This is a genomic window from Nakamurella sp., from assembly GCF_044224575.1.
Classification (GTDB): domain Bacteria; phylum Actinomycetota; class Actinomycetes; order Mycobacteriales; family Nakamurellaceae; genus Nakamurella.
The window spans coordinates 1-56,569 of the sequence record NZ_JBGAKE010000028.1; the positions used below are offsets into that span (position 1 = coordinate 1).

Below are 56,569 nucleotides of genomic sequence, written 5' to 3' on the forward strand. Positions count from 1 at the left end.
TTGGCGGCCTCGGTGTACGTGCGCCGGTTGAGCGACGTCAGGCCCTTGGTGTTCTCCTGGACCTTGTCGTACACCACGACCGTGTCGTACAGCGAGAAGCCGAGAATGGTGAGCAGGCCGATCACCGTGGACGGGGTGACCTCGAATCCGACGAGTGCGTAGATGCCGGCCGTGATGATCAGGTCGTGTAGCACCGAGACGACCGCGCCGGCCGCCATCCGCTTCTCGTACCGGATCCACAGGAACGCGGCGACCGCGATCAGGAACACCACGACGCCCAGCAGGGCCCGTTGCAGGATCTCCGAACCCCACGTCTCGGACACCGCCGAGTCGGACACCCCGCCCGGTGGGCTGAAGGCCGAGCCCAGCGCCGCCTTCGCCGCCACCACCTGGTCCACGGTCAGGGACGCCGAGGTCACCTGGATCTGGCTGCCGACCGTCTGCACCGCGTCGACCTCGACCCCGGTCGCCGAGCTCACCGTCTGGGCCACCTGCGTGGTGGACACCGACGCCGCTCCGCCGGCCGGTTCGAACGTCAGCGTGGTACCGCCGGCGAAATCGATGCCGTAATGGAACCCGCGGAACACGATCAGCAGGATCGAGGCGACCACCAGCACGGTCGACACGATGTAGTAGACCTTGCGACGACGCAGGATGCCGAAGGCGCCGGTGCCGGTGGAGAGCCGGCTCAAGAACCCGGCCTGCCGCCCGTACTGCTTGTCCCCGGTGGCCAGCGTGCTCACCGCGGCGGGGGTCAATTCATCCGTCATGCCGACACCCTTCCCGGGCACTTCGCACGCTCGGTCGCCGCGGCAAGGGGCGACGGCCTGCAATATCGATGGTTCGTTCGCTGACGCTCACTCATGCCGACACCTCCTTGACGCCGAGCTTGGCGGCGGCCGCTCGTTGCTGTGCGCCGGCCTTGGCCACGCCACCCAGACCCGACCAGGTCGGCGACTGGAACAGCTTGGCCCCGGCGGCCAGGTGCACCAGCGGGTGGGTCACCAGAAACACCACGACCAGGTCGAGCACGGTGGACAGGCCCAGCGTGAACGCGAAACCCTTCACCTCGCCGACGGCCAGGATGTACAGGATGAACGCCGACAGGAAGGACACGGCGTCCGCGGACAGGATGGTCCGTTTGGCCCGGGCCCAGCCGCGCGGCACCGCGGACCGGAAGGTGCGACCCTCCCGCACCTCGTCCTTGATGCGTTCGAAATAGATGACGAACGAGTCGGCGGTGATGCCGATCGCGATGATCAGACCGGCGACGCCCGCCATGTCCAGGCTGTAGCCCACCCAACGGCCGAGCAGCACCAGCACCGGGTAGACCAGGCCGAACGACAGGACCAGCGACAGGATCGTGATCAGGCCGAGCATCCGGTAGTAGATCAGGCAGTAGACGACGACGAGCAGCAGGCCGATCCCGCCGGCGATGATCCCGGCGATCAGGTACTGGTAGCCCAGTTCGGCGCTGACGTTCACCGACTCCGCCCGGTCGAAGGCCAGCGGCAGCGCACCGAACTTGAGCGAGTTGGCCAGCGACGCCGCCGACGCCTGGTTGAACGAGCCGGAGATCTCCGTACCCGGGGTGGTGATCGGGCCGTTGATCCGCGGCGCCGAGATGACCTGACCGTCCAGCGTCATCGCGGTGAGCGTGCCGGTGTGCGATGCCGTGTACGACGACCAGGTCGAGTAGCCGTCGGACTTGAACGTCATGTTGACCACCCAGCCGGCGCCCTGGCTGCTCTGCCCGGAAGTGGCGGTGGAGATCTGGGTGCCCGCGATGAGCGTCTTGTCCAGCAGGTACAGCGCATCACCGGTGTCCGAGCAGGCCAGCAGCGGCTTGGTCGGGTCGTCCAGCCCGCGGTAGGGCTCCAGGTCGGCGCAGCTGATGGTGCCCATGACGGACTGGGCCGAGGTCTGCCAGGCGGTGAACGCGGCCTGGTCGGTACCCGCGGGCTGCGTCGGGTTGTCCGGGTTGCTGCCGGTCGGCCAGGTCGGACCGGCGGCCGCCGCCGTGGTGGCCGCGCCCGTGGCCGGCGCATCGGTGGCCGCCGGGGTCGCCCCGGCCGTGTCGGCCGCCGGGGTCGCCCCGGCCGTGTCGGCCGCCGGGGTGGCCCCGGCCGTGTCGGTCGCGGCAGCCGGGTCGGTGGCGGCGGGCGTGCTGGTGTCGGTGCTGTCGCCGGGTGCGGCGGCCAGCGCGGCCGCGGCCCCCCGCAGGCCGGCCGGGGGCGAGGAAGCCGCCGGGGTGTCCCCGATCGCCGGCACAGTCGTGGCCGCCGGCGCGCCGGACTCGGTCGGCGCGGCGGCGGACGGCCCCGCGGTCTCGGTGTCGCCGATCGCCGGCACCGTGCTCGGCGCCGACGAAGCGGTCGCCGACCCGGAAGCGCCGGACTCGGCGGTGGTAGCCAGCGCCGTCGAGGTGGTCGCGCCGGGCGGCACGTAGCCGGCGGGATACACGACGATCGGGTTGCCGCTCGGGTCGGTGAGCACCGGCCGGATGTTCAGCTGCGCGCTGCGCGTCAGGCCGGACAGGTCCTCGTTGCCGGGGACGGTGACGACGAGCTGCCGGGCCCCGTCGATCTGTACCTGGGCGCCGACCACGCCGGACCCGTTGACCCGGCCCTCCATGATGGTCCGGGCCTGCTGCATCTGCTCCCGGGTCGGGTCCGAGCCGTCGATGGTCCGCGCGGTCAGGGTGATCCGGGTGCCGCCCTGCAGGTCGATGCCCAGCTTGGGGCTGTTGCTTCCCGGCGTCAGGAACACCAACCCGTACAGCACGACCACGATGCCGACGAAGGTCCAGATCAATCGCCAGGGTCTGAACTGCCCGGAGGGTGTTGCCACGTCGCGCCAATCTCGTCCGTGCGACGGCACCACCCGATGGCCCTGAGCAGGTCAGGACGCGGTCGTGGGCGGGCCGTCAGCAGTGGCGGGCGATCGTCACGCCCACACGATGATGCCCCGTCCCCTAGTGGGGCCGGGGCATCGTGAGCCTAGTTCTCGCTGGGCTTGCGGAAGTTGATCCCGCCGTTGTTGCTGCTCGTGTCGGGATCGGCGTCCACGATCTCCGGCGAGACGTCGTCCCGCAGCGAATCGTCGTAGCTGTCCTCGGCCGGCGCGGGAACGACCACCTCGCGGACGGCGGCGCGCACCCAGGTGGTCCGCATGCCCGGCGCGATCTCGAGCTCGATCGTGTCGTCGGCGACGGCGGTCACCGTGCCGTGCAGGCCCGACGTCGTCATCACCCGGCTGCCGGGGATCAGCGAGTCCTGCATCTGCCGGGTCTGGGCGGCCTGCCGCTTCTGCTTCTTCATGCTGAAGTACATGAGTGCGCCGAGGGCGGCGAACATCAGGATCGGTAACAGCATGCTTTCCATGACTCAGACTCTCCTCGGTCCCGGTTTCCCGCGACACTTCTCGTCGACGTGACCCGTCTGGTGCTTCAGCTTCGCGCCGGCCGGGCCGCAGCCTTGCGCGTCCATGTCACTCACCCGGGCAAGCGCGCCCGGCCACCGCGCCGTGAACGAGGCGCGGTGGGCGTTGGTTCCCGTACCGCGAACCGGACGGTGGGGATGCCCGGTCGGTAGCGGTCACGATACCGGAATCGGCAAGCCCCCCGACGGTGCCGAGCACGGCCGCGTCACGAACGCGTGCGCTCGTCCGGGGCGTCGGGGGCGGCCCCCGGCGTCGCCCTGGCGAACGCCGCCGCCCGGCTCATGTGGGCGGCGCCGGACATGGCGGCCCGCCGCCAGGGCGCCATGCCCTCGATCTCGATCTCCAGGGAGAAGCTCAGGACTGTCCGGATGATCACGATCAGCCCCAGCACGCCGACGTTCGCGAGGGTGGGTTCGACGGCCACGGTGTGGATCAGGTCGGCGGCCACCAGCACCTCGATACCCAGCAGCAGCACGGCGCCGATGGAGCGACGCAGCGTCTGATAGGCATGCGCGCCGTCCCGGGTGCGCTGCCAGGTCCGGACCGAGAGCACCGCGCACCACACCATGCCGGCGACCAGCACCAGGGCACCGGCCACCTCGAAGCCGCGGGCCACCGTCTCCATCGCCTCGGTAAAGTGCACGCCCCGATCCTGGCCCCGACGGGCCCATTGGCGCGTTACCCGGATCGGGCGAGTCGGGCGCCGGAGCCGTCGAGCCCAGGACGGGAGCCGACACCACCGCCGGCCCGAGCGGCCGACGCAGACGGACGATCACGCCCCGTCACGGATCTACGGGGCGAGCCCGTCGAAGAGCGTGGTTTCGGCGGCGATCGAATCCTCGCGCAGCTGGGCCAGCCCGAGGTGTTCCCACGCGGCCGGGGTGGCGACCCGTCCGCGCTGGGTGCGGGCCAGCATGCCGACCCGCACCAGGAACGGCTCGCACACCTCCTCCACCGTGGTGGGTTCCTCCCCCACCGCGATGGCCAGCGTGGTCAGGCCCACCGGACCGCCGCCGAACGAGCGGCACAGCGCGGTGAGCACGGACCGGTCGAGCCGGTCCAGGCCCAACTCATCCACGTCGTACACGGCCAACGCGTCTCGGGCGACCTGCCGGGTGACCGCACCGTCGGCGCGAACCTGGGCGAAGTCCCGGACCCGGCGCAGCAACCGGTTGGCGATCCGGGGGGTGCCGCGGGAACGACGGGCGATCTCGGTGGCCCCGTCCGGGCGCAGGTCGACGCCCAGGATGACAGCACTACGCCGGATCACCGTGGTCAGTTCGTCCGCGGAGTAGAACTCCATGTGCGCGGTGAAGCCGAACCGGTCGCGGAGCGGGCCGGTCAGCTGGCCGGACCGGGTGGTCGCGCCGACCAGGGTGAACGGGGCGATGTCCAATGGGATCGAGGTCGCGCCCGGTCCCTTGCCGACCATCACGTCGACGCGGAAGTCCTCCATCGCCAGATAGAGCATCTCCTCGGCGGGCCGGGCGATCCGGTGGATCTCGTCGATGAACAGCACGTCGCCCTCGACGAGGTTGGACAGGATCGCGGCCAGGTCGCCGGCCCGTTCCAGCGCGGGCCCGGAGGTGAGCCGCAGGGCCGCGCCCAGCTCGGCCGCGATGATCATGGACAGCGACGTCTTGCCCAGCCCGGGCGGGCCGGCGAGCAGCACGTGATCGGGCGGGGTGCCCCGCAGCTTGGCACCGGCCAGCACCAGATCCAGCTGTTCGCGGACCTTCACCTGGCCGACGAACTCCCGCAGCGATTTCGGGCGCAGCGACGCCTCGACGTCGGAGTCGCCGGGGATCTCGACCGGCGCGACCAGATCGTCGTCGTCCGGGCCGTCGGTGCCCATCTGATCCGTGCTCATCGAGTCCGACCGAGCAGGGCCAGCGAACGGCGCAGCAGCACGCCGACGTCACCCGTGGCGACCGCCGGGTCGTCGGCGGCGACGACCGCGGCAACCGCGTCGTCGGCCTGTTTGGCGGTGAAGCCGAGACCGAGCAGGGCGTCGGTGACCTGCGGACGCCAGGCGGTGGCGGTGGCCGAGCCGTTCGGCGGGACGCCCCGGCCGTTGACCGGCGTGGTGGCCGGCCCCGCCGGACCTACTTTGTCCTTGAGCTCCAGCACCAGCCGCTCCGCGCTCTTCTTACCGATGCCCGGCGCCCGGCACAGTGCGGCGGTGTCCCCGGTGGACAGGGCGTGCCGCAGCTCGTCCGGGTCGAGGACGGCGAGCAACGCCAGCGCGATCTTCGGCCCGACCCCGCTGACCGACTGGACCAGCTCGAACAGTTCCTTGCCGGGGGCGGTGGTGAAGCCGAAGAGGGTCAGCGAGTCCTCGCGGACCACCAGGGTGGTCCACAACCGGGCCTGCTCGCCGCGGCGCAGCTCGGCCAGCGTGGCCGGGGTGGTGCGCACGGCCAGCCCGACGCCGCCGACCTCGATGACGGCGTGGTCGAGGTGGATGGCCAGCACGTCGCCGCGCACGGAGCTGATCATGACGTCGTCACCGGGCCATTCTCGACCTGGGCACCGACAGGGCCGTGTGGGACGGGCCGGCGGAGGTCTTGGCCGCCGCCATCCGGGCCTGCATGGGCGAGCGCCACAGGTGGCACAGCGCGAGCGCGAGCGCGTCGGCGGCGTCGGCCGGCTTGGGCGCCTCGGTCAGCTTGAGCAACCGGGTGATCATCGCCGTGACCTGCGCCTTGTCGGCGTTGCCGTGCCCGGAGACGGCGGCCTTGACCTCGCTGGGGGTGTGCCAGGCGACCGGAATGCCGCGCCGGGCGGCGGCCAGTGCGACCACCCCGCTGGCCTGCGCGGTGCCCATCACCGTGCGGACGTTGTGCTGGCTGAAGACCCGCTCGATCGCCACCGTGTCCGGCCGGTGCCGGTCCATCATCTCCTCGACCCGCTCGGCGATCTGCAGCAACCGCTGCGCCAGCTCGGCGTCGGCCGGGGTGCGCACCACCACCACATCAACCGCCCGGGGGGCCTGACCCGGCCCGCCGTCGATGACGCCGATGCCGCACCGGGTGAGCCCGGGGTCGACACCCAACACCCGCACCCGAAACCTCCCGCCGCCGTTGCCCTGACCGGACCGCGCGCACCAACCGGCGAACACGTGTCCAGGCGACGCTACCCGGCCGGCGCTGCGCGATCGGCCGGCCCGAAGCCGGCCGATCGTCCGCGGTGCCAGGGTGCGCGGTGCGCAGGCGCCTGAGCGCTGGGGCGAGCTGCCTCAGTTCGCCGCGCGCTCCAGGGTGGGTCCCCAGAGATCCGGACCGAACACCTCGTAGCGGATGTTCTCCGCGGGCACGCCCCGGTCGAGCAGGCTGGACCGCACATGCCGCATGAACGGCAGCGGACCGCAGGTGAACACCTGCAGGTCCGGCGGCAGGTCGAGCCCGGACAGATCCATGTAGCCCTCGGCCGACGCCTCGTCGTCCGGATCGACCTTCTCGTACCAGGTGAACGCGCTGAAGTTGTCGATGTGCCGGGCCACGTGCAGCACGGTCTCGCGCAGCGCGTGGTCGTCGGCGGTCCGGTCCGCGTGCGCGATGATCACCTGCCGCTCGGGCTGGGTGCGGGCCAGGTGCTCGACGATCGGCAGCACGGTGGTGATGCCGGCGCCGGCGCTGGCCAGCAGCAGCGGGGCCTGCTCGTCACCGATGACGAAATCCCCGGCCGGCGAGCTGATCTCGAGGACGTCACCGACCTTGGCGTGGTCGTTGAGGTAGTTGGACACCTGCCCGTCGGGAGCGCCGCCGACCCCCTTGACCCGGCTCACGGTGATCTGCAGCCGGGTCCCGAACGCGGTCGACGAGACCGTGTACTGCCGGGGCTGGCGGCTGCCGTCCGGCAGATCCACGAACACCGACACGTACTGGCCGGGCTGCATCTGCGGCAACGGGCCGCCGTCGGCGGGCTCGAGGACGAGCGAGACGACATCGTCCGTCTCCTCGATCCGCCTCGCGATCCGGTAGGGCCGCAGCGGACGGTGCGGGTCGACCCCCGCCTGCTGGTAGAGCTTGGCCTCCTCGGCGATCAGGATGACGGCGAACAGCCAGTAGACCTCGGTCCACGCCGCGGCGATCTCCGGGGTGACCGCGTCACCGAGCACCTCGGCGACGGCCTCGATGAGGTGCTTGCCGACGATCAGGTACTGCTCGGGGGTGATGCCCAGCGACACATGCTTGTAGGCGATGCGGGTCTTGACGTGGTCGAACGACGGCGCGTCCGGGTCGATCAGGCTGACCGCGAACGCCACCACCGACGCCGCCAGGGCCTTGCTCTGCTCACCGGAGGCTTGGTTGCCCTGGTTGAACACCCGGAGCAACTCCGGGTGCGCGGCGAACATGTTCGGGTAGAACACCCCGGTGATCGCCTCGGCGTTCGCGGCGACGACGCCGGCGGTGGCCTTGACCACCTCCGCCGACGCGGGCGAGAGCAGGGGCTGAGCGGATACGGGCGCGGACAAATCGGCCTCCATTGGCGGCGCGACGGCTCACCGGCGCGGCGTGGCGGCGGCTCGTCGGGTGCGGGCACAAACGCTGTGACACTCGTCGGCGGACGCTACTCCAGGCCAGGGCACAAAGTCCCTAGCGGCGGGCCAACCCAGCCCCGGATCAGTACGCCGACCCACCGAACGGAGTATGCCGGTGCATCAGAACGCGCGGAGCGCGGACCTGGTGGCGCTCCGCGTCGTCCCCGGGAGTCACTCGTTGTCGAGTTGTTCGGCGATCTCGTCGGAGATGTCCGCGTTGGTGTAGACGTTCTGCACGTCGTCCAGGTCCTCGATGGCGTCGATCAGCTTGACCACCTTGCGGGCGCCCTCGAGGTCGAGCGGCACCTCGACCGACGGCACGAACGACTGATCGGCCGAGTCGTACTCGAACCCGGCCTCGGTGACGGCGGTGCGCACCGCGACCAGGTCGGTCGGCTCGGCGACGACCTCGAACGTGTCGCCCAGATCGTTGACGTCCTCCGCCCCGGCGTCCAAGACGGCGAGCGTCAATTCGTCCTCGTCGACGACGGTCCCGTTCGACTCGCGCGGCACCAGGACCACGCCCTTGCGGCTGAACAGGTAGGACACGCTGCCCGGGTCGGCCATGTTGCCGCCGTTGCGGGTGACCGCGACGCGCACGTCGGAGGCCGCCCGGTTCCGGTTGTCGGTCAGGCACTCGATCATGACCGCGACACCGTTGGGGCCGTACCCCTCGTAGGTGATCGACAGGTATTCGACGCCGCCGGCCTCCGCCCCGGAGCCGCGCTTGACCGCCCGGTCGATGTTGTCGTTGGGGACCGAGGACTTCTTGGCCTTCTGGATGGCGTCGAACAGCGTCGGGTTGCCGTCCGGGTCACCGCCGCCGGTCCGCGCCGCGACCTCGATGTTCTTGATCAGCTTGGCGAACAGCTTGCCCCGCTTGGCGTCCTTGGCCGCCTTCTGGTGCTTGGTCGTCGCCCATTTGGAGTGGCCACTCATCGCTTGCCCGGAACCCCTCGATACGTCGTTCGTTCACATCGTTGCGCCGTCGCGGCTCCGCAGTCCGTGTGCGGCCCGACTGACGATCCTACGACGCCCCCCGGCCGTCACCGGCCGTCAGCGGTGATCACCATGTCCAGGAACAGCCGGTGCAACCGGTCGTCCCCGCTGACCTCGGGATGGAACGAGGTGGCGAGCACGGATCGGTGACGCACGGCCACCGGGTGCTCGCCGACCCGGGCCAGCACCTGCACATCCCGCCCGGCCCGCTCCACCCAGGGCGCCCGGATGAACACCGCCGGCATCGACCCGCCGGAAATGCCCTCGACGGCCAGGTCGGTCTCGAACGAGTCGACCTGCCGGCCGAACGCGTTGCGGCGGACCACGATGTCGATCGCGGCCAGCGGCAGCTGGTCGGGCCGGCCGTCCAGGATCGAGGTCGCCAGCACGATCATTCCTGCGCAGGAACCGAACGCCGGCATCCCCTCACCCAACCGCTTCGACAGCGGGTCGCGGAGGTCGAAGACATCCAGCAGCCGGCAGATCGTCGTCGATTCCCCGCCCGGGATGACGATGCCGTCGATGTCGACCAGCTCGCGGGGACGCCGGATCGGCCGCGCGGTGACGCCGAGTCCGGCCAGCGTGATCAGGTGTTCGCGGACGTCACCCTGCAGGGCGAGGACCCCGATGACGGGTTCGGCGGCACTCACCAGACATCGCCTCGATGAATAGGGCCGGCGCCGGCGCGGACACGATGCCGCGGAAGCGTCCGTGGCGCGGTCGGCCTCCCGGGCCTCGCGCAGCGGTCGCGATCCCGTCTCGACCCGGTCCCAAGATGCGTCTTCACACCGCAAAGGCTATCGACGCACTCATCGATGCGGACACGGCCGGCGTGCGACGATCATCGGACGGGGCGGGACGGGGCAAGGATCGATGGGGTCGGCAGTGGGGGCAGGGTGGCACCGGCGCGAACGGCCGGCGTCGTCGTCGTCGTCCGCCGGGCCGGCGTCGTCGTCCCCCGGGCCGGACCCGATCGGTCCGACCGTCGCAGTCGGCGCAACCGAACTCAACACCCGCCGGGTGATCGACGAGTACGCCGCGACGGTCCGCGGCGCGGCCGCGCTGTTCGCCGCGCTGGCCGGCCTGGCGGCCACCCCGGTCACGGCCTGGCAGCGACCGATCTGCGTCGGCGTGCTGATCTGGGCCGTCGTCCGGCTGACGTGGCGCCGGCGACCGGCCGGGCCCGTCACGATCGCGGTCGACCTGGCCGTCGGGTGCCTGGTCGGCGCGACCGCTCCGCTGACCACCTCACTGCCCGACCTGACCGTCATGCGCGGGTTCGCGGTCAACGTCGTCAACCCCATCAGCCTGACCCTGGCCTGGTACCGGCGGCGCGGACCGGCGATCGGCCTGAGCTGCACGGTCCTGGCGTGCTACCTGGCCAGCCTGTCCATCGCCTCCGGTGCACCGGTGTGGACGCTGGCGGCGACCTACGTGCTACCGGTGCAGACGCTCCTGTCCTGGACGCTGGTCGGCACCTTTCTCCCGGCGGCCCGATCGGCGGACGCGGAGGCCGCTCGACGGGTGACGACCGCGATCGAGCTCGAGGTGGCGGCGGCGCGCCGCACCGCGGAACGCGAGCACTGGGCGGTCATGCACGACACCGCGGCATCGACGCTGCTGATGGTCGGCGACGGGGTCCCGGCCGCCGCGAATGCCCGGATCAGGCGACAGGCGGCGCGGGATCTGAAGACCATCGGCGGGTCCCCCGACAGCCCGCCGGACGAGACCGGCGATCTGCCGCAGGCGGTTCGGCAGCTGGTGGCCGGCACCCTGATCGAGGTCCGCGTCCGGGTCGACGGCGTCGGCGCCCTGCCCGCCGACGTCGTTCGCGCGACCGTGAGCGCAACCCGCGAACTGCTGACCAACGTCGAACGCCACGCCGGGATCGGGCGGGCGCGGATCGACCTGGTCGGTGTCGGAACAGGTTTCGAGCTGTCGGTGCAGGACGACGGCCCCGGATTCGATCCGCGGGACCTCGGCCGAGGCCTGCGGGTGTCGGTCGTCGAGCGAATGCACCGGGTCGGTGGGCAGGTCCGGATCGACTCCCAGCTCGGGCGGGGCAGCACGACGACCATCGGCTGGAGTCCCCGGTGAGATTCGCGGTCGAGCGTTCGGCGGTGCGCGTGGACGGGCTGCGCTACCTGCGCAACTACGGCCTGGGCATGGCGCTGGTCGCGGCGGGCGTGACGCTGCTCAGTTTCACGCTCGCGCTCGGCGCCCCGGGTTTCGTGGTCGTTTCCTCGACTCTGTGCCTGGCCGGTTATCTGGGCGCGGTCGGCTCTGCCATCCGGCGCACCTGGTTGTCCCGACAATGGCGACCCGCGGTCGCCCTCGGATGGACGGTTGCCATCACGGCGCTCACTGCCGCGGTCCGCCTCCCGCTCGGCGGCGCGCATCTGGGCGGTCCGGCGGATTGGACCTTCGCCGCCTACGGATACATCGCCGTGATCATGCTGGCCGGCCAACGGCTGCGATACACCGTCGGCGCGCTGACGGCGAACCTGGTCATCGGCCTACCTGCGCTGCTCGGGGCCCTCGATGTCGACCGCGCCTTGCTGCTCTCGCTGGTGCAGACCTCCATCGGAGTCACCATTTTCCCGCTCGCGGCCGCTCTGTTCTACCCGCGGCTGGCGGTGGTGGCCCGGATCGCCCAGGAACAGGTGCAAGCCAGGCAGGAGCTGCTCTCCGGCGAGGCCAGAGCCGTCCGGCTGGCCCAGGACCGCGCCGCGCGCACGGCCGCCATCGCCTCCACCGTCGTCCCGCTGCTGGCCGCCCTCGCCGACGGTTCGGCCGATCCCCAGGACCCGGCGGTCCAGCGCGCGGCCCGGATCGAATCGGCCAGGTTGCGTCGCATCTTCGCGGAGGCCGACGACGCCGATCAACCGCTCCTGCATGAGATCCGGGCCTCAATGGCTGCCGCGGAGCGCTCCGGCGTGGCCGCCGTGCTCGAGGTACGAGGCCCGGTGCCGGCGCTGTCGGTACCGGTCCGCCGCCATCTGCTGGACGGTCCGATGTCGTTGCTGGCCGCCGCCGGGTCGCGGGCCAGGGTCGTCCTCACGGCTTCGGCCGGTGCGGTGTCGGTGAGCGTGGTGGCCGATTCGGCGGATTTCCGTCCCCCGGGCGACGCGCCCGGGATCTCGACGACGACGGTGACCACCGGAGCGACCACCTGGACCCAGAGTTGCTGGGCGGCGGAGCCGTGAGGTCGGTGACGCCCCCGGACGGGGCGACGGGCGAGCGGGGCGCGCCGATCCGGGTGGCCGTGGTGGACGACCACGATGTCGTGCACGCCGGCATCGAGGCGTGGTTCGGCCACTCGCTGCGGCCGATCGAGGTCGTCCGCACCTTCAGCGACGCGGATCCGGACCTTCCGGAACTGATCGGTGAGGTCGACGTGGTGGTCCTGGATCTGTTGTTCGACGGCGGCCGCCCGGAACTCGAGCTGCTTCGAGGCATCGTTGCGGCGGGCCACCGGGTCGTCGTCTACTCGATGACGACCGATCCGGCGACGATCCTCGAATGCCTGGAACTCGGTGCGATGGGTTACCTGACCAAGGCCGAGGGTCGCGATCACCTGGTCGCAGCCGTCCGGGCAGCCGCCGATCAGACCGGTTACATCGGGCCGAGCATGGCCGGGGCGATGGCCGACGACCGCCAACCGCGCCGTCCACGGCTGTCGCCCCGGGAGATGGAGGTGCTGCTGCACTGGTTCCGGACCGAGTCCAAGGAACTGGTGGGCGCCGCCCTGTTCATCACGCCTGCGACGGTCAACACCCATCTGGCCCGGATCCGGGCCAAATACGCCGCCGCCGGGCGGCCGGCGACGACGAAGGCCGCCCTGATCGCCCGGGCCTTGCAGGATGGCATCGTCACGTTGGAGGAACTCGAGCTCACCTGAGCACGGTTCGTCGGGCCGTCGGCACCGTCGATCACGGTGCCGACGGTGCCGGCGCTACCGCAGGGATCGGGCGATCACGTCCCGCTTCTTGATGCTCTTGGCCAGCGATGTCGAGTTCCGGCCGGACATCGTCCGGGTGAACGAGCCATCACCGAGCGCCACGAGGCGCACTGCCCGGCGGGCACCGCGGTCCTCGACATAGACCTGCACCGCCCACAGACTGCTGAAATCGACACCCCGGGCGATGACCTCGATGTCCGCACGGTCGTCGAACTGGGCCAGCGCGCCGGCGGCGCTCTCCAGGTGTTCGACCGACGACGCTTTGATGCCCGCCAACGATTCCTGCAGCCTTCGACCGATGTCCTGTACGGTGCGCGGACTTTCGAACTCGATGTCGTCATGCTTGATACCCACGTCAATGCCCCCCACTCTCGGTTCCGGTCTTCATTTCCCCCAGCCGGTTTGCCGGCTACTTCCAGAAGCCTCCGTGTTCGAGGCACACCTCACCGCTGTTCCGGCAGGTGGTACAGGTGACCCGGCCACCGAAGTGCGTCCGCCGGCCGCCGTCGCAGTCCTCGCACATCCGCAGACCCCGGTGACACTTGTGACACGTGCTCATCTCTCCCCCTTCGCGGGCGGCCCCCTCGGATCCGCCCGGGCTCGGTCGACGCGAAGATCGCCCCCACTGGCTCACTCCGGCAACGGCTCGCTCCCCTCGTGCGAACCGGTGCTGAACCGACGACCGAAAGCTTAGGTTTCACCCGTTCTGTCGCGGTATCAGTCGTTCGTACGACACTCGATCGGGCTCCCCGGGGTCCGCGACCCGTCACCATCCGTGGCCAACCATCACGGTCGGCCGCCGGTCCGACGGGTCAGGGCTTCCAGGCCATCAGCACGACAATGACCACCAGCAGCAGGGAGGCGATGCCGGAGAACATAGCCACCCGGCCGTAGGCGCGGCGAGTAACGGCGGCCGTGTCCGGGCCCGGCAGGGCCCCGGCGGGGATGGCGGCCAACTGCTCGGCCGCTGATCGCAGGGCCGGGACGACCCCGAAGATGCTCAGCGCCAGTGCGATCACGTAGATGATCAACGACGCGAGCACCCAGGGCGTGGTGACGGTGGTGCCGTACTTGCTGAACGGCAGGATGCCGAAGCCGAAGACCACGACCACCAGGGACAGCAGGCTGAACACGAAGGTGGACCGGGCCAGCACGTCCACCTGTTGACCCTGGCCGGCCCGGATCGCCCGCATCGCCGTCATCGGCAGGATGGCCATCGGTCCGACGATGAACACGGCGGCCACGACGTGCAGCGTGGCGAAGAGCGTTTCCATGCGCCCGAGGTTAATCGGGTCGGGCGGCGGCCCCGATCACCGCACCGGGCCCGACCACCGGAGACGGCCGGTGCGCACCCCGCCGTGGCTGCCCTGGACCGGACGGACTCGCCGGCGACAGGGTCGGCTCAGCCGCCGACCGTGGCCGGGGTGCGCCCAGCGCCTGGGCCAGCGCATCGCCGGCCGGGCGCCCGGCTCCGGTGCACGGATCCCAGCTGCGCCGGGCCTCGCTCGATTCGACGACGGTCAGACCGGCCCGCTGGGCGAATTCCTCGACCTGCCGGATGTCGGCCGGATCGGCCCCGAACCGGGCGGCAAACTCCTCCCGGCTCATCGCGGCCGCCGGCGGCGTTTGCGCCGACGTCAAGGATTGGATGTGCTCGACGAGTTGCGTCTGCGCCCGCGAACGGACGCGGACCGTCACTTCCAGCCTTTCGTCCGGATGCGCCGAACCGATCATTTCGGCATTCGGTACCGGACTCCGGTCACTGCGGTCCACTGCGGTCCGCGCCTGCACCATGGTCCCACCATCCCAGGCGGCCGGAGCAGCCTGATCAGACCGTCCGCCAGCTGATCTCGTCGCCTCGGCCACCGACGACGACACACCGGACGGCATGGGTCAACGGCCCGACATCAGCAGCTGCGGCAATTTGTCCCCTTCACGGTATTCCGTGCCTCGATCCGACGGCAATACGCCGACGCGCCTATTTAGCCTCGGAAAGTTCTGTGCGGAAAATGTGGAATCCGTGAGAAGCGGACCACCGAAGGGGACACCGCCCACGGGTTCCTACCGGGCTTCTTCCTGGTACTCGAGATCGTCCTCGCGCGCCGCCGCCGCCGTGCCGATCTGCACCCGCGGCAGCAGCACGTGCAGCAGCGGGCCGATCGCCAGGGCATAGACGATGGTGCCGACCCCGACGACACCGCCGAGCAGCCAACCGACGGCCAGCACGCTCAGTTCGATCGCGGTGCGGACCAGGCGGACGGAGCCGACACCACGGGCGACGAGACCGGTCATCAGCCCGTCCCGGGGCCCCGGGCCCAATCCGGCGCCGATGTACAGGGCGCCGGCCAGCGCGTTGCCCACGACCGAGACAACCAGCAGACCGATCCGGACCGGCAGATTGTCGACCGGCGGGATCAGCCAGAGCGTCAGGTCGACGGTGAACCCGATGATGGCCGCGTTCGCGATGGTGCCGACCCCCGGCCGCTGACGCAGCGGGATCCACAGCAGCAGCACGAGCACCGAGACGATGGTGATGACGGCTCCGTAGGACAGCGGCACCCATCGGTTGACCAGCGCGGTCAGCCCCTGGTGGAAGACGTCCCACGGGTCGAGCCCGAGGACGGCCCGGACCATCAAGCCCATGGTGAAGCCGTACAGCAGCAGGCCGGCCAGCAACTGGGTGAACCGACGGACCCGGCGGTCCGGCGGAATCGGGGTCAGGAAGCGCATGCCGTCACTCCCGCCGGGCCGCTCGCAGGCTTCGCGGCCCCCGCGGACGCGACGCCGCTGTGTTCATGATTCGCTCGGCAAGCCTCTCTCATGCAGGCCACCTTCCGCCGATGTGGTCTGGCATTCCAGTACCAGTTGCGACAAACTGGTCTGATGACGCAGACCACTCGGGTGTCCGCGGCCACCCTGGCCAAGCGGCTCGGCCCCCAGCCGGAGGGCCGGGACCAGCCCGCCTACCGCACCCTGGCCGACCGGATCCGGGCGTCCGTGCTCGACGGCCGGCTGGCGGTGGGCACCGGCCTGCCGTCGGAACGGGAGCTGTCGACCGCGTTGGGCGTCTCCCGAACCACGGTGAACGCGGCCTACGCCCAGTTGCGGGAACAGGGCTGGCTGGTGTCCCGGCGCGGATCGGGCAGCACCGTGCGGCTGCCGGCCGACCCGGCGGCGCCGCTGCGGACGGTCGGGAACGTGCCCGTGTCCGGCACCGGGTACGCCGCGGGCGGGATCTTCGGCTGGCGGGACGGGATCGGCTGGCACGACGAGATCGAACGCGCGGCCGGCGTGATCGACCTGACCACCGCGTGCCTGCCGGCCCCCGCCGCGCTGACCGGCGCGCTGGCCCATGCCGCCACCGGCCTGCTCCCCCGCTACCTGCGCACCGACGGGTACCTGCCGTTCGGCCTGCCCGAACTGCGGGACGTCGTCGCCGCCCGGTACACCGCGGCCGGCGTGCCCACCACGGCCGAGCAGATCCTGATCACCTCCGGCGCGCAGCACGCGTTCACCCTGGTGCTGGACACCCTGTCCGGCCCGGCCGACCGGGTGGTCATCGAGTGCCCCACCTATCCGGTCGCGCTGGACGCGGTCCGCGACCGGCGCCGCACCGCGGTGCCGATCGGCCTGGGTGAGGAGCCCGAGACCGCCTGGGACGTGGAGCTGATCGCCGCCACCCTGCGCCAGTCGGCGGCCCGGCTGGCCTACCTGATGCCCGACTTCCAGAATCCGACCGGCGCGCTGATGGACGCGGCCACCCGGGAGGCCGTGGTCGCGGCGGCCCGGCCGGCCAAGACCCTGGTGCTGGCCGACGAGTCGTTCCGCGACATGCCGTTCGACGGGGCCGCCGAGCTGCCGCCGCCGATGGCCGCGTGGGACACCGGATCCGGTGCCGCGGCCGGGGCGACGGTGCTGTCCCTCGGGTCGGTCTCCAAGTCCTTCTGGGGTGGGCTCCGGGTCGGTTGGGTGCGCGCGGCCCCCGGGCTGATCCAGCGGCTGGCGGCGACCCGCGCGCTGGGCGACATGGCCGGGCCGGTGCTCGATCAGCTGGTGGTGGCCACCCTGCTGGCCGACCCGGCCGCCGCCCTGGCCGAGCAGCGGGGTCGGCTCGCCGCCGGCGCCGCCGCGCTGGCCGGTGCGCTCGCCGCGCACCTGCCCGACTGGCAACCGTCCCGACCGGCCGGGGGCACCTTCCTCTGGGTGCGGCTGCCCGGCCCGTTCGCCACCGACCTGGCCCTGCTCGCGCCGTCGGTCGGCGTCCGGATCGCCCCCGGGCCCCGGTTCGGCCCCGACGGCACCATGGAGTCGTTCGTCCGGCTGCCGTTCACCGTCCCGCCGGACCAGTTGGTCACCGCGATGCGCCGGCTCGCCTCGATCACCGACCGGGCGGCGGCGGGCTCCCGCACCGGCCTGCCCGGCTGGGTCGCCTGACCCCGGCTCGCCCACTCGCTGTTGATCATGGCGATCTCTGCTCCGCGTTCGGCGTGTCGTCGGCGAGTCGCGCAGAGAACGCCATGATCAACTCCAGTCCAGGGGTGCGGGCGACCCCGACACGACCGCACCGGTTTCGCCCGGCTTCAGTCCAGGCGTTCCTCGGTGGCGGGGTCGGGCCGGCCGCCGTAGAACCGGTCGAGCACCTGGCCGAACACCGGCTCATCCGGGTCGGCCCGGTGGAACAGCGTCATGCTGGACCGCAGCTTGATCGCGTCGATCGATCCGAGGATCGCCTCGGCCCGGCGGGCGTCGGTGGCCAGCATCGCCTGCGCGGCGTCGACCAGCCGCGGCCCGAGCACCGGGTGCGCCAGATAGGCCGTGGCCTCGTCCAACGCCGAGATCGCGTACCGCTGCGCCATCGGGCTCGACCCGAGCCCGGCGATCTGCGGGAACACGAACCAGATCCAGTGCGAGGTCTTGCGGCCGCGGTGCAACTCGGCCAGGGCCTGGTCGTAGGTGCCGCCCAGGTCCTGCGCCTGCACGAACCGTTCGAGGTCGAATGGGTCCGCCGATGGTGTCATCACGCCTCCGCTGCCGATCAAGGACGACCCCGGGCCGTCGGTCAGTACCAGCCCAGGTGCTCGGCCAGGATGTTCAGGCCGATCAGGATCAGGATCACGCCGCCGGCGAGCTCGGCGGGCTTGCCGAGCCGGCGTCCCACCTTGTGCCCGATCAGCACGCCGGCGAAGCTGATGACGAACGTGGTGACGCCGATCAGCAGCACGATCCAGCCGATCGAGATGTCCGGGAGGAACGCGAACGAGATGCCGACGGCGAGCGCGTCCAGGCTGGTCGCCACGGCCAGCACGAACAGTTCGCGGTAGTTGATGGTGTCGACATCGACGTCATCGTCGTCGTCGTTGTGGAAGGCCTCCCACAGCATCTTGCCGCCGACCAGGGCAAGCAACGCGAACGCGATCCAGTGGTCGAAGCTTTCGATGTAGGAGGAGAACGCGGAGCCGACCAGGTAGCCGATCAGCGGCATGACCGCCTGGAACAGGCCGAACGCGAACGCGATGATCGCCGCGTTGACCAGGTTGAACCGGCGCAGGTGCAGACCCTTGCCGAGGGCCACCGCGAAGGCGTCGGCGGACAGGCCGACGGCGAGCAGCAGGGCGGGCCAGAACGTCATGACGGCACCACCGGGCGCGCGACGATATTCATGGGAGGGAGTCCTCTCGATCGTGCCGACCGAGAAGGCTGGGGATGCAGCGACCTCGGCCGGCGTGCATTCACCGGCCGAAGGTCTCGCTCGCCGGCCGCCGCTGTCGCGTCATGCCGGTGGATGACCGGGCGCCGCGGCGCCAGCATGTCGACCATCCGCACCCAATCCGGACGAGCCGGCCGGGCGGAACTACTCCCCTTCAGTGCGCATGATCTTTCCGGGTCAGGCGGACCCGGGTCAATGTCGAACGACGTGAGGCTGCTGACACTGCGACGACACTGCGCTCACCCGCCGGCCAGCAGCTCGATCGCGCACGAGAGACCCGGCGACGCGGCCAGCCGGCGATCGGCCGTCAAGAGCGGGACGCCCAGGGTCTCGGCCAGGGCCACGTAGGCCGCATCGTAGGCCGTGACGTTGCCGCGCAGCTCCCAGCAGCGGCGCACCAACGGCAGGTGGGGGGCCCGGTCAAGGGGCAGGTCGCGCAGGTCACGCACGGCCAGCGCGGCCCGCCGGGTGTTCAGCGCACCCACGCGCTCCGACCGGCGCAGCACCGAGAGCACCTCGAGGTCGATCAGCTCGGGGGCAGCCAGGTGTTCACCGCGCAACCGCACCCGAACCCGTTCGCCGTCCGGTCCGTCGTCGGCCAAGGCCACGACCAGCACGTTCGCATCGACTACTACCACGGACGACGGTCATCGTCCGCGTCGCGATCGGCCCGGACCAGTGCGGCGGCGTCGTCCAGCGTCAGCGTTCCGCCGGTGCGACCGCCGGCCCGTTCCAACACCTCGTCGAGCGTCGGGGCCGCGGCCTCGGCGACCAGTCGCGACCGCAGGTACTCCTGGAGCGACTGGTGCGCGGCCGCCGCCCGCCGGCGAAGGACGGCGTGCGTTTCCGCGGGAACGTCCTTGATCTGGATGCTCGGCATGGCGCCATAATGGCTCCACTGGCTCCATATCGCAAGCAGGCCGATGCCCCGTCCGGGAGGGGCCCGGACGGGGCATCAACGGTGTCGCATATGCAGGCTGCACGGGGCAGAGTCAACGGGGATCAGGGACGGATCAGCCGGTCTTCCGGGCGACCAGCACACCGAGCACGGCGTAGCCGACGATCAGGTGGGCGGCGGCGACGTACTGCGCCACCTCGCCGCCCAGGATGCCGTTGATCGGCAGCACGACCGCGGCCCAGCTCTCGGCGACCAGCGGCCAGAACCGGGTGAGGCCCGTCCACCGGCCGGCGATGGCGATCCGGATGCCGATGAGGAACATGCCGAGCATGGACAGCGGCCAGAACGCGTCCAGCGCGGCCCATACCGGTTGGTTCAGGTCGGACACCGCGAACGCGTCGGCCAACGTCGAGCCGATCGCGAACGTCACCAGCACGCTCTCCACGATCAGGGCCGCTCTGGCGATCCGGCCGTCGCCGAGGCCCCGGGTCCGCCAGAGCACCCGCAGCAGGCCGAGCAATCCGACCTGGAACAGGCCGGACGCCAAGCCGAAGATCAGCAGCTCGTTCGGATTGCCGACCGGGTCCACCCCCAGCGCCACGATGGACGCCGACCAGGCCAGTGCGCCGGTGGACAGCAGGGCACCGTGTGCGACGAACGGGTGGCGGCGGCGGACCGGGGCCGGATCGGCGACGACGTCGGCGGGCCGGTCGGACCGGGCGGGGGCGGGATGGCCGGACATGGTCATGACGGATTCCTTCGGGACGGGGATCGAAATCGGGGTCCGGCCGGAGCCGGCGTTCTCGGTGCTGGGGTCAACCCTGGTCGTCCCGCCGCCCCGGCCGGCAGGGTGCGGCGTCCCGAGTCCGGTCCCCGGTGATGTCCCGTCCCGGACGGGACACCGGCCTCGGGACCACGGGACGCGTCGCCGGTGATACTGACGCGATGACGACAGGCTCGGACCGGCCGCGCACCCGCGCGTACTCCGTTCCCGGGCTGGTCGCGACCGCCGGCTGCGCGGTGGTCGTCCTGGCCTGCGCCGTGGTCGACCTGACCACCCCATCCACCGCGCGGGACGTCACCGGCACCGATCCCGGTGTGCTGGGTGCCCTGATCGGCCTGCTGGTCACCGGGTTCGGCGCGGTCATCCTCGGGTACGACCGGCGGAACCGCATCGGCGTCGTCCTGGTCGCGTTCGGCACGCTGTGGGCCGTGGACGGGTTCGCCGAGTCCTGGACGGCCTACTCGCAGTCGTCCGGGGCGCCGGGCACGACCGCGGCGTTCTGGTTCTACGAGCGGGTCGGCGCGTTCCTGCTGCTCGGCCTGCCGCTGCTGCTCACCCTGTACCCGGACGGCCGGTTCATGCCGGGCGGGTGGGGGGTGGCCGGGCGGGTCGGGGTCGGGTTGGCCACCTTGCTGCCGGTCGCGCTCATCCTGGCCCCGACGTCGGCGGTCTACGAGGGTGCCGTCCCGCCGTGGATCGATGCCGACGTCCCGGCACTGCCGCTGCCGGGTGGGGCGTGGGTGGTCCTGCTGACCGTCGCCCGGACCCTGACCTTCGGCGCCCTGCTCCTGCCGATCGCGGTCGTCTTCGCCCGGCACGCCCGAGCCACCGGGCTGGACCGCACCCGGCTGCGCTGGCTGCTCTGGGCCGCGCTGATCTGCCTGCTGGTCGTGGTGGTCGGGTTGCTCGTGCCGGGCAGCACGATGGCCTATCTCGCGCTGGTCACCGCGGTGACCGTCACCTCCGCGTCGGTGACGATCGGCATCGTCCGGCCGACCCTGATCGACATCGACGCACTGGTCGCCGGCACCCTGGTGTCGGCCGCGGTCGGCTCGATCGTCATCACGTTGGACCTGACGATCATCGCGGCCGGCAACCAGGTGCTCGGCGACCAGGTGGACGAGCGCAGCGTCACCGTCGTGGTGGTGATCGTGGCCGTGGCGCTCTACGGGCCGCTGCGGCACTGGCTGGGGCACGTGGTGCGGCGGCTGCTCGTCGGGCGCCGGGCCGACCGCTACACGGTGGTGTCCACCCTGGCCCGGCGATTGGAGTCGTCCGGCCGGGTCGACGAGCAGCTGCCGGCGCTGGCCGCCGCGGTCGCCGAGGCCTTCAAGGTGCCGTACGTGGGCGTCGAGATCGTGCAGCCGAGCGGCGGCACGCTGCTCGCCGAGCACGGCACCCGGCCCGCCGACGAACCCGACCTCGCCGAGCTGCCGATCACCTACCACGACGCGCGGATCGGCCGGCTGCTGCTGCCGGCCCGCGGTTTTCGCGCGCTGATGTCACGCCGGGACCAGGCCCTGCTGCTGGACGTCGTGCGGCAGGCGGCCATCGCCGTGCGCACCGCCACCCTGGCTCGCGAGCTCCAGCTCGCCCGGGAGCGGCTCGTGCTGGCCCGGGAGGAGGACCGCCGGCGGATCCGTCGTGACCTGCACGACGGGCTGGGGCCGGCGTTGGGCGGGGTGGCGCTGCGGCTGGACGCCGCCGGCAACGCGATCGACACCGACCCGGAGCGCACCCGGCAGCTCGTCCGGCAGTCCCGGCAGGACGTCACCGACGCGCTGGCCGATGTGCGGCGCCTGGTGCACGGCCTGCGCCCGCCGGCCCTGGACGACTTCGGCCTGGTCGCCGCCCTGGAGAACCAGGTCGAGGCCGCGGCTTCGGTACTGGACGCGGAACTGGACGTCGACCTGGCCGCCGGCGAACTCGGTGCGCTGCCCGCCGCGGTCGAGGTGGCCGCCTACCGGATCGTCTCGGAGGCGCTGACCAACGTGGTCCGGCATGCGGCCGCACAGTCCTGCCGGATCACCCTGGCCGTGACGGCCGGTGAACTGGGCATCCGGATCGCCGACGACGGCCGCGGCATCGACCCCGACGCGGTCGCCGGGATCGGTCTGCGCTCGCTGCGGGAACGGGCCGAGGAGCTTGGTGGCCGCTGCGAGGTGCGCTGCCCGGAGGCGGGTGGCACGGTCGTGCAGGCCTGGATACCGATCGCCGAGGAGCTCTCACCATGACGCCACCGATCCGGGTGCTGATCGTCGACGACCATCCGGTGTTCCGGGACGGGTTGGCTGCACTGCTCGATCCGCTGGACGACATCACCGTCACCGGGCGGGCCGCCGACGGCCGGGCGGCGGTCGACATGGTGACCGGCGCAGACCCGGCCGACCGGCCGGAAGTGGTGATCATGGACATCCAGATGCCGGTGATGAACGGCATCGAGGCGACCCGCCGGATCGTCGAGGCCGCCCCCGAGGTCGGGGTGCTCGTGGTGACCATGGGCGAGGACGACTCGACGGTGTTCAGCGCGGTCCGCGCCGGCGCCCGCGGCTACCTGGTCAAGGGGGCGTCGCAGGACGAGGTGGTGCGGGCGATCGGCACCGTGCACGCCGGTGGGGTGGTGTTCGGCGCGTCGCTGGCGCAGCGGGTGGCCCGGGCGTTCGAGGCCCCGGCGACCGCCCGAACCGCCGCGTTCCCGCAGCTCACCGACCGGGAGCGGGAGATCCTGGACCTGATCGCGGCCGGCCGGTCGAACGCCCAGATCGCCGCCGAGCTGTACCTGTCCGGCAAGACCGTGCGCAACAACGTGTCCACGATCCTGAGCAAACTGCAGGCCGGGGACCGGGCGAACATGATCATCCGCGCCCGGGACGCCGGGTTCGGCCGGTCCGGCTGAGCCCCTACAGGTCCCGGCGACGGAAGGACAGCGCCGCCAGGCCCAGGACGAGCAGCACCCAGACGATCACCCACAACAGGTAGGCCGGGGCGAGCGGCGCCGGGCTCAGGAACGGGAAGCCCGCCATCTGCCGGCTGAACTGTTGCACCACGCCCGGGTCCTGGAAGGCGTGCATGGCGCCGCGCCAGAGCCCGTCGGTCGGCAGCAGCACCTGCGAGACGGTGCCCACCCGGGCCACGCCCTCGTTGCCCAGCGCCGCGCCGACCCCGCCGACGACGCCGGCGATCCACGCGGCACCGAACAGCCCGACCGCGACGATGCCCGAGGCCATCGGCGAGATGAGGGTGGACAGCAACAGTCCCAGGGTCAGCAGGACCGTGGTCTGGGCGGCCAGCAGGGCCAGTCCGAGCACCGGCTCCGGCGGCCAGTAGCCGACGGTCACCTGCACGATGACGAACTGGGCGAGCCCGGCAACGACGATGAACCCGGAACCGAAGACGACCAGTCCCAGCCACTTGCCCAGCAACACCGCGAACCGGTGCACCGGCCGGGCCAGCACCGCCAGGGCCATCCCCGACTCGATCTCCCCGGCCAGCGTCGGACCGGCCAGGAACGCGGTGCCGAGGGCGGCGATCATGCTCAACCCGAACATCACCAGGTTCAGCAGCTGGGAGGCCACCAGCCGAGCCTCCCCGCTGGTCAGCTGTCCGAAATCGGCCTGGAAGCCACCCAGCTTGGCGAACCCCCACGCGCTCAGGCCCAGCAGCACCAGCGTCAGCACCGCCAATGCCCGCAGCACCTTCCGGCGGGCCGCCTCCCGCAGGGTCAGCCCGCACACCGTCAGCACGACCCGCCCCGTCGACGCGATCGGGCCGCCGGTCCGCTCGGCCATCAGGTCGGTCATCGCCCCGCGCCCCCGTCCGCGCCGGCGCCCGGGCCCCGCAGGATCCCGAGCAGCCGTTCCTCCAGGCTGATCCGGCCGGGCTCGACCGCGTGCACCCGCACTCCCAGCCGCACCAGGTCCGTCACCAGATCCGGCACCGGGTCCGGCCGATCGTCGACCAGCAGGACGGTGAACGCGTCACCGTCGCGCGTGATCTGCCCCAGATCGGCCAACCGGGTCAGCGCCGCCGTGCCCACGCCGGTCAGGCGCAGCCGCACCTCCTGCTGGCCGAGCAGCTCGGTGAGGCTGCCGGCGGCCGCGACCCGGCCCCGGTCGAGGATGACGACCCGGTCGCAGACCCGCTCGACCTCGCCGATCAGATGCGAGTTCAGCAGGACGGCGACGCCGCGCTGCTTGACGGTCAGCAGCAGGTCCCGGACGTCGGCGCGGCCGATCGGGTCCAGGGCGCTCGTCGGCTCGTCGAGGATCACCAGCTCCGGCCGGGCGACGAGGGCGACCGCGAGCCCGAGCCGCTGTTGCATGCCCTTGGAGAATCCGCCCACCCGGTCGCCGGCCCGGTCGGCCAGCCCGACGATCGCCAGGCACTCGCGCCGTTCCTTCTCCGGGATCCCCGCTCCGGCCAGCCGGACGTGCAGCGCCAGCACCTCGGACGGCGTCAGCCACGGTTGGTACCGGAACAGTTCGGGCAGGTAGCCGACGCGGGCCCGCGCGCGCGGGTCGGTGCCGGGCCGGCCGAGCAGCAGGACCTCGCCGGCGTCCGGCCGCACCAGCCCCAGCAGCATCTTGATGACGCTGGTCTTTCCGGCCCCGTTCGGACCCAGCAAGCCGACCACTTCGCCGCGCCCCACGGTGAACGACACCCCGTCCACCGCCGTCCGCCGGCCGTACCGTTTGCGCAGGTCGGAGCACCACACCGCGGGCGAGGCCGGCAAGTCCGCAAGCAGCCGGGCGGCCTCGTCGAGGCCGGCACCGGCACCGGCCGCGGTCACCGCAGCTCCCGGGCCACGGTGAGCACCTCGTCGGCGCTGAGCGATCCACCCACCGCCGTGACGACCCCGTCCTGCACCCAGACCACGGCGGTCACCGCGCCGTCCCGGGACGTCAGCAGCTGAGCCGGCGTGCCGTTCACCTCGGCGGGCGCGCTGCTGGCCAGGTCCGCCGGCAACGGCAACGGCAACGTGGTGCCGTCCCCGGTGAAGGCGCCGAGCTGCGCCACCAGGTCCGCCGGCAGACCCGGCAGCGACAGCACGTAGTCGCGGGCCGTGACGAAGTCGATGCCCGAGGAGTACGCCGTGGGCGCGACCGCCCGGCCCACCGCGAGGGCGGGCAGACCGCTGTCCGCGGCCCACATTTGCAGCACGCCGGGACCGGCGACCAGCCTGAACCGGCTGCCGTCCAGGCCGAGTGGCGGTGCCGGCAGCGCCGCCGGCGCGACCGCCTGCGCCGCTGTGGCGGCGGAGAAGGTGAACTGCACGACGGCCTGCCCGCCCGCCAGGATCTCCGGATCGCCGGACACCCCGCCCGGCAGCTCGGCAACCTGCGGGACGGTCAGCCCGGTCGCCGCGGCCGCCGCCGCCGAGTCGGCGACCGGATGCACGCCCGGTTCGTCGACGACCGTCACATCGCCGTACGCCGACAGGTCCGGAAGGGCGACCAGGTCGTCGGCGGTGATCGTCACCGGCGCGATCTGCTCGGTGCGGAAGATCGGCAGCCAGTCCGCGGCGGCGGCAATGCCGGCGCCGGTCATCAGCAGCACGACGCCCGCGATGGCGACCACCGGAGTGCGCAGCCGGGCACTCCACCGGGGCCGCACCACCGCCGGCGGTGCCGCTGGCCGGGCCCGCTCGGTCGTCAGGCCGGCCGAGAGCCGGCGCCATCCCTCGTCGACGTCGGGGATACCGGCCGTCGACGGGGTCATCGCCACGGCGGCGACGGCCGCGTCGGAGCGCGCCTGCGCCAGCTCCGCCAGGCAGATCGGGCAGCCGGCGACGTGCGCGCGGTCGGCGTCGGACACAGCGACCGGCTCGTCGAGCAGCCGACGCAGTGTGCCGTCAGTCGGATGACGCTTCACGGTTCAACTCCTTGCGCAGGGCGGCTTCGGCGCGCCGGACGGTGGTGCCGACGCTGCCGGTGGACAGCTCGATGGCGGCGGCGACCTCGGCGTAACTCAGGCCGCTGTGCCGCAGGACCAGGGCAACGGCCTGCTTGCGGGGCAGCCGGCCAAGCGCCTCGCGGACCCGTCGCCGCTCCTCGTTGACGACGACCGTGTCGGCGGTGTCCGGGACGTGGGCGCCGGGATGCGCCGACACCTCGCGGGCGGCCCGCCGGCGGCCGGACCGGAGATGGTTGAGCGCGGTGTGCGCGGCGGCGACGGACAGCCAGCCCATCGCCTCCCGGGCGGGCACGGACGAACGCCCGAAGCTCAGGAACACCTCCTGGGCGACGTCCTGCGCCTCGTCCGGCGACCCGAGCACCCGCGCGGCCACCGCGACGACCCGCGGATAGGCGGCCCGGAAGACCTGTTCCAGGTCCGGGCGCACCGCCTCGGTCGGTGGCGCAGCGACCACGGCCACCGCCCTTCCCGTTCGACCCCGTTCGACAGTCCGGTCGGCCCGCAGGGCCGCCATCGACCCGGTCCCGCCGCTCCCGATGACCTCCACACTCCATCAAGCACCGCCGCGTGGCCGAATGTGACACCCACCGGGACCCGCCCCGTCCCGACCACACGGCCCTGACGCCGCGAGTGTGCAGAAGGTGCCCCTTGGACCGGGTTGAAGGGGCACCTTCTGCACACTCGGCGCTGAGGGGTATGTCAGGCTCGCGCCGTGGACTGGAGCCTGCGTACCTGCGGCCGGCGCGGGCACGAGACGTTCGCCCCGGACGAGCCGGACCTGCGGGACCGGCTGACCGCCCCGACGCCGGCCGGCACCGCCTGGCGGTGCCTGCGCTGCGGGGACTTCGTCGTCGGACCGCCCCGCCGCTCCGGTCCGGCCGATCAGGCGCCCGAGGTACCCCGCGGCCGGCTGCTGCGCGACCGGGTGATCATGCGCCTGCTGGCGGCCGAGCGGGTCGGCCGGGCAGTGCTGATCGCGCTGGTCGGGGCGCTGGCGCTGCATCTGCGGGACTCCCGGGCGCAGCTGCAACAGTCCTTCGACAACGAACTGGCCCTGTTGCGCCCGGTGGCCGAGCAGATCGGCTGGGACATCCAGGGCTCGGAGCTGGCCCGGGGCGTGAATCGCGTGCTGGATCTGTCCAGCACGGCCATCAACTGGGTCGCGGTCGGCCTGTTCGTCTACGCCGGGATGCTGCTGGTCGAGTCGTACGGGCTGTGGTTCGTCCGGCGCTGGGGCGAGTACTTCTCGGTCGTGGTGACCAGCGTGTTCCTGCCGCTGGAGATCTGGGAGCTGACCGAGAAGTTCACCTGGTTCAAGGTGGCGCTGACCGCGATCAACGTCGCGGCGGTGATCTGGCTGGTCTGGTCCAAGCGGCTGTTCGGGGTGCGCGGCGGCGGGGACGCCTACCGGGCCGAACACAGCGAGGAGAGCCTGCTCACCGTCGAGCGGGCCGCGCTGACGGAGAACCGCGCCCGGACACCCGCAACCGACGTGCCGGCGAGGGACGCGCCGCCGGCCGCGGGCTCGTGACGGTCGGAACTACCAACCCCGCTCGGCCAGGCGGTGCGGCTGCGGGATGTCGTCGACGTTGATGCCGACCATCGCCTCGCCCAGGCCACGGGACACCTTGGCGATGACGTCCGGGTCGTCGTAGAAGGTGGTGGCCTTGACGATGGCCTCGGCCCGCGCGGCCGGGTTGCCGGACTTGAAGATGCCGGACCCGACGAACACGCCCTCGGCGCCCAGTTGCATCATCATCGCCGCGTCCGCCGGGGTGGCGATCCCGCCCGCGGTGAACATCACCACCGGCAGCTTGCCCGCAGCCGCGACCTCGGCGACCAGCTCGTACGGCGCCTGAAGCTCCTTGGCCTCGGTGTACAGCTCGTCCGGCGACATCGAGGTCAGCCGGCGGATCTGCGCGCCGATCGTGCGCATGTGCGTCACCGCGTTGGACACGTCACCGGTGCCCGCCTCGCCCTTGGAGCGGATCATCGCCGCGCCCTCGGTGATCCGCCGCAGCGCCTCCCCGAGATTCGTCGCGCCGCAGACGAACGGCACGGTGAACGCCCACTTATCGATGTGGTGCTTGTAGTCGGCCGGGGTGAGCACCTCGGACTCGTCGATGTAGTCGACACCCAGCGACTGCAGCACCTGGGCCTCGACGAAGTGCCCGATCCGGGCCTTGGCCATCACCGGAATCGACACGGCGGCGATGATGCCGTCGATCATGTCCGGGTCGCTCATCCGGGAGACGCCGCCCTGGGCGCGGATGTCCGCGGGCACCCGTTCCAGCGCCATCACGGCGACCGCGCCGGCGTCCTCGGCGATCCGGGCCTGCTCGGCGGTGACGACGTCCATGATGACGCCGCCCTTGAGCATCTCGGCCATGCCCCGCTTGACCCGGGCGGTGCCGGTGGCGGTCAACGAATCGGGGACGTCGGGGAAATCAGCTGGCGTGGCCACGGTGGAACTCCTACTGAAGGGGACGGACGGGCCGATCCTACTCAGCGCGAGAGGCCGTCAGGACGAACTGACCGACGCGGACGACGGCACGAGCGCCACCCAAGTCTTGCCCGGCTTGAACGGAACCGGCTGCCCGGCCCCGTCCAGGAACTGGAAGATCTGGTCCGGCGCCGGACGGCTCCACGTCCCGGCCAGCACCTTGCCGTCCCGATACAGCTCGAACGATCCCGAACCCACGGTGTGCGAGATGAAGGACGGCGAGCCGACCGAGTCGCGCTCGCCGTCGGGTTCGAAGTCGACGTGCTGGATGAGCACGTTGTCGGCGACGACGGAGGTGCCCGCGGCGTCCGACAACGGGTCGCCCTGCCGGTAGACCTGGTAGTTCGACCCGGTCCACGTCCAGCCCATGCGGGCCGCCTCGTAGCTGACGGTCACTGCGTCGGCGCCCGGGGCCGCGTCGACCCGGGGGTCCGTCGCGGCGAACGCCATCCCGATGTTGCGGGCCGGCGACAGCCCGGCGGTGGCGGCCTGCACCTCGGTCAGGTCGGAATGCAGGTTGTACGGGGCGGTCCCGCTGCCCCGCCAGAACCCGGCCGCACCTTGCTCCTCGGCGACCTGGACGACCGGGGTGGCCGCGATCGCGGCCAGCGGGACGCCGCCGCCACCGGAGAACACCAGCGCCGGCACGCCGAAGGCCGGCAGCAGCTCGGCGTCGGTGGTGCGCACGCTGCGGACCGGGCCGACGTCGGTGGCCAGGGTGGTGTGGAACACCGGCATCAGCCGGGTCAGCCCGCCCTCGACCTGCTCGACGTAGGTGATGTCGGCGTCGGCGATGCCGTGCTGCGGCAACCCCGCGCTGGTGTTGTCGATCTTGACCGCGATCACCGGTCCGTCGTTGACCGGCCCGCCGGTCAACGCGTCGACCGGCGGCGGGGCCGGTGGCGGGGTGGGTTCCGGGGTGGGTGTGGGGGTCGGTGTCGGGGTGGGCGTCGGCGTCGGTGACGCCGAACTGGTGGTCGCTGACGAACTGGGCGGGGTGAGCGACCCCGTCGAGCACCCGGAGAGGGCGACGATGCCGGTCAGCAACACCGACACCATGACGGTGATCCGCGTCGATCGGCCCACAGTTCCTCCCGGTTCGCCCGGCTTCGGCGCCGTCGGCTCAGTCACGGTAGGACTCGGAGCGCCCGTTCGGCGGGCGGACCCGCCGACGCAGCGAAATTCGCTCGGGGTGCCGGTCGAGCCGCGAATCAGTCGATGTCGGGCACGGCCTCCGGCGCCGCCCCGGTCCGCAAGGCCACCAGAGCCTCCGGCAATCGGGTGGCCAGCTCGCGGGGGTGCACGTCCTCATCGGTGGACCGCAGCGCGTCCGACTCCCACCAGCGGTGCCCGGTCAGGGTCAGTCGCTCGTCCCGTGTGTGACCCGTCGTGTCCAGCTCGTCGTCCGGGCCGGCGGACGGCATCTCCGCGACCGGCGACGCCGGGGGCAGTGCGGCGGCGAAATAGAACTCGGTCTGCTCGTAATCGACGCCGGTGAAATGGAACTTCGCGACCCTGCGCCACAGCGGACCGACCAGCTGATCGGACCGCAACCGCAGCCCGGTCTCCTCGGCGAGTTCGCGGATCGCCGTCTCGGCGAGCGGCTCCCCCGCCTCGGCGCCGCCACCGGGGGTGATCCACCACCGCGAGCCGACCTGCGGGTCGGTGCCCGACAGCAGCAGCACCCGCTGCCGGTCGTCGAGCAGCAGGACCCGGGCGGCGGTGCGGCGCACCGGTTCGGCGGGGCCCCCGGGTTCGGCCTTGGCGGCGGATTCGGCGATCTCGAAGTACTCCGGCAGCGCCGCGCGGCCGGCGAGACCGAACACCCGGGTGAACCAGACCGCGCGCAGCGCCCGGGTGTCCCGGACGGCGTCGTTGTAGAAGCGTCGGGCGAGCAGCACCCGTTCGGCGGCGTCGTCGAGCTCGGCTGCCAGGTGCTCCTCGGCCGGCGGCGGCAGCAGGGTGAGCACCCTGGACAGGTCGTTCTCGGCGTCGGCCCGGTGGGCCCGTTCGGACCGGTCGGCCGCGTCGGCGACCCGACGCAGCTCGGCCGCCTGCGCCGGTGGCAGGCCGCCGGCCGCGGCGACCGCACGGGCGGCCACTACCCGCCGGGACAGCGCCCCCTCGAGTGCACCCCAGGCGGCCTCCGTGCGCACATGCAGCCGGTCCAGCCGGTTCGCGGTGATCCACAACCGGAGGGCGGCGATCAGTAGCAGGAGGACGAGGATCACGACCGTGGCGGTCATCGCAGCCCTCCCTTCGTCATCGGATTTGCGGGAACAAGCGTCCCACGGCCGGGCCGGTCGGCCGACCGGTCGGATCGCTCAACCCCACCCTCGCGGGTCAAAGCCCCAGTCAACCAGACGAATCGGGCAGGAAACGGAGCTCTGATCAGCGCACCAGGCCGGGTAGAGCGGGGCCGAGCTGGGCGGGCGGGGCCGTACCGGGCAGTGCCGGGCGGGTTTGGGCAGCGCCGGGTCACCACCGAGCCGGGCAGCTCAGTCGGCTTCGACCACGGCCCGCGGATCGGCGGCCATGACGGTCTCGTAGACCTTCACCACGGTGGCCGCCACCACCGGCCAGTCGTAGGACGTGACCACCCGCCGGCCCTGGGCGGCCAGCACCGCGCGCCGGCCCGGATCGTCGAGGACCCGGCCCAGCGCGTCGGCGAGCGCGGGGGCATCGCCGACCCGCGCGAGCACCCCCGCGATCCCGCCGTCCAACACCCGCCGGAAGGCGTCCAGATCGCTGGCCACCACCGGCGTCCCGGCGCTCATCGCCTCGGTGAGGATGATGCCGAAGCTCTCCCCGCCGGTGTTCGGCGCGCAGTAGATGTCCACCGACCGCAGCATCGCAGCCTTGTCCTCGTCACTCACCCGACCGAGCAACCGCAGGGTGCTCGCGAGCTCCGGTCCGGCGTCCTCCCGGAGATCCTTCTCATCGCCGCCGCCGGCGACCAGCAACTGCAGGTCGGGCCGGGTCGGCACGAGCAGCCGCAGCGCGTCCAACAGCACCGACATCCCCTTGCGCGGCTCGTCGTAGCGGCCGATGAAGCCGATGGTGCCGCCCGCCCGCGGGTATCCCGGCAGCGGCGCGGCCCGGGCGAAGAACTGCACGTCGACGCCGTTGGGAATGATCACCGCGTCCCCGCCGAGGTGCTCGACCTGAACCTGCCGGGCCAGCTCGCTGACCGCGATCCGGCCGGTGATCTTCTCCAGGAACGGCTGCAACATCCCCTGGAACGCGAGCAGCATCCGCGACCGCGGGTTGGCCGTGTGGAAGGTCGCCACGATCGGCCCGTCCGCGACCATCAGCGCCAGCATGGACAGGCTCGGCGCGACCGGCTCGTGGACGTGCAGCACGTCGAACCGGCCGGCCCGGATCCAGCGCCGCACCCGGGTGTAGGACACCGGACCGAACGAGAGCCGGGCGACCGACCCGTTGTACTTGATCGGCATGCTCCGCCCGGCCGGCACCAGGAACTCGGGCAGCTCCGTCGGGGTGTCGTCCTCACCCGGCGCCAGCACGCTGACCTGGTGCCCCAGCCCGATCAGGGTCCGGGCCAGGTCGGCGACGTGCGCCTGCACCCCGCCGGGGATGTCGAAGGAGTACGGGCAGACCAGGCCGACCCTCATCGGGCGGCCCGCACCGCGGCCGGCCCGCCGGGATCCGCCGCGGACCCGGCCCGCACCGGGAGCCGGACCGGGGCCGCCCCCGGATGCCCGGGCGGGAAGTCGGCCGGCCAGAACGGCTGCAGCATGTGCCAGTCCGCGGGATGCGCGGCGATCCCCCGCTCGAAGGTGTCGGCAATCTGCTGGGCGCCCGAGCGAACCTGCTCGGCGAGCCGGACACCGGCCAGGGAGAGCGGCGGGTGGATGTGCTGCACCCAGCCGCCGGCGCGGAAGCTCAGGTCGGTCGGGCACAGGTACGAATCGGTGAGCGCGGCCAGCATCGCCGGACCGGCCGGGAAGCGGGCGGGCTCGCCGAAGAAGGACACCGGAATGCCGTTGGCCGACAGGTCCCGGTCGCCGACGAGGGCGATGATGCCGCCCGCCGTGAGCCGTTCCCGCAGGATCTGGGCGGGCGGGACGCCCCCGGTCAGCGGCAGGATCTCCATGCCGAGCGACTCGCGGTAGGCCACGAATTTGTCGTACAGCGTCTCGGGTTTGAGCCGTTCCACGACGGTGGTCAGCGGGCCGAAGTTCCGGGTCACCCACAACGCGGCGATGTCCCAGTTGCCGGCGTGCGGGACGGTCAGGACGATGCCTCGACCCTCCCGCTGGGCCCGGGCGATGTGCTCACCACCGAAGGTGGTGGCGGCCACCGACGCGGCGACCGCATCCAGATCCATCGCCGGCAGGCGGAAGGTCTCCCGCCAGTAGCGGGCGTACGACCGCATCCCGTCCCGGACGGTCGGGGCCAGGGTCTCGGGAGTCGCCCGCGGGCCGAGCACCCGGCGCAGATTGCGGGCCAGCTGGACGACGGCCGGGCCTCGACGCCGGTAGGCGACGTCCGCGGCGATGCGGAACGCCCGGTCCGCCGCCCACTCGGGCATCCCCCGGACCACCGACCAGCCGGCGGCGAAGCCGAGATCGGTGAGCCGATCCACGGCGCCCGCGCTACTCACCGCAAGCCTCGCTCACCGCGGGCCCCCGTTCCGGACCGCCTCGCCGGCTCGCCGCTCCGGACCCGGCGGCCCCACTGGCGCCGATGGTTCGCTCGGCACGCCTCGCTCACAGCGCCGGCCGGCCGGTGTTGCGCCGGCCGGGGTCGGCGGCCGCCTTGACCGCGGCCCGCCGGACCTGCACGAGTCGCTGCACCACGGTGACCAGGCCGGCCGCCGCGAGCAGCCACAGCGCGACGTCGAGGGCGTACGGCACCCCCAGCCCGGCCAGCCCGGCACCGACCAGGCCGAGCACGTTGCGCTCCGCCCGTTCGGCCAGGGCCCCGCCGATCGCCAGCTCGACGCTGTCCGCCCGCGCCTTCACGTAGGAGATGACCTGGCCGCTGACCAGGCAGATCAACGCGGCGATGCCGAGCACGCGCTGGTCGGTGGTGAATGCGTAGTAGGTCAGGGCACCGAACAACGCGCCGTCGGCGATCCGGTCGCAGGAGGCGTCCAGCACGACGCCGAAGTCGGTGCCGTAGCCGCGGGCCCGGGCCATCGCCCCGTCGACCAGATCGCACAGGACGAAGAAGGTGACCACCATGGTGCCGGCGAACAGGTGGCCGGTGGCCAGCAGGGCGATCGAACCCGCCACCACGCCGATCGTGCCGACAATCGTGACGACGTCCGGGGTGAGTCCGGCCTTGAGCAGTCCGCGCCCGATCGGGTCCATCACCTTGGACACCGAGGACCGGGCCAGGGAGTTCAGCATGAAGGTCCGTTTCGGGCTGTGGGGGCTGTGGGGGCTGTGGGCTCAATCGAGTCGTGTCCGATTCGAAAGGGCGGGCGGGAACCCACGATAGCCGGACGGAGCTCTGAGTCGGGCCAACCACCCGGGCGGTCGGTCCACCCGGCACGACGTCCAGGCGGGAGAATGACGTGGTGGCCGTTCCCATGTTTCCGGACTCTCCGGATCCGGCCGCGCCGCCCGCCGATCGGCCGCTGATCGCGGGCCGCTACCTGCTGGACACGAAGATCGGGCATGGCGCGACCGGCAGCATCTGGGCCGCGACCGACCAGCTGTTGCGCCGCCGGGTCGCGCTCAAGCGGATTGACATCCCGCTCGCCATGGACCCGGCCGAGGCCGACGAGCTGCGCGAACGGACCCTGCGCGAGGCACGCGCGGTGGCTGCCCTGTCCAACCCGCACATCGTCACCGTGTACGACATCCTGGCCGGCCCGGACGCCGACCCGGTGATCGTCATGGAGTTGTTGGAGGGACGCTCGCTGGCCCGGACACTCACCGCGATCGGCCGGATGCCGCCGGAGCAGGCGGCGACGATCGGGGTGGCGGTGGCGTCCGCGCTGACGGCGGCGCACGGCCGGGGCATCGTGCACCGCGACGTCAAGCCGGCGAACATCCTGATCGGTCGGGACGGCATGGTGAAGTTGACCGACTTCGGCACCGCCCGCGGCCGGCTGGACGCCACGCTGACCGGGATCGGGCTGGTGGTCGGGTCGCCGGCGTACATCGCGCCGGAGTTGATCACCGGGTCGCCGGCCGGTCCGGCCGCGGACGCCTGGAGCCTGGGTTGCACCCTGTTCGCCTGCGTGGAGGGCCGCCCGCCGTTCCACGCCCAGACGCCGCTGGAGACCGTGACGGCCGCGGTGAACGATCCGGTTCCGCCCCATCCGCACGCCGGTGAACTGGCCATCGCCATCGCCGCCCTGCTGGAGAAGTCGCCCGGGGAGCGGGCGCCGGTCGAGGCGATCCTGCCGGTGCTGCGCGAGATCGCCGCCGACCCGTCCGGCATTCGGGTGGACCTGTCCGGCTCCGAGGTGGCCGAGCCCGCGCCGGTCGGGACCGACGACCCGGATCCGACCGTGACCACCCCGAGCGCGGTCACCCAGACGATGCGGTCGCCGGTCGCGGCGTGGCGCAGGCGACTACGGCTGCGCCGCGGGCATACCGCTAACCCGGCCACCGACACCGGACCGGCCATCGGCGAGTTCACCGACTGACGGCTCAGGCGGGCCGGTCGAGTTCCACGGCGGTTCGCCGAGCAGCTCGACCACCTGCCGGGCCCACCTCGCAGGGGTTGCCGGGCCGCCACCATCGCCTGCAATTCCGCATGGTGACCGCCGTGCCCAACGCCGAGGTGCATCGGCGCGCGGGGGCATGCCCTCCCACACTTCCGGGCCTGGCAATCCAGCCGCACCTGGACACCTCGCCAGGCATCCTCATTCTGCTCCGGAAACCACCGTCGGAATCGGCTCCCGCCCCGAGGGAGCGGGGGCCTACCAGGCGGCGGCGAGCAGACCCCGGGTGTCGGCGAGCAGTTGCGGCAGCACCTTGGTCTGGCCGATGACGGGCATGAAGTTGGCGTCGCCACCCCACCTCGGCACCAGGTGCTGGTGCAGGTGCGGAGCGATGCCGGCGCCGGCGGCCGAGCCGGCGTTGATGCCGATGTTGAATCCGTGCGGCGCACTGACCGTCCGCACGGTCCCGAGGGCGTGCCGGGTGAATTCACTGAACTCGGCGAGTTCGTCGGGGTCCAGGTCGGTGTAGTCGGCAATGTGCCGGTATGGCACCACCATCAGGTGGCCCGGGTTGTACGGGTACAGGTTCAGCACCGCGTACACCGTCACGCCACGGGCGACGATCAGCCCGTCCTCGTCGGACAGGGTCGGGATGCGGCAGAACGGGCACCCCGGGTCCGCCGCCGGCGCGGCGGCACCCGAGCCCCCGCTGACGTAGGCCATCCGGTGCGGCGTCCACAACCGGGCCAGGTGGTCGGGCACGCCGATGCCGGCCTGCTCGACCAGCTCGGGCCCGCCCGACTCAGCCATCAGCGCCGTCGGCCGGCCGCGCGTCGGCCGGCCGCAGCTGCGCGAAGGCCTCCGCGGTCGGCGGTTCGTTGCGGCGTTGCTGCACCCAGTCCACGATCGCCTCGACGGCGGCCGCGGTGGGCACCCCGTTGACCTGGGTACCGTCCCGGAACCGGAAGCTGACCGCACCCGCAGCCAGATCCTTCTCGCCGGCCAGCAACTGGAACGGCACCTTGGCGGTGGTGTGGTTGCGGATCTTCTTCTGCATTCGATCGTCGGAATGGTCGGCCTCGGCCCGGATGCCGTGCGCGGCCAGCCGATCGACCACCGCCTGGATGTGGTCGCCGAACGCGTCGGCGACCGGGATACCGACCACCTGCACGGGCGACAGCCAGGCCGGGAACGCACCGGCGTAGTGCTCGGTGAGCACCGCGAAGAACCGCTCCACCGAGCCGAACAGGGCGCGGTGAATCATCACCGGCCGCTGCTTGCTCCCGTCGGGGGCGGTGTACTCCAGCTCGAACCGGTCGGGCAACTGGAAATCCAACTGGATGGTGGACATCTGCCAGGTCCGGCCGAGCGCGTCCCGGGCCTGGACGGAGATCTTCGGGCCGTAGAACGCGGCCCCACCCGGGTCGTCCACCAGTTCCAGGCCGGACTCCCGCCCCACCTCGGCCAGGGTCTCGGTGGCCACTGCCCAGTCGTCGTCCCCGCCGACGTACTTGTCCTCGTTGCGGGTCGACAGTTCGAGGTAGTAGTCGTCCAACCCGTAATCGGCCAGCAGCTCCAGCACGAACCGCAGCAGGCTCGCCAGCTCGTCCCGCATCTGCTCGCGGGTGCAAAAGATGTGCGCGTCGTCCTGGGTCATTCCCCGTACCCGAGTGAGACCGTGGATGACGCCGGACTTCTCGTACCGGTAGACGGTGCCGAACTCGAACATCCGCAGCGGCAGCTCCCGGTAGGAGCGCCCGCGGGCCCGGAAGATCAGGTCGTGCATCGGGCAGTTCATCGGCTTGAGGTAATAGTCCTGGCCGGGCTTGCGGACCGCACCGTTCTCGTCCAGTTCGGCGTCCAGGTGCATGGCCGGGAACATGCCGTCGCGGTACCAGTCCAGGTGCCCGGAGATCTCGTACAGCCGACCCTTGGTGATGTGCGGGGTGTTCACGAAGGAGTAGCCGGCGGCGACATGCTTGGCCCGCGAGTAGTCCTCCAACTCCTTGCGGATGATGCCGCCCTTGGGATGGAAAACCGCAAGGCCGGAACCCAACTCGTCCGGGAACGAGAACAGGTCCAGCTCCACGCCCAGCTTGCGGTGATCCCGCCGCTCCGCCTCGGCGTGCCACTGCTGGTACGCGGCCAGGGCTTCCGCGGATTCCCAGGCAGTGCCGTAGATCCGCTGCAACTGCGGGTTCTTCTCGCTGCCCCGCCAGTACGCGGCCGCGGACCGGGTCAGCTGGAACGCCGGGATGTACCGGGTGGTCGGCACGTGCGGGCCGCGGCACAGGTCGCCCCAGACCCGCTCACCGGTGTGCGCGTGCAGGTTGTCGTAGATGGTGAGCTCGCCGGCGCCGATTTCAACGGATTCCTCCGCCGACTTCTCACCAGTGGCATCCGATTTCAGGTCGATCAACTCGAGCTTGTAGGGCTCGAAGGCGAGTTCGGCCCGAGCCTCCTCGCCGGTGGTGACCCGGCGGGCGAACCGCTGCCCGGCCTTGACGATCCGCTTCATCCGCTTCTCGAGGTCGGCCAGATCCTCCGGGGTGAACGGCCGGTCCACGTCGAAGTCGTAGTAGAAGCCGTCCTTGATCGGCGGTCCGATGCCCAGCTTGGCGTCCGGGAACTTGTCCTGCACGGCCTGGGCGAGCACGTGGGCGGTGGAGTGCCGGATGACCGAGCGGCCGTCGTCGGTGTCCGCCGCGACGGGTTCGACGTCGGCGTCCGCCGCCGGGGCCCAGCTCAGGTCCCGCAACCGGCCGCCGGCGTCACGGACGACCACCACGGCCTGCGGGCCGCTGCCCGGCAGGCCCGCCTCGCGGACCGCGGCGCCCGCGGTCGTGCCCGCCGGGACCCTCACGCTCGCGGCGGGCGGGGCGATGGGGGCGCTGGACACGGGTACTCCTGGGGCTCGACCGGCAGGCGCCGGGGTGAACACATGGCATCGCGATGCTAGCCCGGTTCACCCCGGCGTCTCGCGCGCATATCCCGGCGCGGAACCGACCGGAGTCAGCTGCCCAGGATCTTCGCCTTCGACGCCTGGAACTCGGCGTCGGTCAGCACGCCGGCCTCCTTCAGCTCACCGAGCTTCTTCAGCTGCTCGAGCATGTCGTCGGTGGACAGCGGTGCCGCCGCCGGGGCCTCGGCCGGCGGCGCGGCGTACTGCGGGGCCGGGGCGTACTGGGGCTGGGCGTACTGCGGCTGCGCGTACTGCTGCGGCGGCGGGGCGTACTGCGGCGGCGGCTGCTGCTCGTACTGCTGCGGCGGCGCCTGCTGCTCGTACTGCTCTTCCTGCGCCTGGTCCTTGGCCGCCCACCGGTTGGCCTGACGGCGGGAGACCCGGTTGGACACGGCGGTGGCCGTGCCGGCAATGGCGGCGGTGCGGGCGATCCCGCGGAGAAGTCCCATGATGTTGTCGTGCCTTTCGCGTCGTTGTCCGTGTCAGGTGAAGGCCGGCGGGGTCAGGCGTCGGCCGCTTCCAAGCTGTCCAGCGCGGCGATGACGGTCTCGACCGGGATCCGGCCGTCGGCCAGCACCCGGGCGCCGTGGTTGCGCATCGCGGTGACGAACGGCCCGGCCCAGGTGTTCTCGTAGATCATCACGCCGACCGCCGTTCCCTCGGGCACGAGCGCGGCCGCGTCCGCGAGGTCCTCGTCGCCGAGCAGCCCGGACGACACGCCCTCGAAGACGGCGAGGTCGAGGACACCGTCGTGGTCCAGGTCGGCAAGGGCCGCCCCGGAGAACGTGCCGTCCGGGCCACCGATCACGAACCGGAGGTCCAGGATCCGGATGATCCCGCGGTCGACCAGATCCAGCAGGGCCGCGAAGCCCTCCCCGGTGATCTTGGCCTCGGGGAATTCCAGCGCGAGATAGTCGATCGGTCCGATGTCCTGCTCTGCCATGCTCAGCATTCCTTTCCTGATGTTCCGGTCAGCCCGTCGTCTTGTCCGGGGTGGTGGTCTCGACCGTGACCTTGCTCTTGGCGGTGGTCGTTTCGGTGGCCGTCTCGGTCGCGGTCTTGGTCTGGGTGGCCGTTTCCGTCGCGGTCGCGGTCTTGGTCTCGGTGGCGGTTGCTGTCGCCGTTTCGGTGGCCGTCACGGTGGCCGGCGGCGAGGTGGACAGCACCTCCAACGCGGCGAGCGCCGCCTGGAGGGCCACCAGAGTCGCCGGATCGACCTGGCCCGTTGGTTCGACCCCGAGCGCGGTCTGGGCCGCCTTCAACGCCTGCGTCAGGGCGTCCGTCCACTGGCCGTCGACCGGGCCGTCCCAGTAGCCCATCAACTTCAGCACGGCCTGCAGCGCCGCCGTTTCCGCCGCGGTCTGGGCCGCCTCCTGTTGCCCGACGGCGGTCAACTTCGCCTGCAGGGCCCGTGCGGTCGCCTCGTCGACGAACCCGGTGACCGCGAGCCCGCTGTCCCGCTGCAACTGCTCGACCGCGGCGACGGTCTGCGGACCGTAGATGCCGTCGACCGGCCCCGGGTCGTAACCGGCCAGCTTCAGGTCGGTCTGCAACGCCAGGGTGTAGGCGTTGAGCTTGGCCGCGGCCTGCGCCTGCCGGTCGTCGGAGAAGCAGCCGGCGTCGTTCAACAGGTTCAGCCAGGCGATCTCGAGGGCCAGCGCAGCCGAGTTGTAGGCCGCGCCGGCGTCGGTGAGGGTCGTGGCGGAGTTGATGCCCTTCGCGGTCTGGGCGAGGTCCTGCTCGGCCTGTCGGACGCGGTCGATCGACGCCGCGGGAACCAGGGTGGGCGTGGTGACGGTCGTCGGCGTCGGGGTCTCGGTCGGGCTGACGGTGGCGCTCGGCGAGGCCGCGGCCTCGTTGACCGCGGCGGCCAGGGCGACCTGGGCGTCGGCGAGTTCCTGCTGCGCGGCGACCAGTTCGGACTTGGCGGTCTCGACCGTGTCGGCGCTGGTGACGACCTCTTCGCGCGGCGCGATCAGGTCGGCCCCGAGGGTCTGCACGTCACCGACCGTCGCGGCGCGATCGGTGAACACGCGGCCGTAGCGGTCGAGCGTCTGGACGTAGTCCTTCGCCGTGCTGCAGAAGCCCTGGTGCGCACTGGTCAGGGCGCCCTCGGCGTCGGCCACCGCGGTCTGCGCGGCGTCGACCTGGGCCTGCGCCACCGCCACCGGGTCCGCGGAGGTGGACGTCGTCGGCGTCGTGCCCCCGTTGCTGCCGCACGCCGCAGTCACCAGCGCGATGCTGATGGCCATGGCGACGAGACCGGGTCGGGCCCGCATCGTCATCGTCGTCGTCCCTCCCGATCGGCAGTCCGGTCGGACCGGCACAGGCATTCTGACCGAACCGTCGGCATCCGCATCATCCGATCAGCATGAGACACGCCGATCGGCCCGGTTGGCCCGCGGGGAGCTCATGCGTCCCCGGCCTGCGATCCCGGTGTGACGTCGCAAATGGGATTATCCAGCCGGCTCCGGGCATACCGTAGGCGACGTCTTTCGAACTCAAGGGGTTCCCGTGACCGACAGCCCTTCACTGAGCGAAGCTTCCGCCGCCGGGGCCCGGCCCGACAAACGCCTCGGCCTCCTGCTGGCGATGGCGATGTTCGTGCTGGTGGTCGATACCTCGCTGATGAACGTGTCGATCGCCGCGGTGGTACACGACCTGGACACCACGGTCAGCGGGGTGCAGTCGGCGATCGCGTTGGAGGCGCTGGTCTCCGCCGCGTTCATCCTGATCGGGAGCAAGGTCGGCGACCTGATCGGCCGCAAGCGGGCCTACATCCTCGGCCTGCTGGCCTACGCGGTCGGTGCCCTGGCGATGGCGCTGGCGCAGGGACTGACCGCGGTCATCGTGTTCTGGGCCGTCGTCGGCGGGATCGGCGCCTCCCTGCTGCTGCCGGCGATGCAGTCGCTGATCCACGGCAACTTCGAGGGCGCCGAGCAACGCCGGGTGTACGCCCTGGTCGGCGCGTCGGCGGCGATCGCCGCCGCAGTCGGACCATTGCTCGGCGGGTTCATCACCACGTACCTGTCGTGGCGGGTCGGCTTCCTGCTGGAGGTCGTGATCATCGCGATCGTGCTGGCGGGCATCAAGCTGGTCCGTGACGTGCCCTACACCGGTGACCGCACGGTCGATGTCGTCGGCGCCCTGCTGTCCGTCCTGGGCATGGGCGGCACGGTGCTGGGCATCCTGGTGTGGCAGGAGGGCGGTGACCGGGTGTTGCTGCTCATCGCGATCGGTCTCGTCGCGCTGGGCGGGCTCTTCTGGTGGCTGCGCCGCCGTCAGCGCCACGGGCTGGCAGCCCTGCTGGACCCGGACCTGTTCCGGATCCCCACCTTCCGGTTGGGTGCATCGGGGCAGATGCTCCAGCAGATCGCGCTGGGCGGCATGATGATCGCGCTGCCCATCTACCTGCAGATGGTGTTGGAGTACAACTCGATGCAGGCGGGGTTGTCCATGGCGCCGCTGTCGCTGAGCATGTTCGCGGTCGCCCTGCTCGCCGCCAAACGGGCCGGCAAACGTCGCCCGAGCTCCATCATCATGGCCGGCTTCGTCCTGCTCGCCGCCGGGCTGGTGGTGCTGATCCTCGTGGTGCCGCGGGCGACGTCCGGCTGGTGGCTGGCGGTCCCGCTCGTCGTCGCGGGCTGCGGCATGGGTTTGCTGGTGTCCCAGCTGAACAACTACACCCTGTCGCCGATCTCGGACGAGCGGGTGAGCGAGGCGGCCGGCGTCAATTCCGCCGCCGGCTCATTCGGCCTGTCCTTCGGTCTGGCCGTCGTCGGCGCGATCCTGCTCGCGGCGCTGTCCCTGACCTTCACCGCGAAGTCGGCGGACAGCACGGTCCTCACGGCAGGTGAGAAGGATCGGGTGGCTCAGGTGCTGGAACAGGACGCCCAGGTGATGAGCAACACCGCGCTGGCCGATCTGGTCAGCGGGCAGCCACCGCAGACGCAGGCGGAAATCCTACGGATCAATACCGAGGCCCGGCCGCAGTCGCTGCAGGTCGCCCTGGGCATCCCGGTGCTGGCGGCGCTGGTGGGCCTGGGTGTGTCGCTGCGGATGCGTCGACGGCCGGACCCGCAGAGCAACGCCTCACCCGAGTCGATCGGTTTCGGCTGAGATCTGTCCGCTCTCACCCCGGCATCTGCGAGGGTGGGACCATGCCTGCCCTCGTCACGGCGGTGTTCGGCCTGGTCGTCGTCGGCTATGTCACGGCGTCCCACCGCCTCGATCGGTGGAACGTCACCGCGCCCATCGTGTTCACCGCTGTCGGGACGGTCATCGGGATCTGGTTCTGGGACGGCACCGACACCGCGATCGTGCACGGGATCGCCGAGATCGCCTTGGCCCTCATCCTGTTCCACGACGCGGCCCAGGTGCGCCCCCGGCAGATCCAATCGGACGCCGGTGCGTGCGCGCGGCTCCTGCTGATCGGCCTGCCCCTGACGATCGTGCTGGGAGTCGTCATCGCCCAGCTGTTGATGCCCGGCGTGGGCATCTGGATGGCCCTGCTGCTCGCCGCCGCGCTCGCACCGACCGACGCCGGGTTGGGCGCGCCGACCGTGCTGAATCCGGTCGTCCCGGTGCGGATCCGCCGCATCCTGAATGTGGAGAGCGGGCTGAATGACGGTCTGGCCACGCCCATCGTGCTGTTTGCGATTGCCGCTGCGGCCAACTCCGAAGGTTCATCGGTCGGGGTAGGCAGCGCGGTCGGGGCCGCCCTGATCGAACTTGCCGGCGGGCTGGTGGTGGGCATCCTGCTCGGCGCCGGCTGCGGCCGGCTGCTCGCCTACGCCGATCGCCGCGCCCGGCTGGCCACCGAGCTGCTGACGGTGGCCACCCTGGCCATCCCGGTTGCCGCGTACTACGGGTCGGTCGCGTGGCACGCCAACGGGTTCGTCGCGGCGTTCATCGCCGGCACGGCGTTCGCCGCCGCCTTCACCCGGCCGACCGCCCGGCAGCCGGTCGTCGCTGCGGATGCTGCCGAGGAGCCCCTGCAGCTGGCGGCGTGGGTGTCGACGGCGCTCGGGTACGCGGTCTGGGCGCTGTTCGGGGTGATCGGCGTCGCCCAGCTGTTCCTCATGCTGAGCTGGCCCGGGGTGATCTTCGCGGTGCTCTCGCTGACCGTGCTGCGCATGCTGCCGGTGGCGATCGCATTGGTGGGCAGCCGATTCGCGTTCCGGACGGTGCTGTTCGTCGGCTGGTTCGGCCCGCGCGGGCTGGCCTCGGTGATCTTCGGACTGATCGCCGTCGAGGAACTGGAGATCACCGACGAGACCCGGATGATCATCGGCGCGATCACCGTCACCGTGCTGCTCAGTGTCGTCCTGCACGGGGTGAGCGCGGCACCCGGAGCGGACCGGTACGGCCGGTGGGTGCGGGCCGCGCAACCCGCGGAGGAACTGAAGTCCTCGGCGGCGCCGTCCGGTGGTCGGGCCGCTCCGCCCGCCCGTCGCCCCCGCTGACCGGCCGCGCGCCGGGTGGCCTCAGCGGCCCAGCGCGAGGGCCGCCAGCCGGCGGAAGTCGATCGGGTCCGGCAGCACCGGCACGCCCGGACGCTGGCGGGGCAGGCGCACCCGGAGCGCCCTGGGCCGGACCGAACAACGCACCGGCGCCGGCACCACGAGGGCCTCGCCGTCGACCCCGACCGGGATCTCGGCCTTCCCCGGCTGCTCGCCCGACCGATCAATGTCGATTACCACGTCACCGTCGCCGACCAGGTTGGTCACGGTGCGGAATTCGGCGCGACGCAGCAGTGCCGCCGCCTCGCCGGCGCTGGCGATGTGCCCCGCGACGATGCCGAGCACCCCCTGGTCGATCCGCTCCCGCCGGCCCATGTCCCGGAGCCGGCCGGAACCGTACGGGTTGTTGCTGATCAGGATCGCCTGCTGGTCGGTCAGCGTGCGCGCGCCGGTGCGGACGGTGAGCCGGCTGCCCTGGCTCGGATCAAGCAGGTCCGGCAGCATCGCCAGGATCGTCTTGTTCTTGTTGTCGCGGTATTCGGGGCTCTGCACGATCTCGGCGTACGCACCGAACGAGGCGTTGTTGACGAAGGGGCGGTCCCCGATCAGGCCGAGGTCCACCCGCACCTCCTCGCCGTCGGTGAGCGCGGCGAGGCAGGTCGACGGGTCGTCCCGGTCGAGTCCCAGGTCGAGTGCGAAGTGGTTGCGAGTGCCGGCGCTGATCACCAGCAGCGGCAGGTCGTGCTCGGCGCAGATGCCCGCGACCAGGGCCTGGGTGCCGTCACCGCCGGCCACGCCCAGGAGGTCGGCGCCCCGGTCGACGGCATCCCGGACGATCGCGGCCACGTCGACATGACCGGGTCCGTCCAGCAGCGCGACCTCGGCTCCCAGGTCTTCCGCCTTCCGCTTGAGGTCGAATGTGACGACCTTTCCGCCGCCGGACCGCGGGTTCATCACGATGAACGGCCGCAGCGGCGGCGGTGTGTGGACGGTGGGCATCCACTCCGGAGTCTTTCGGCGCATGGCCGCGCGGGCCGCGGCACCGCCCAGCGCCAGCAACGCCACCGTCACGATCGCGACGATCAGCGCGTCCCGCCACATGAAGATCACCAGGACCGCAACGATGGCGCCGATTGCCACGGCCAGACCCAACCATCGGCCGATCCCCCGCTTGGCCAGGAACCAGTACCCGCCCACCAGCACCGCGACCGCACCGATCAGGCCGATCACCAGCAAGGTGATGCCGATCGCTCCCTCGGTACCGATCAGCACCACGATCGCTGCGACCCAGGCGGCGAACGCGCCGCGGGCCAACCACCGCTGGGACGCGGTCGACGATTGCTGCATTGCTTGCATTCCTTCTCCGTTGCCGACCGCCGGGGTCGAACTGGCTCATGGCTGACCGGCGCTGGTCGACGGGGAGCGGCCGCCACGACGTGGTGTCGACCTGTTTCCCGCCGACCGGCTCCGGACGTCCACCACTCATCATGCCGCCCTATCCGGTGAGTCCGGTTCACCCGGCTCGAATGAAGTGTCGGCCGAAACCATGATCCGGACGATCCGGGCCCCGGCGCTGTGACAGGCTGCCGTGCGGTGCAGTCCGGCCGCGCGGACCAGTCCGGCCGCGCGGAGCAGTCCGGCCGCGCGGAGCAGTCCGGCCGCGCGGAGCAGTCCGGCCGTGCGGAGCAGTCCGGCCGTGCGGAGCAGTCCGGCCGTCCGGAGCAGTCCGCGGCGGCAGCCGCCCGGCCCAGAAGGGGAGCGCGATGAGCTCGGTCTCGGCAATCGCCCGCGTGGTACCCGGTGTCGACATGCTGCGCGACTACCGGCCGGCGTGGCTCGGCAAGGACGTCACCGCCGGTCTGGTGCTCACCGCGTTGCTCGTTCCGCAAGGCATGGCGTACGCCGAACTGGCCGGGCTCCCCCCGATCACCGGCCTCTACACGACGGTCCTGTGCCTGCTCGGCTACGCCGCTTTCGGCCCGTCGAAGGTGCTGGTCCTCGGGCCCGACTCCTCGCTCGGTCCGATGATCGCGGCCACCGTCATCCCGCTTGTCACCGCGAACGGCGACCCCGGCCGGGCGGTGGCGTACGCGTCGTTGCTCGCGTTGATGGTCGGCGCGATCACCATCGCCGCCGGTGTCTTCCGGCTCGGGTTCATCGCCGATCTGTTGTCCAAACCGACCCAGATCGGGTACATCAACGGCCTTGCGCTGACCATCGTGATCGGCCAACTGCCCAAGCTGTTCGGCTTCTCGGTGGACGGCGACGGGCTGGTCGCGGAGGCGACCGAGTTCGTCCGGGGCGTTGCCGACGGGCGCCTGGTGCCGGCCGCGCTGACGGTCGGGGTGGGTTCGCTCGCCGTGATCCTGCTGTTCAACCGGTTCCTGCCGCGGATCCCCGGGGTGCTGGTCGCGGTCGTGCTGGCGATCGGCGCGGTGGCGGTGTTCGACCTCGCCGACCGCGGCGTGAAGCTCGTCGGAACGTTGCCCGAGGGCTTTCCGCCGTTCACCATTCCGACCGTGCCGTGGTCGGATCTCGGCCTGCTGTTCGCCGGTGCCCTCGGCATCGCCCTGGTCTCGCTGACCGACACCATCTCGACCGCAAGTGCGTTCGCCGGCCGGCGCGGCGAGGACGTGGACGGCAACCGGGAGATGATCGGGATCGGCGCGGCCAACGTCGCCGCCGGCTTCTTCCAGGGGTTCCCGGTGTCGACCAGCGGATCTCGGACCGCCGTCGCCGAGCAGAACGGGGCGCGGTCCCAGGTGACCGGGCTGGTCGGCGCCGTCGCGGTCACTCTCATGCTGGTGTTCTTCCCCGGATTGCTCCGGAACTTGCCGCAACCGACCCTGGCGGCCATCGTCATCGCGGCGTCGATCTCGCTGGCCGACCTGCCGGGGATGCAGCGGCTCTGGCGACAGCGGAGGTCGGATTTCGCGCTGGCCCTGGCCGCTTTTCTGGGCGTCGCCCTCCTCGGTGTGCTGCCCGGCATCGCCATCGCCGTCGCGCTCTCCGTGCTGAACGTGTTCAGCCGGGTCTGGCGGCCGGACCGCGCGCAGCTGGGCAAGGTCGAGGGACTCAGGGGCTACCACGACACGGAGAGCTACCCGTCGGCGGCGCAGCTGCCCGGTCTGATCCTCTACCGCTTCAGCAGCCCGCTGATCTTCGCCAACGCCAATACGTTCCGCGACGATCTGCGCCGGTTCGCCGAAGCCTCCCCGCCGCCGAAATGGATCGTGGTGACCGCCGAGCCCATCACCGACGTGGACACCACGGCCGCGGATATGCTCGCCGAGCTGGACGGATGGCTCAACTCCCGCGGGATCAGCATGGTGTTCGCCGAGGTCAAGGACCCGGTCAAGGCCAAGATCGACCGGTACGAGCTGACCGCGACGATCGAACCGAAGCATTTCTTCCCCACCATCGGGTCGGCCGTGCACGCCTACCGGGAGGAGACCGGGCTGGACTGGCCGGCCGCCGATCCTCCGATCGGATGACGGCGAGGTCCTGCGTCGGGACACCCTGACTGCCTCTCGATCCACGTTCGGCGGGCGGGCGGTCGCCCGGGCCGGCCGCCTCACCCGCACCGCCTCACCCGCACCGCTTCGCCGGGTCGCGGTGTCGGTGGAGGTGCGGACAATCCCAGGCATGATCGAAGAACTACGGATCGTGCCGGCAAACGGGGCCTCCGCCGACGATGTGGACGCGGTGTTCGCCAGTGGCGACCCGGCCCGATGCCGATGCCAGTGGTTCAAAGTCCGGTACGCCGACTGGGGCGGCCTGCCGGTCCCCGAACGCGCAGCTCGCCTGCGCGCGCAGACCCGATGCGGCGAACCCGAGGCTGACACAACCACCGGTCTGGTCGCCTATCTGGCCGGACAACCGGTGGGTTGGTGCGCAGTGGAACCCCGGACCGCTTACCCAAGGCTGCTCACCGCGAAGGTGCCCTGGGCCGGCCGGAATGAGGACCGGAACGATGAGACCGTCTGGGCGGTGACGTGTTTCGTCATCCGCTCCGACTATCGACGCCGCGGCGTGAGCCGAGCGCTGACCCGGGCCGCCGTGCGGTACGCCCAGGATCGGGGTGCCCGAGCCTTGGAGGCCTACCCCGTCGTCGATGGCGCGAGCAACAACGCGGAACGGTTCGTCGGCATCGAAGGCGTGTTCGCGGACGCCGGCTTTCTCCCGGTCAGCCGACCGACGCACCATCGAGTGGTGATGCGGCACGACTTGAGGAGATAGCCGCGCCATGGTCGCGCGGGGGCCGGTTCGCAGGTTGGTCGCCCGCACCACAGTCGGACTGTCAGACTGCCGCGCTTCAATGCTCGTGCTCGTGGTCATCGGTCGGCCTCCTCGTCGAACTTGATTCCAACGTACACTTGTTTCGATGCACGTCAAGCGATAGAATCCAAACACACGTACGAGATGATGGAGGTGTCGGGATGGTCGATCAGGTCCCGCCCGCCGCCTGGCCGGATCTGGCCGCCGGACCGGCGACCGCCGCCTCGTTGTGTGCCCTGGTCACGGTGGACGCCGGCAGGTTGAGCGGCGCGCAGCTGGTGGATGCCGTCGTATGCGCGGAGAAGGCGGTCTCGCTGCTGCTCGGGGTGCAGGCGCGGCTGCTGTCCGCGCTGGCGGTGCCGTTCGTGGCCGGCGACCCGATGCGTCTGGCGGCCAAGCTGGCCCGCCGCTCCGGGCTGGGAGACGGCATGGACGACGAGCGGGACGATCAGATCGTGCAGGCCATGGTGCCGGAGGCGGCGCAGTCGCTGGCCGCCGGGGAGATCGCCGCCGCGTTGCGGATCGCCCCGGTCACCGCGGGCATCCGGGTCCGCAACGCGGTCGCGCTGACCGAGGAGTTCGCCCCGGCCCGGGAAGCCCTGGAGGACGGCGTCCTGGACCGCGGCAAGCTGCGCGCCGTCATGGACCAGGTGCAGGTCCTGCCGGCCGAACAGATCGGCCCGGTCCTGGACCAGGTGCTGCCCGAGGTCGCCGACCGCTGCACCAGCGAGATCCGGGAGATCACCGCGCAGGCCGTCATCACCGCGGACCCGGACGGCGCCACCGACCGGCACCGGCAGGCCGCCGCCCGGCGCGAACTCACCCTCAGCCCGGGGACCGACGCGATGGCCACCCTCAAGGCGTTCCTCCCGGCGGACGGCGCCGTCAAGATCTTCCAGGTCAGCGACCTGCTCGCGACCGGCACCGCCGGAGTACCCGGCGACCACCGCGGAATCGGCGCCCGCCGGGTCGACGCCCTGATCGACCTGGCCGACCGGTTGCTGTCCGACGGGCACATCGACCTCACCGGGTTCATCGGGCAACCCCTGCCCGACCCGACCAGCCCCACCCACCGGCCCCGCCGCGCCAGCCACACCCGAACACGCACCGGCCGCGGTGGTGGCCTCATCGACCCCGCCGGGACCCGCGGCGCCACCACCCGCCGCCCCACCGGCGATCATGACGATCCCACCGAGCACCACCACCCGACCGGCCGAACCACCACAGCCAACCCCGCCACGACCATCCACCTGGCGGACCCCGCACCCACCGCCAACCCCACCACGACCGACCACCCGGCGGACCCCGACCGCGCCGTCGCCGGCGGCCCCACCGAAGCCGGCAACCAGCCCACCACGGCCGACGCCGCAGCCGCCGATGACCCACCCGAGAACGCCGGCGGCAGCGGCCCCGAAATGGCCCGCCACACCCACTCGAACGGACCCGCCCGCCCCGACACCTCACCCACCACCAACGCCGACCCGCCCGAACCGCCCGACCCGGACAACCATCCGGCCGCGGACGACGAACCGGCCGACCCCGCCACGGCCCGCCACCCCACCGATCCGGACCACCCCAGCAACCCCACCGATCCGGACCACCCCAGCACCCCCACCGGCCGACCAGCCCTGACCCGGCAGGGCCGCCGACCCCACCTGACCGTAACCCTGAGCCTGGACACCCTCGCCGGCCTGAACGAACTACCCGCCGCCCTCGCCGGCTACGGCAGCATCCCCGCCGACCTGGCCCGCAGCATCGCCGCCAGCGCCGGCACCATCACCGCCGCCCTGACCGACCCGACCACCGGCGCCGTCACCACCGCCGGGGAACTGACCTACCGCCCCCGACAAGCCCTCCGCGACCAATCCGCCGCCCGCACCGACACCTGCCAGTTCCCGTCCTGCCGGCAACCCGTCTGGCGGTGCGACCTGGACCACCGCCAACCCTTCGATCACCGACACCCCGACCAGGGCGGGCGCACCACCCTGGACAACTCCGGAGCCCTGTGCCGACGCCACCACCTGTTCAAGGACCACGCCGACTGGCAACTCACCGTCGACACCAGCCGGCTCACCGTCAACTGGACCAGCCCCACCGGCCACACCTACACCCGCCGAGCCCGGCAAACCGCCCCACCCGCCGCCTGGATCCGCACCACCGCCACCACCATCGCGCAACGACTCGACGACATCGCCGCCACCCACGCCCTCCACACCGACGCCACCCTGACCGGAACCCGCTACCCCACCGCCGACCACCCAACGCCCGAGACCGGCCACCCCACCGAGCCCAACCCGACCGGGACCGACCACCCCACCGGCGACACCCCGCCGACCGGGACCGACCACCCCACCGGCGACACCCCGCCGACCGGCCAGACCGCCAGCACCAGCTCCAGCTCCAGCTCCAGCTACGACACTGCCGCCCCGACCGAGCACTGCGGCACCTTCGAGGACCGCCTCACCGACGCCGTGCTGCGCCACGCCCTGAGCAACCCCCAGCAGATCGAATACCAGCCCGGCCAAGCCGATGAGCGGCTCGAGCAAACCCCGCCGACCGTCGCGGACGCGGCCGCCGGGCCGGAGGATCCGGACGAACCGCCGTTCTGATCGCCTCGGCCAGGCCGGCCGAACGAAGCTGTTGGGGGCCAGTCGTTGCCGATCGGACGCCGACGAGCTCGACGACCCGCCACCGTTCTGACGCTCGCGAGGTCTCGGGCCCGCGGGTCGCCGCCATGCTGGTGGTTGGGCGAGCGTCGCCTCGCGCAACCCCCGCGCAGCAAGGCGCGCGCCCTCGTTTAGTCGTGTTGGACGATCTCGAACCCGTTGCCGTCGGGATCGGAGAAAGTGAACATCGGCGGCACACCCGGCCAGTTCAACAGCTCTCCCACGGTCACCCCGACCGCAGCCAGGGTGCGGTGCGTTGCCGCGGCATCGGCCGTGGTGAACCTGATGCCGATCTCCCGGCCGGCGGCACCGGCGTCGGAGGCCTGAATCAACGCGACCGACGTCCCACCGCCGGGTGGCGCCACCTCGATCCAGCGCCCGCCGGGCTGCGGCATCGGCACATCAACCCGGACGTCGAAGCCGAGCACCTTCGAGTAGAACTCCAACGCCTGGTCCTGGTCGGTGACGGGCACTCCGATGGTGTGCATCCCGTCGATCCGGTCGGTCGTCGAGCTGGTGGACGAGCCTGCAGTCGTCATCGGAGCCTCCGGTCGGAACTGGTGGTCGTTGCCGGCCGATCGATCCGACCGCCGGCCTTCACCACGTCCGACCGCATTCAAGGATCAAACTGATCGCATGCCGAGACGACCGTCCGACCTCGACGACCACCCAAGCGGCGGCGACACACCACCCCACCGCACACCACCCCACCGCGACACGGCGCCCGACGGCGACGCACACACCGCCGGCGTCAGTCGGCGCGGCGCCAACGACCCGGGGCTGGACGACCTGTCCGCGCCGAGGGGCGCCGATGACCCGCCGGAAGACTGGCCCGCCGACCTGGCCCGTCCGGTGGGCGAGGAATCGCTGGTCGGCGGCTACATCGGACGAACCACTCGCGCCACGCTGGCCGACGGACGGACCGTCGTGGTGAAACGCTGCCCCTACCCGGCCCTGCAGGAGGCCGACGGGTTGCGCGCGCTCGGCGTAGCCGGCGCACCGGTGCCGGCGGTGTTCGGGGTCGGCGCGCACATCCTCGTGTTGGAGTACGTCGCGGGTGATCCGGATTGGTCGCGGCTGGGCCGGGCCGTCGCCCGGTTGCACCGGCACACGGCCGCCCGCTTCGGCTGGCCGATCGTGAACTATCACGGGCGATTCCCGCAGGACAACACCTGGTCGGACAGCTGGCCCGACTTCTACGTGCAGCGCCGGGTCGCCCCGCAGTTGGCCCGTGCCGACCTGCCGGCGGACCTGCGGGCCCGGATCGAGACGGCCTGCGCGGGCCCACTGCCGGCGCTGCTACGGCCCGATCCCCCGGCGTCGCTGACCCACGGCGACCTGTGGCCGGGCAACATGATCGACGGCCGCTGGCTGGTCGACCCGGCGGTCAGCTACGCCGATCGGGAGCTGGACCTGGCGTATCTGAGCCTGTCCAACGATCTTCCGCCGGAATTCATGATCGCCTACCGCGACGAGTACCCCGTCGAACCGGACTTCGAGGAGCGCCGGCCGGCGCTGCTGCTGCACAAGTACCTGGTGAACGTGCGCCACTTCGGCGACCGCGCGCTGCCCCGCCTCTGGACCCTGCTGGAGCACTACGGCTGGTAGCGGCGGCGGGTCAGTGGGCGGAGAGGGCTGACCAGACCGGAGCGCACGGTCGCGCGGGTCAGTGGGCGGAGAGGGCTGACCAGACCGGAGCGCACGGTCCGCGCGGGTCAGTGGGCGGAGAGGGCTGACCAGACCGGAGCGCACGGTCCGCGCGGGTCAGTGGGCGGAGAGGGCGCTGACCAGACCGGAGCGCACGGTCCGCGCCCCGAGCAGCGGGATCAGGGCGCCTACGAGATGCCCCATCACACCCTTGGCGTGCCGCTCCAGCCGGACCTGGACCGTGCTGCCACCGCCGTCGGCGGCGGCGATACGGTAGTCCCACCGGGACCCGGCCGCCCACAGGTTCGACTCGGTGGTCACCGCGGTGATGGTCCCGGCCGCGGGGTCCCAGTCGTAGCGTTCACGCTCCCAGCCGAGTTTGTTGCCTTCCGTGACGTCGGCCCAGGTGTCCCCGACCTCGTGCACGATCAGGGTGGACTGGTCGACATTGGGGAATGCGGCCGCCCGACCGGGACCGAAGTCGGTCAGGATTCGGAGCGCTTCGGCCGGGGCCAGGTCGGTGGTCACGCTGGTGTGGATGACGGGCATGGTTCGACGGTACGGATACCGCCTTCGGTCAACGACGGCGGCAGGACAACAACGTCGGCGGTCAACGACGGCGGCAGGACAACAACGCCGGCGGCCAACAACGGCTGCGCAACGCCGACCGGGTCAGCGACACCAACCGTCAGCACCGCCGATCAACGACGACAGCTGCGCAACGCCGACGGGTCAGCGACGCTTGCGCCGACGACGGGTGACACCGCCGGTTAGCGACACCAGACGGTCAGCGACGCTTGCGCCGACGACGGGTGACACCGCCGGTTAGCGACACCAGACGGTCAGCGACGCTTGCGCCGACGACGGGTGGCACCGCCGGTCAGCGCGACACCAGACGGTCAGCGACGCTTGCGCCGACGACGGGTGGCACCGCCGGTCATCATGTCGGTCCAGGCGTTCATCATGTTGGTCTGCTCGCGCTTGGCCGACCGCTTGATCTCGTTCGTCGCCTTGCCCCGGGCGGTGTTCGCCACCCGATTCGCCGCGCTCAGGTATGCGCTCATGAAGGGGTTCTTCGCCATCTCGGTCTCCCGTTTCGTGTCGGTGTCTGCGGCCAACCCCGTCACCATCGTCGGGACCTCGAGTTGAGTGTTCCCACTCGCCGAGGCCCCGACGCGGGTCTTGGTGTGCCGCAGGTCACGTCCCCGCAGGGGGCACCGATCGGGCCGGCCCGCTCGCCGGCGCATCCGGAGATCGCGCCGCGTCACCGGCCACCCCCGCGCCCGAGCCCACCTGGACCGGGTCGGCATCGCCCGAGACCGGCTCGGTCGCCGCGAGCTCTCCCGGCTCGGCGTCATCGTCCGGCAACGGCCGCAGCAGGGACATCGCGATCGAGACGGTCAGCGCCACCACGATGACGCCCAGCGAGACCAGCGACGGGATCTCCGGGATGGCCGGGTTGATCACCTTGTGTCCGGCCTGCAGGAACAGCTTGACGCCGATGAAGGCGAGGATGAAGGCCAGGCCCTTGCCCAGGTAGTGGAACTTCTTCAGCATCCCGGCGAGCAGGAAGTACAGCGCGCGCAGGCCCAGGATGGCGAAGGCGTTGCTGGAGTAGATGATGAACGTGTTGTCGCTGACCGCCAGCACGGCAGGCACGCTGTCCACCGCAAAGATCAGGTCGGCGGCCTCGATGGCGACGACGACGGCCAGCAGCGGGGTGGCGATCCGCTTGCCCGCCTCCTTGTAGAAGAATTTGGTGCCGCGGTACTCGTCGGAGACCGGCACCAGCTTGCGCAGCAGCCGGACGGCGAAGCTCTTGCCGGGGTCGATCGTGTCGTCGTCGTCGCGGAGCAGCTTGATCGCGCTCCAGATCAGGATGGCGCCGAAGACGAACAGCACGGCGGTGAAGGTGGAGACGATCGCGACACCCAGGGCCAGGAAGATGCCGCGGAACACCAGCGCGCCGATGACGCCGTAGAACAGGACCCGGTGCTGGTATTCACGGGGCACCTGGAAGTAGCCGAAGATCAGGGCGAAGACGAACAGGTTGTCCACCGACAGCGACTTCTCCAGCAGCCAGGCGGTGGTGAAGTCGATGGCCGGACCACTGCCCATCGTGAAGAAGATGACCCCGGCGAAGACCAGGGACAGCGCCACCCAGATGGCGCTCCAGATCGCGGCTTCCTTGAACTTGATGATGTGGGCGCCGCGGTGGACCAGCAAATCGATGGTGAGCATGATCAGGACCACGGCGCCGAAGGCGGCCCAGCCCCAGAGCGGAACGGTCACGGCAGAGGACTCCGATCGGACGAGAGGATGGCCGGCGGTGGGTGCCGACCTGTCCAGGATGCCGGTGCCCGGGCTGCCGGACCACGGCAGTTTCCGGCGAACAATAGCGCCGATCAATTGCCGGTAGTCGGCAATCTCAGCGCGGTTCGGCCTCGTTCAGACCCAGCAGCCGAGCGCCGATTAGCGCGGTCTGCAGCTCCAGCCGGTGCCGGGGATCCGCCGGATCGCGACCGGTCATCGACGCGATCTTGGATAGCCTGTAGGTCAGGGCCCGTACCGACAGATGCAACGAGCGGGCGGCTTCCGTCGCGTTCCCACCCGCGGCGAAGTACGCCTCGAGGGTCTCCAGCAGAGGTCCGGCGCCACCCCGGGCGGCGCTCAGCGGGGTCAGCACGGCGGTCACCAGGTCGCGCATCGCGGATTCGTCGCGGATCAGCACCCGGTAGAGCAGTAGGTCCGCGGCATCGACGACGGCGTCCGCGGCGCCGAGCCGCCGGCCGAGGTCGAGCGCCTCCACGGCCTGGGCATAGGACTGGCCGACCCCCACCGGACCTTGGTGCGCCTGCCCGACCCCCATCCGCCAGGAGCCGACGTCGGCGACCCGGCGCAGCCGGACCCCGCCCGATTGGTCGGCCGATCGGACCGGCGCGGCGGGCAGGACGCCGCTCAAGGCACTCACCACCTGGTCGATGGCCTCACGATCGGGAGCGGCGAAGACGACGACCAGGGCACCGTCCTTGGTGGCGACCAGTGCGTCCGCGTCGGCCTTGCTGCCCAGGACGGACCGCTCCAGCGTCGACGTCAGCGGGGAGGATTCGACGAACGGACGCTCGGCCCGGACCACGGCGACCGCGTGCGGCCCGGCCAGGTTCAGCCCGAAGGCGGCCGCTCGCTCGGCCAGGCCGGCTGCGGCCTGGGCCCCGCCGAGCAGCAGGTCGTCGACGAACGCCCGACGGGCCGTGGCCTGCGCGGCCACCACCTCGCGACGGGCCAGCTGATACCCCTCGGTGAGGGCGCCGACCGCGTCGTCGACCGCGCGCAGCATCATCTCCCCCGCCCGCACCACCCCGGCCGGATCGTCCGCAGCATCCACCACGCCCGGGAGATGCGGCCACAGACGCCAGGCCGCCGACAGGTGCAGGTCGAGCAACGAGCGCAGGGCCACTCCGGCCTCCGCGGCGCGACGTCCGCTCCGATCACACCGGCGCAGCGCCGCCTTCGGCAGCCGCTGGCCCGAGACCGCGGCCACCACCAGCGCCTCGGGAAAGTCGCCCAGCAGTGCTTCGTCGAGGTTGCCGGCATCCCGGGCCGCGGCCGCGGCCACCGCCCGGATCGAGGTGGACGACACCGGCACGGTGATTCACGGTAGTGGCCGCCGGGGCCGGGGCCACTGACGCAGCGCCGGATGCGCTCCCCTCTACTTGGCCGAACTTGCGAGGCCACCATTGAGCACAGAAGGAGGGCCCGGGAAGCAATTCGGCGACGGAGGAGCCGGATTGCTTCCCGGGCGCACCAAGGAACGCTAGGCCGACGCCACCAGGGGCGACGCGCCCGTCGACGGCCGCGCGACGTCGGGGCGGACGGCGGCGTAGTCGCCGGACAGCAGCGGCGAGGAGATGAGCATGTCCGCCGTGGCCACGTTGGTGGCGACGGGGATGTTCCAGAGGGTGGCCAACCGCAGCAGCGCCTTGACGTCGGGGTCGTGCGGCTGCGGTTCCAGCGGATCCCAGAAGAAGATCATCAGGTCGATCTCCCCCTCGGCGATCTTGGCGCCGATCTGCTGGTCACCGCCCAGCGGGCCGGACAGGAACCGGCGCACCGGCAACCCGAGCTCGTATTCCAGCAGGGTGCCGGTCGTGCCGGTGGC

55 protein-coding genes (1 of these 55 cut by a window edge) are annotated in these 56,569 nt (G+C 71.7%); 14 read left to right on the plus strand and 41 right to left on the minus strand.

Annotated elements, in window-relative coordinates:
* The 10 genes from secF to pdxT form a co-directional block, all read right to left on the minus strand.
* Window positions 1–770: protein translocase subunit SecF (secF, locus tag ACILSK_RS22420; protein ID WP_395729410.1), on the minus strand; the 770-nt coding region annotated here is incomplete at its 3' end.
* Between the two features lie 91 nt (window positions 771–861).
* Complete coding sequence (secD, locus tag ACILSK_RS22425; protein WP_395729411.1) at window positions 862–2,850, minus strand: protein translocase subunit SecD; 1,989 nt, start codon at window positions 2,848–2,850, stop codon at window positions 862–864.
* Window positions 2,851–2,999: 149 nt separating this feature from the next.
* Window positions 3,000–3,383 (minus strand): preprotein translocase subunit YajC, encoded by a 384-nt coding sequence (gene yajC / locus ACILSK_RS22430; protein WP_395729412.1) that lies wholly within the window; start codon window positions 3,381–3,383, stop codon window positions 3,000–3,002.
* Between the two features lie 263 nt (window positions 3,384–3,646).
* A complete protein-coding gene (locus tag ACILSK_RS22435) occupies window positions 3,647–4,084 on the minus strand; it encodes a DUF1622 domain-containing protein (RefSeq protein WP_395729413.1) in 438 nt (145 codons plus the stop codon).
* A 147-nt stretch (window positions 4,085–4,231) separates the two neighbouring features.
* On the minus strand, window positions 4,232–5,311 hold the full coding sequence (gene ruvB, locus ACILSK_RS22440) for a Holliday junction branch migration DNA helicase RuvB (RefSeq protein ID WP_395729414.1): 1,080 nt from the start codon (window positions 5,309–5,311) through the stop codon (window positions 4,232–4,234).
* Window positions 5,308–5,940, minus strand: a complete 633-nt coding sequence (gene ruvA, locus ACILSK_RS22445) for a Holliday junction branch migration protein RuvA (protein ID WP_395729415.1) — start codon at window positions 5,938–5,940, stop codon at window positions 5,308–5,310. Before ruvA ends, ruvB begins: the two co-directional genes overlap by 4 nt.
* Window positions 5,941–5,947: 7 nt before the next feature.
* Window positions 5,948–6,505: a crossover junction endodeoxyribonuclease RuvC gene (gene ruvC / locus ACILSK_RS22450; protein ID WP_395729416.1), complete on the minus strand. Its 558-nt coding sequence runs from the start codon at window positions 6,503–6,505 to the stop codon at window positions 5,948–5,950.
* A 174-nt stretch (window positions 6,506–6,679) separates the two neighbouring features.
* Window positions 6,680–7,918 (minus strand): globin domain-containing protein, encoded by a 1,239-nt coding sequence (locus ACILSK_RS22455; protein WP_395729417.1) that lies wholly within the window; start codon window positions 7,916–7,918, stop codon window positions 6,680–6,682.
* Between the two features lie 237 nt (window positions 7,919–8,155).
* Window positions 8,156–8,923, minus strand: a complete 768-nt coding sequence (locus ACILSK_RS22460) for a YebC/PmpR family DNA-binding transcriptional regulator (RefSeq protein ID WP_395729418.1) — start codon at window positions 8,921–8,923, stop codon at window positions 8,156–8,158.
* 107 nt (window positions 8,924–9,030) lie between these two features.
* The gene (gene pdxT / locus ACILSK_RS22465; RefSeq protein WP_395729419.1) at window positions 9,031–9,633 is read right to left on the minus strand and encodes a pyridoxal 5'-phosphate synthase glutaminase subunit PdxT; all 603 of its coding nucleotides are present in this window, start codon (window positions 9,631–9,633) and stop codon (window positions 9,031–9,033) included.
* Window positions 9,634–9,856: 223 nt separating this feature from the next.
* Between pdxT and ACILSK_RS22470 the strand changes: the two genes are divergently transcribed.
* The 3 genes from ACILSK_RS22470 to ACILSK_RS22480 are packed head-to-tail and all read left to right on the plus strand — an operon-like array spanning window position 9,857 to window position 12,884.
* Complete coding sequence (locus ACILSK_RS22470) at window positions 9,857–11,080, plus strand: sensor histidine kinase (protein ID WP_395729420.1); 1,224 nt, start codon at window positions 9,857–9,859, stop codon at window positions 11,078–11,080.
* Window positions 11,077–12,189, plus strand: coding sequence for a hypothetical protein (locus ACILSK_RS22475; RefSeq protein ID WP_395729421.1), 1,113 nt, complete (start codon window positions 11,077–11,079; stop codon window positions 12,187–12,189). The genes ACILSK_RS22470 and ACILSK_RS22475 overlap by 4 nt, the downstream gene beginning before the upstream one ends.
* A gap of 5 nt (window positions 12,190–12,194) precedes the next feature.
* Window positions 12,195–12,884, plus strand: a complete 690-nt coding sequence (locus ACILSK_RS22480; RefSeq protein WP_395729422.1) for a response regulator — start codon at window positions 12,195–12,197, stop codon at window positions 12,882–12,884.
* 54 nt (window positions 12,885–12,938) lie between these two features.
* On the opposite strand, the gene ACILSK_RS22485 is transcribed toward ACILSK_RS22480, so the two are convergent.
* The 4 genes from ACILSK_RS22485 to ACILSK_RS22500 form a co-directional block, all read right to left on the minus strand.
* Window positions 12,939–13,298: a hypothetical protein gene (locus ACILSK_RS22485; RefSeq protein WP_395729423.1), complete on the minus strand. Its 360-nt coding sequence runs from the start codon at window positions 13,296–13,298 to the stop codon at window positions 12,939–12,941.
* 458 nt (window positions 13,299–13,756) lie between these two features.
* The gene (locus ACILSK_RS22490) at window positions 13,757–14,218 is read right to left on the minus strand and encodes a DUF2269 family protein (RefSeq protein WP_395729424.1); all 462 of its coding nucleotides are present in this window, start codon (window positions 14,216–14,218) and stop codon (window positions 13,757–13,759) included.
* Window positions 14,219–14,228: 10 nt separating this feature from the next.
* Window positions 14,229–14,678, minus strand: a complete 450-nt coding sequence (locus ACILSK_RS22495) for a protease pro-enzyme activation domain-containing protein (RefSeq protein ID WP_395729425.1) — start codon at window positions 14,676–14,678, stop codon at window positions 14,229–14,231.
* Window positions 14,679–15,005: 327 nt separating this feature from the next.
* On the minus strand, window positions 15,006–15,674 hold the full coding sequence (locus tag ACILSK_RS22500; protein ID WP_395729426.1) for a YitT family protein: 669 nt from the start codon (window positions 15,672–15,674) through the stop codon (window positions 15,006–15,008).
* A 153-nt stretch (window positions 15,675–15,827) separates the two neighbouring features.
* Between ACILSK_RS22500 and ACILSK_RS22505 the strand changes: the two genes are divergently transcribed.
* A complete protein-coding gene (locus ACILSK_RS22505) occupies window positions 15,828–17,378 on the plus strand; it encodes a PLP-dependent aminotransferase family protein (RefSeq protein WP_395729427.1) in 1,551 nt (516 codons plus the stop codon).
* Between the two features lie 146 nt (window positions 17,379–17,524).
* On the opposite strand, the gene ACILSK_RS22510 is transcribed toward ACILSK_RS22505, so the two are convergent.
* The 5 genes from ACILSK_RS22510 to ACILSK_RS22530 form a co-directional block, all read right to left on the minus strand.
* Window positions 17,525–17,962 carry a DUF1810 domain-containing protein gene (locus ACILSK_RS22510; RefSeq protein ID WP_395729428.1) on the minus strand — a complete coding sequence of 146 codons (438 nt, stop codon included), beginning with the start codon at window positions 17,960–17,962 and terminating at the stop codon, window positions 17,525–17,527.
* Between the two features lie 41 nt (window positions 17,963–18,003).
* A complete protein-coding gene (locus ACILSK_RS22515; protein WP_395729429.1) occupies window positions 18,004–18,573 on the minus strand; it encodes a manganese efflux pump MntP family protein in 570 nt (189 codons plus the stop codon).
* Window positions 18,574–18,890: 317 nt separating this feature from the next.
* Window positions 18,891–19,289, minus strand: coding sequence for a type II toxin-antitoxin system VapC family toxin (locus ACILSK_RS22520; protein WP_395729430.1), 399 nt, complete (start codon window positions 19,287–19,289; stop codon window positions 18,891–18,893).
* Complete coding sequence (locus ACILSK_RS22525; RefSeq protein WP_395729431.1) at window positions 19,283–19,531, minus strand: FitA-like ribbon-helix-helix domain-containing protein; 249 nt, start codon at window positions 19,529–19,531, stop codon at window positions 19,283–19,285. The genes ACILSK_RS22520 and ACILSK_RS22525 overlap by 7 nt, the downstream gene beginning before the upstream one ends.
* Window positions 19,532–19,664: 133 nt before the next feature.
* Window positions 19,665–20,297, minus strand: a complete 633-nt coding sequence (locus ACILSK_RS22530) for a hypothetical protein (RefSeq protein ID WP_395729432.1) — start codon at window positions 20,295–20,297, stop codon at window positions 19,665–19,667.
* 197 nt (window positions 20,298–20,494) lie between these two features.
* Between ACILSK_RS22530 and ACILSK_RS22535 the strand changes: the two genes are divergently transcribed.
* Window positions 20,495–22,567, plus strand: coding sequence for a sensor histidine kinase (locus ACILSK_RS22535; protein WP_395729433.1), 2,073 nt, complete (start codon window positions 20,495–20,497; stop codon window positions 22,565–22,567).
* Entirely contained in the window at window positions 22,564–23,229 is a 666-nt protein-coding gene (locus tag ACILSK_RS22540; protein WP_395729434.1) for a response regulator, read from the plus strand. Before ACILSK_RS22535 ends, ACILSK_RS22540 begins: the two co-directional genes overlap by 4 nt.
* A gap of 4 nt (window positions 23,230–23,233) precedes the next feature.
* Here the strand turns inward: ACILSK_RS22540 and ACILSK_RS22545 are convergent, their stop codons facing one another.
* From ACILSK_RS22545 to ACILSK_RS22560, 4 genes are read right to left on the minus strand one after another with little or no spacing between them, the layout of a single operon-like run.
* Window positions 23,234–24,133 (minus strand): ABC transporter permease subunit, encoded by a 900-nt coding sequence (locus ACILSK_RS22545; RefSeq protein WP_395729435.1) that lies wholly within the window; start codon window positions 24,131–24,133, stop codon window positions 23,234–23,236.
* A complete protein-coding gene (locus tag ACILSK_RS22550; protein WP_395729436.1) occupies window positions 24,130–25,122 on the minus strand; it encodes an ABC transporter ATP-binding protein in 993 nt (330 codons plus the stop codon). The genes ACILSK_RS22545 and ACILSK_RS22550 overlap by 4 nt, the downstream gene beginning before the upstream one ends.
* A complete protein-coding gene (locus ACILSK_RS22555; protein WP_395729437.1) occupies window positions 25,119–26,204 on the minus strand; it encodes a hypothetical protein in 1,086 nt (361 codons plus the stop codon). Before ACILSK_RS22555 ends, ACILSK_RS22550 begins: the two co-directional genes overlap by 4 nt.
* Entirely contained in the window at window positions 26,185–26,706 is a 522-nt protein-coding gene (locus tag ACILSK_RS22560; protein WP_395729438.1) for a sigma-70 family RNA polymerase sigma factor, read from the minus strand. The genes ACILSK_RS22555 and ACILSK_RS22560 overlap by 20 nt, the downstream gene beginning before the upstream one ends.
* A 252-nt stretch (window positions 26,707–26,958) precedes the next feature.
* Between ACILSK_RS22560 and ACILSK_RS22565 the strand changes: the two genes are divergently transcribed.
* Complete coding sequence (locus ACILSK_RS22565; RefSeq protein ID WP_395729439.1) at window positions 26,959–27,777, plus strand: DUF2127 domain-containing protein; 819 nt, start codon at window positions 26,959–26,961, stop codon at window positions 27,775–27,777.
* Window positions 27,778–27,786: 9 nt separating this feature from the next.
* On the opposite strand, the gene pdxS is transcribed toward ACILSK_RS22565, so the two are convergent.
* The 6 genes from pdxS to pgsA all read right to left on the minus strand — a co-directional run bounded on the left by pdxS (window position 27,787) and on the right by pgsA (window position 34,127).
* Window positions 27,787–28,710 carry a pyridoxal 5'-phosphate synthase lyase subunit PdxS gene (gene pdxS / locus ACILSK_RS22570; protein WP_395729440.1) on the minus strand — a complete coding sequence of 308 codons (924 nt, stop codon included), beginning with the start codon at window positions 28,708–28,710 and terminating at the stop codon, window positions 27,787–27,789.
* A gap of 57 nt (window positions 28,711–28,767) precedes the next feature.
* Entirely contained in the window at window positions 28,768–29,835 is a 1,068-nt protein-coding gene (locus ACILSK_RS22575) for a DUF3048 domain-containing protein (protein ID WP_395729441.1), read from the minus strand.
* A 125-nt stretch (window positions 29,836–29,960) separates the two neighbouring features.
* A complete protein-coding gene (locus ACILSK_RS22580) occupies window positions 29,961–30,995 on the minus strand; it encodes an NUDIX domain-containing protein (RefSeq protein WP_395729442.1) in 1,035 nt (344 codons plus the stop codon).
* 252 nt (window positions 30,996–31,247) lie between these two features.
* Complete coding sequence (locus ACILSK_RS22585) at window positions 31,248–32,384, minus strand: glycosyltransferase family 4 protein (RefSeq protein ID WP_395729443.1); 1,137 nt, start codon at window positions 32,382–32,384, stop codon at window positions 31,248–31,250.
* A complete protein-coding gene (locus ACILSK_RS22590; RefSeq protein WP_395729444.1) occupies window positions 32,381–33,376 on the minus strand; it encodes a phosphatidylinositol mannoside acyltransferase in 996 nt (331 codons plus the stop codon). The genes ACILSK_RS22585 and ACILSK_RS22590 overlap by 4 nt, the downstream gene beginning before the upstream one ends.
* A 106-nt stretch (window positions 33,377–33,482) precedes the next feature.
* The gene (pgsA, locus tag ACILSK_RS22595; protein WP_395729445.1) at window positions 33,483–34,127 is read right to left on the minus strand and encodes a phosphatidylinositol phosphate synthase; all 645 of its coding nucleotides are present in this window, start codon (window positions 34,125–34,127) and stop codon (window positions 33,483–33,485) included.
* A gap of 170 nt (window positions 34,128–34,297) precedes the next feature.
* On the opposite strand from pgsA, the gene ACILSK_RS22600 reads away from it, so the two are divergent.
* Entirely contained in the window at window positions 34,298–35,377 is a 1,080-nt protein-coding gene (locus ACILSK_RS22600) for a serine/threonine-protein kinase (protein WP_395729446.1), read from the plus strand.
* A 276-nt stretch (window positions 35,378–35,653) separates the two neighbouring features.
* On the opposite strand, the gene ACILSK_RS22605 is transcribed toward ACILSK_RS22600, so the two are convergent.
* The 5 genes from ACILSK_RS22605 to ACILSK_RS22625 all read right to left on the minus strand — a co-directional run bounded on the left by ACILSK_RS22605 (window position 35,654) and on the right by ACILSK_RS22625 (window position 40,642).
* On the minus strand, window positions 35,654–36,205 hold the full coding sequence (locus tag ACILSK_RS22605; RefSeq protein ID WP_395729447.1) for an HIT family protein: 552 nt from the start codon (window positions 36,203–36,205) through the stop codon (window positions 35,654–35,656).
* Window positions 36,198–38,294 (minus strand): threonine--tRNA ligase, encoded by a 2,097-nt coding sequence (thrS, locus tag ACILSK_RS22610; protein ID WP_395729448.1) that lies wholly within the window; start codon window positions 38,292–38,294, stop codon window positions 36,198–36,200. Before thrS ends, ACILSK_RS22605 begins: the two co-directional genes overlap by 8 nt.
* A 113-nt stretch (window positions 38,295–38,407) precedes the next feature.
* Window positions 38,408–38,809, minus strand: a complete 402-nt coding sequence (locus tag ACILSK_RS22615) for an SHOCT domain-containing protein (RefSeq protein ID WP_395729477.1) — start codon at window positions 38,807–38,809, stop codon at window positions 38,408–38,410.
* A 50-nt stretch (window positions 38,810–38,859) separates the two neighbouring features.
* Window positions 38,860–39,300 carry a DUF6325 family protein gene (locus tag ACILSK_RS22620; RefSeq protein ID WP_395729449.1) on the minus strand — a complete coding sequence of 147 codons (441 nt, stop codon included), beginning with the start codon at window positions 39,298–39,300 and terminating at the stop codon, window positions 38,860–38,862.
* 28 nt (window positions 39,301–39,328) lie between these two features.
* A complete protein-coding gene (locus ACILSK_RS22625) occupies window positions 39,329–40,642 on the minus strand; it encodes a peptidoglycan-binding protein (RefSeq protein ID WP_395729450.1) in 1,314 nt (437 codons plus the stop codon).
* A gap of 229 nt (window positions 40,643–40,871) precedes the next feature.
* Between ACILSK_RS22625 and ACILSK_RS22630 the strand changes: the two genes are divergently transcribed.
* Window positions 40,872–42,476: an MFS transporter gene (locus tag ACILSK_RS22630; RefSeq protein WP_395729451.1), complete on the plus strand. Its 1,605-nt coding sequence runs from the start codon at window positions 40,872–40,874 to the stop codon at window positions 42,474–42,476.
* 41 nt (window positions 42,477–42,517) lie between these two features.
* Window positions 42,518–43,822 (plus strand): cation:proton antiporter, encoded by a 1,305-nt coding sequence (locus ACILSK_RS22635; protein ID WP_395729452.1) that lies wholly within the window; start codon window positions 42,518–42,520, stop codon window positions 43,820–43,822.
* Between the two features lie 21 nt (window positions 43,823–43,843).
* On the opposite strand, the gene ACILSK_RS22640 is transcribed toward ACILSK_RS22635, so the two are convergent.
* Window positions 43,844–45,166, minus strand: a complete 1,323-nt coding sequence (locus tag ACILSK_RS22640) for a diacylglycerol/lipid kinase family protein (RefSeq protein WP_395729453.1) — start codon at window positions 45,164–45,166, stop codon at window positions 43,844–43,846.
* Window positions 45,167–45,582: 416 nt separating this feature from the next.
* Between ACILSK_RS22640 and ACILSK_RS22645 the strand changes: the two genes are divergently transcribed.
* The 3 genes from ACILSK_RS22645 (at window position 45,583) to ACILSK_RS22655 (ending at window position 50,706) form a co-directional block, all read left to right on the plus strand.
* Window positions 45,583–47,313, plus strand: coding sequence for a SulP family inorganic anion transporter (locus ACILSK_RS22645; protein ID WP_395729454.1), 1,731 nt, complete (start codon window positions 45,583–45,585; stop codon window positions 47,311–47,313).
* A gap of 151 nt (window positions 47,314–47,464) precedes the next feature.
* The gene (locus ACILSK_RS22650) at window positions 47,465–48,058 is read left to right on the plus strand and encodes a GNAT family N-acetyltransferase (RefSeq protein ID WP_395729455.1); all 594 of its coding nucleotides are present in this window, start codon (window positions 47,465–47,467) and stop codon (window positions 48,056–48,058) included.
* Between the two features lie 200 nt (window positions 48,059–48,258).
* Window positions 48,259–50,706: a DUF222 domain-containing protein gene (locus tag ACILSK_RS22655; RefSeq protein WP_395729456.1), complete on the plus strand. Its 2,448-nt coding sequence runs from the start codon at window positions 48,259–48,261 to the stop codon at window positions 50,704–50,706.
* 188 nt (window positions 50,707–50,894) lie between these two features.
* On the opposite strand, the gene ACILSK_RS22660 is transcribed toward ACILSK_RS22655, so the two are convergent.
* Window positions 50,895–51,302: a VOC family protein gene (locus ACILSK_RS22660; protein WP_395729457.1), complete on the minus strand. Its 408-nt coding sequence runs from the start codon at window positions 51,300–51,302 to the stop codon at window positions 50,895–50,897.
* A gap of 97 nt (window positions 51,303–51,399) precedes the next feature.
* On the opposite strand from ACILSK_RS22660, the gene ACILSK_RS22665 reads away from it, so the two are divergent.
* Window positions 51,400–52,371 (plus strand): fructosamine kinase family protein, encoded by a 972-nt coding sequence (locus ACILSK_RS22665; RefSeq protein ID WP_395729458.1) that lies wholly within the window; start codon window positions 51,400–51,402, stop codon window positions 52,369–52,371.
* 156 nt (window positions 52,372–52,527) lie between these two features.
* Here the strand turns inward: ACILSK_RS22665 and ACILSK_RS22670 are convergent, their stop codons facing one another.
* The 5 genes from ACILSK_RS22670 to ACILSK_RS22690 all read right to left on the minus strand — a co-directional run.
* On the minus strand, window positions 52,528–52,959 hold the full coding sequence (locus tag ACILSK_RS22670; RefSeq protein WP_395729459.1) for an SRPBCC family protein: 432 nt from the start codon (window positions 52,957–52,959) through the stop codon (window positions 52,528–52,530).
* A 350-nt stretch (window positions 52,960–53,309) separates the two neighbouring features.
* Window positions 53,310–53,474: a hypothetical protein gene (locus ACILSK_RS22675; protein WP_395729460.1), complete on the minus strand. Its 165-nt coding sequence runs from the start codon at window positions 53,472–53,474 to the stop codon at window positions 53,310–53,312.
* A gap of 133 nt (window positions 53,475–53,607) precedes the next feature.
* Window positions 53,608–54,702, minus strand: a complete 1,095-nt coding sequence (locus ACILSK_RS22680; protein ID WP_395729461.1) for a TerC family protein — start codon at window positions 54,700–54,702, stop codon at window positions 53,608–53,610.
* Window positions 54,703–54,838: 136 nt separating this feature from the next.
* Window positions 54,839–56,056 carry a PucR family transcriptional regulator gene (locus ACILSK_RS22685; RefSeq protein ID WP_395729462.1) on the minus strand — a complete coding sequence of 406 codons (1,218 nt, stop codon included), beginning with the start codon at window positions 56,054–56,056 and terminating at the stop codon, window positions 54,839–54,841.
* Window positions 56,057–56,224: 168 nt separating this feature from the next.
* Window positions 56,225–56,569 carry the 3' portion of a methylglyoxal synthase gene (locus tag ACILSK_RS22690; RefSeq protein WP_395729478.1) on the minus strand. 90 nt of this gene lie beyond the right edge of the window, so only the last 345 of its 435 coding nucleotides appear in the window; the start codon falls outside the window, past its right edge — the gene reads right to left on this strand; the stop codon is at window positions 56,225–56,227.

Bases quoted from the DNA above. Each gene is read 5' to 3' on its own strand.
- ACILSK_RS22580 (WP_395729442.1), bottom strand. From the start codon at position 30,995: ATGACCGCCACGGTCGTGATCCTCGTCCTCCTGCTACTGATCGCCGCC.
- ACILSK_RS22605 (WP_395729447.1), bottom strand. From the start codon at position 36,205: ATGGCTGAGTCGGGCGGGCCCGAGCTGGTCGAGCAGGCCGGCATCGGC.
- ACILSK_RS22535 (WP_395729433.1), top strand. From the start codon at position 20,495: ATGACGACAGGCTCGGACCGGCCGCGCACCCGCGCGTACTCCGTTCCC.
- ACILSK_RS22525 (WP_395729431.1), bottom strand. From the start codon at position 19,531: ATGCCGAGCATCCAGATCAAGGACGTTCCCGCGGAAACGCACGCCGTC.
- ACILSK_RS22460 (WP_395729418.1), bottom strand. From the start codon at position 8,923: ATGAGTGGCCACTCCAAATGGGCGACGACCAAGCACCAGAAGGCGGCC.
- ruvA (WP_395729415.1), bottom strand. From the start codon at position 5,940: ATGATCAGCTCCGTGCGCGGCGACGTGCTGGCCATCCACCTCGACCAC.
- yajC (WP_395729412.1), bottom strand. From the start codon at position 3,383: ATGGAAAGCATGCTGTTACCGATCCTGATGTTCGCCGCCCTCGGCGCA.
- ACILSK_RS22470 (WP_395729420.1), top strand. From the start codon at position 9,857: ATGGGGTCGGCAGTGGGGGCAGGGTGGCACCGGCGCGAACGGCCGGCG.
- ACILSK_RS22490 (WP_395729424.1), bottom strand. From the start codon at position 14,218: ATGGAAACGCTCTTCGCCACGCTGCACGTCGTGGCCGCCGTGTTCATC.
- ACILSK_RS22640 (WP_395729453.1), bottom strand. From the start codon at position 45,166: ATGCAGCAATCGTCGACCGCGTCCCAGCGGTGGTTGGCCCGCGGCGCG.
- ACILSK_RS22665 (WP_395729458.1), top strand. From the start codon at position 51,400: ATGCCGAGACGACCGTCCGACCTCGACGACCACCCAAGCGGCGGCGAC.
- ACILSK_RS22635 (WP_395729452.1), top strand. From the start codon at position 42,518: ATGCCTGCCCTCGTCACGGCGGTGTTCGGCCTGGTCGTCGTCGGCTAT.
- ACILSK_RS22625 (WP_395729450.1), bottom strand. From the start codon at position 40,642: ATGACGATGCGGGCCCGACCCGGTCTCGTCGCCATGGCCATCAGCATC.
- ruvB (WP_395729414.1), bottom strand. From the start codon at position 5,311: ATGAGCACGGATCAGATGGGCACCGACGGCCCGGACGACGACGATCTG.
- ACILSK_RS22675 (WP_395729460.1), bottom strand. From the start codon at position 53,474: ATGAGCGCATACCTGAGCGCGGCGAATCGGGTGGCGAACACCGCCCGG.
- ACILSK_RS22500 (WP_395729426.1), bottom strand. From the start codon at position 15,674: ATGCGCTTCCTGACCCCGATTCCGCCGGACCGCCGGGTCCGTCGGTTC.
- ACILSK_RS22620 (WP_395729449.1), bottom strand. From the start codon at position 39,300: ATGGCAGAGCAGGACATCGGACCGATCGACTATCTCGCGCTGGAATTC.
- ACILSK_RS22650 (WP_395729455.1), top strand. From the start codon at position 47,465: ATGATCGAAGAACTACGGATCGTGCCGGCAAACGGGGCCTCCGCCGAC.
- ACILSK_RS22585 (WP_395729443.1), bottom strand. From the start codon at position 32,384: ATGAGGGTCGGCCTGGTCTGCCCGTACTCCTTCGACATCCCCGGCGGG.
- ACILSK_RS22505 (WP_395729427.1), top strand. From the start codon at position 15,828: ATGACGCAGACCACTCGGGTGTCCGCGGCCACCCTGGCCAAGCGGCTC.
- ACILSK_RS22515 (WP_395729429.1), bottom strand. From the start codon at position 18,573: ATGACGTTCTGGCCCGCCCTGCTGCTCGCCGTCGGCCTGTCCGCCGAC.
- ACILSK_RS22495 (WP_395729425.1), bottom strand. From the start codon at position 14,678: ATGATCGGTTCGGCGCATCCGGACGAAAGGCTGGAAGTGACGGTCCGC.
- ACILSK_RS22545 (WP_395729435.1), bottom strand. From the start codon at position 24,133: ATGACCGACCTGATGGCCGAGCGGACCGGCGGCCCGATCGCGTCGACG.
- ACILSK_RS22670 (WP_395729459.1), bottom strand. From the start codon at position 52,959: ATGCCCGTCATCCACACCAGCGTGACCACCGACCTGGCCCCGGCCGAA.
- ACILSK_RS22510 (WP_395729428.1), bottom strand. From the start codon at position 17,962: ATGACACCATCGGCGGACCCATTCGACCTCGAACGGTTCGTGCAGGCG.
- ACILSK_RS22655 (WP_395729456.1), top strand. From the start codon at position 48,259: ATGGTCGATCAGGTCCCGCCCGCCGCCTGGCCGGATCTGGCCGCCGGA.
- ACILSK_RS22645 (WP_395729454.1), top strand. From the start codon at position 45,583: ATGAGCTCGGTCTCGGCAATCGCCCGCGTGGTACCCGGTGTCGACATG.
- ACILSK_RS22660 (WP_395729457.1), bottom strand. From the start codon at position 51,302: ATGACGACTGCAGGCTCGTCCACCAGCTCGACGACCGACCGGATCGAC.
- pgsA (WP_395729445.1), bottom strand. From the start codon at position 34,127: ATGCTGAACTCCCTGGCCCGGTCCTCGGTGTCCAAGGTGATGGACCCG.
- ACILSK_RS22530 (WP_395729432.1), bottom strand. From the start codon at position 20,297: ATGACCATGTCCGGCCATCCCGCCCCCGCCCGGTCCGACCGGCCCGCC.
- ACILSK_RS22540 (WP_395729434.1), top strand. From the start codon at position 22,564: ATGACGCCACCGATCCGGGTGCTGATCGTCGACGACCATCCGGTGTTC.